The following is a 56,275-nucleotide window of genomic DNA, read 5'->3' as shown; positions in this document are numbered from 1 at the left end:
TCAGCCTGGTCGTGCACAACGCGGCCCGGGTCTCGATGCTGGACAACGCGCGCGACCTCGCGGACGAGCGCGTCCAGATCGCCCAGCGCAACTACGAGCTGTCCGGGCGGCCGAACTTCCCCAGCATCAAGATCGACGACCCGAGGCTGCCGCCGGCGCTGCGCGAGAAGGTCGCGGAGGGCCGCCGGGCCACCTACGTCACCGACCGGCCGCACGGCGTACCGGACATCTGGGCGGCCGTACCGCTGAAGGACGGCCATGTGATGTCCCTGCACACCGGGTTCACCGACCGCAGCACGGACATCCTCAAGGACCTCGACCAGGCCCTGGTGATCGGCTCGATCGCGGCCGTGCTCGGCGGCAGCGCGCTCGGCGTCCTGATCGGCGGCCAGCTCTCGCGCCGGCTGCGCAAGGCCGCCGCCGCGGCCAACCAGGTCGCCAAGGGCGAGACGGACGTACGGGTGCGGGACGCGATCGGCGGGGTCGTACGGGACGAGACCGACGACCTCGCGCGCGCCGTGGACGCGATGACGGACGCGCTGCAACAGCGGCTCGAAGCCGAACGCCGGGTCACCGCGGACATCGCGCACGAACTGCGCACCCCGGTGACGGGCCTGCTGACCGCGGCCGAACTCCTCCCACCGGGCCGCCCCACGGAGCTGGTCCTGGACCGCGCGAAGGCGATGCGCACGCTGGTCGAGGACGTCCTGGAGGTCGCCCGGCTCGACGGGGCGTCCGAGCGGGCCGAGTTGCAGGACCTCATGCTCGGCGAGTTCGTGAGCCGCCGGGTGATGGCGAAGGACCCGGACGCGGTGGTGCACGTCGTGCACGAGTCGGTGGTCACCACGGACCCGCGCCGCCTGGAGCGCGTGCTGTTCAACCTGCTGGCCAACGCGGCGCGGCACGGCAAGCCGCCGATCGAGGTCTCCGTCGAGGGCCGGGTCATCCGGGTCCGCGACCACGGCCCCGGCTTCCCCGAGGAACTCCTCGCGGAGGGCCCGAGCCGCTTCCGCACCGGCAGCAAGGACCGCGCGGGCCACGGCCACGGCCTCGGCCTGACCATCGCGGCCGGCCAGGCCCGCGTCCTCGGCGCCCGCCTGACCTTCCGCAACGTACGGCCCGCGGGCGCGCCGGACCACATCCCGTCGGAGGGCGCGGTCGCCGTGCTGTGGCTGCCGGAACACGCGCCGACGAGCACGGGCAGCTATCCGCTGCTGCCGTAGGACTTTCCGATGGTGCGGCAGGACTATCCGGTGCTGCCGTAGGACTTGCCGGTGCTCCCGCAGGGCCGCCCGCGCGGGAGCGAGCCGGGGTCAGGGTCCGGGTCCGGGTCCGGGTGGGGGTCGGAGTCGGAGTCGGAGTCGGACCTCACGTACTGGCCACCATGACCTCCTCCCCCCGGGACGGCCCCGTCCCCTCTCCCCACCCCGCGAAGTAGCGCCCCGCGAGATCCGCGGCCGACACATGCCGCACCTCCCGGAACCCGCACTCACGCCCCAGCTCCAGCACCTGCTCCGGGGTGAAGAAGCTCAGGAACGGTGTGCCCGCGGCACGAGCGCCGCGCACGGCGACCTCCAACTGGGCGCGCTGCTCAGGCTCCACGTCGTCCACGGGCCGCAGGAACGTGGTCACCAGGGTGGAGCCCGGAGCGAGCCCGGCGACCAGGCGGAACATGCTGGTGATCGCGTCCAGGGTGAGATACATGGTGACGCCGGTGGCGGCCACCACGGCGGGCCGCTCCGCGTCGAACCCGGCGGCGGCCAGCTGCCCCCACCAGTCCCCCTCGAAGTCCACCGGAACGAACCGCAGCCAGTCCGGCAGCGCGTACCCCAGCTCGGTCAGCCGCCGCCGCTTCCAGGCCTGTGTGCCGGGCTGCTCGACCTCGAACACCCGGAGTTCCGCGCCCAGTTCGGGCCGCCGCTGAGCGAAGGTGTCGAGTCCGGCGCCAAGGATGACGTATTGCCCCACCCCTCTCCCGGCCTGCTCCACCACCACGTCCTCGACGAAGCGGGCCCGCGCGACGATCGACGCGCGGATACGGCGGGTGGCGTCGACGTCCATGTCGGGACGCTCCCGCCAGCCGTCCCCCGGGTCCACGAGCCGCAGCCCGACCTCGTCCTCGATGACATGCGGCGGCGGATCCGCCTGGACATGCAGGGCCCGCCACAGGGCGACCCGCACCGCCGTGTGATCCGGCTCGGTCTCGCTCTCCGTCACGGTCTCGGTCTCCCCTTCCAACTCCTGGCTCATCCGATGACCCGTCCGATGACTCATCCGAAGTCCTTGGAGAAGTCGAGTTCCTCGCTGCGCTCGGTCAGCGAGTACCAATTGCCGCTGTCGTCACGGAAGATCGCCTCGATGCCGTACGGCCGCTCCTTCGGCTCCTGGAGGAACTCGACGCCGCGCGCCTTGAAGGTGGCGTAGTCACCGCGGCAGTCGTCCGTACTGAACGCCCCGGCACCCAGCACCCCCTTGCTGACCAGCTTCTTCAACGCCTCGGCGGACTCGGGGTCGAGCCCCGGACCGTCCAGGCTCATCAGCGTGAGCGCGACGCCCGGCTGGTTCTTGGCGCCCACGGTGACCCACTTCATGTCACCCATCGCGATGTCGTCGCGGACCTCGAAGTCCAGTTTCTCGGTGAAGAAGGCCTTGCTGCGCTGTTGGTCGAAGGTCCACACGGTGGTGATGCCCAGCCCCTGGATCATGGCTCCGCACTCCTGTCGGACGAGGTGGTGATGGCTTCCTGCTCCTCACCGTAGGCAGGCCGGGCCTCGCGACGCTTCTTCAAAGTTGCGGCGGGGAAACCGCCGGCCCAGAGCATCGCGTAGCACCCGGGAATGAGCGCGGCCCCACGTCCCACATGCTTGGCCCGGTACTCACTCGGCGTCAGCCCGGTCCGCTCCTTGAAGCGCGCCGAGAAGGTACCGAGACTGCTGAAACCGACCAGATGGCAGATCTCCGTCACCGAGAGATCGGCACTACGCAGCATCTCCTCGGCCCGCTCGATACGGCGATGCGTGAGGTACTGGCCGGGCGTCTCCCCGTACGCCTCCTTGAACGCCCGAATGAAGTGGTACCGCGAATAACCGGCATGCGCGGCCACCGCAACCAGATCGAGCTCCGGCTCGGCCCAGTCCCGGTCCATGGCGTCTTTGCCAAGCCGCAACTGCCGCATTTTGTCCATACGCCCGATGGTGACACGGCCCACTGACATCGACACCGGGCCGATGACACCAGCACCGGCCGATCGCTCGGGCGGCTGCGGGGGTTGGGGGCAGGGGGTAGGAGTCCGGCCGGCCTGGCGCTCCCGGACTTGGGGACACCGGTGCGACCACCCCCGGCCTCTCCAGCACTTGTCGAAACCGGCTCCGGCAATCAGCCCGCCGCGCCACTTGCCGACACCGGCCCAACCAAGCCACCCACTCCGGCACTTCTCGATACCGGCCAGCTCATTTCATCCCATCCGGGACTTCTCGACACCACCCGCTCATGTCAACCCGCCCGGCACTTCCCCACCCCGGCCCACTAATTTCAGCCCGTCCGGCGTTTGAGGACGAGGCCCCTTCAGGGCCGATCGGGGGCCTGGGGGCGGAGCCCCCAGCAACGGACCCGCAGCCGAACACACAAAGAAGGCCCCCCGTGGCGGACACCAACCGGGGGACCTTCAGCTCACCGCAAGCAGATCAGACGGCCTCGACAACCGACACCGGCGCCACCGCATCCGAGCCCGAGCCCGAGTCCGCGCCCGAACCCTCACCAGGCTTAGGCGCAGCCGCCCCCGCCCCCGCCCCCTTCAGCGGAACCTCCTTGACGAACACCGCCGCCACCAACGCGACCACAGCGATCACCGCCCCCAGCAGGAACGCGGAGTGCACCCCCGCCGACACCGCGTGCTGATACGCCTCACGAGCCACCGCCGGCAACTTCGCCAAGCTCTTCGCGTCCAACTGCGCGGACCCCTCGGTCACCTTGGAACCCAGCGCCCCGGCCCGCTGAGCCATGACGTCCTGGACCCGGTGGTTGAACAGCGCCCCCATGATGGCGACACCGAACGAGGACCCGAGCGTGCGGGACAACGTACTCGTGGACGACGCGACGCCCATGTCCTTCATCTCGACGCTGTTCTGCGCGACCAGCATGGTGATCTGCATCAGACAGCCCATGCCGAGCCCGACAACAGCCATGAACACACCGGACATGAAGCGCGAGGTCCCGGTGTCCATGGTCGACAGCAGATACAGCCCGACAACCATCAGAACGCTGCCGACGACCGGAAACACCTTGTACCTACCGGTGTTGGTGGTCACCCGCCCCGCGACCATCGAGGTCACGAGCATCGCGCCGAGCATCGGCAGCAGCAACAGCCCCGAGTTGGTCGCGGACGCACCCTGCACGGACTGCTGGTACAGCGGCAGGAACAGCGTCGCGCCGAACATGACGAACCCGGTGACGAAGCCGATGACCGCCATCAGGCTGAAGTTGCGGCTGCGGAAGATGTGCAGCGGTACGACCGGCTCGACGGCCTTGGTCTGCCAGAACACGAACCCGACCAGCGCGGCCACACCGAGCCCGATCAGCTCCATGATCCGCACGGAGGTCCAGGCGTACTGCGAGCCGCCCCACGTGGTGACGAGCACGATGGAGGTGATGCCGACGGTCAGCAGTCCGGCACCCAGGTAGTCGATCCGCGCCTCCGACCGCTTCTTCGGGAGGTGCAGTACGACACTGATCGCGGCCAGCGCGATCACACCGAGCGGCAGGTTGATGTAGAAGGACCAGCGCCAGCCCCAGTTGTCGGTGATGGTGCCGCCGACCAGCGGTCCGCCGATCATCGCGAGCGCCATGACGCCGGCCATCATGCCCTGGTACTTGCCCCGCTCACGCGGCGGGATGAGGTCGCCGATGATCGCCATGACACCGACCATCAGACCGCCGGCGCCGAGACCCTGGATGGCCCGGAAGCCGATCAGCTGCCCCATGTTCTGCGCCATGCCGCTCAGCGCGGAACCGGCGAGGAAGATCACGATCGAGGTCATGAAGGCGCCCTTGCGCCCGTACATGTCACCGAGCTTGCCCCAGAGCGGGGTGGAGCTGGCGGTCGCGAGCGTGTACGCGGTCACGACCCACGACAGATGCTCCAGCCCGCCCAGCTCACCGACGATCGTCGGCATCGCCGTACCCACGATCATGTTGTCGAGCATCGCGAGCATCATGGTGATCATCAGGGCGAGCAGAACGACCCGCACACTCCTGGGCTGTTTCTCGGTCTCCTCCGGCCCGGTGTCGACCGTCTGTGTGTCCGCCATCGTTCCCACTCCCCTAGATACCGCTGGATACCGCTACCGTCCGGCCACTTACTTGCCGCCCGGCTAGTTGACTACACTCAGGGAAAGTAGACCCGTAACTAGCCGGGCGTCAAGTAAGTTTGCTGGAGCATGAAACGGATGGGCGGCACCATGGACGGCACCAAGCGGCAACGTCGCGGAGACACCCGCCAGCGCATCCAGGACGTCGCGCTCGAACTCTTCGCCGGGCAGGGCTACGAGAAGACCTCGCTGCGCGAGATCGCCGAGCACCTGGACGTCACGAAGGCGGCGCTCTACTACCACTTCAAGACCAAGGAAGAGATCCTCGTCAGCATCTTCGAGGACCTGACGAAGCCGATCGAGGACCTCATCGAGTGGGGCCGCGAGCAGCCGCACACCCTGGAGACCAAGCAGGAGATCGTACGGCGCTACGCCGTCGCGCTCGACGGAGCGACCCCGCTGTTCCGCTTCATGCAGGAGAACCAGGCGACGGTACGGGACCTGCGCATCGGCGAGCGCTTCAAGGAGCGCATGCGCGGCCTGCGGGAGATCATGATCGACCCCGAGTCGGACCTGGTCGACCAGGTCCGCTCGCTCAGCGCGATCTTCACGCTGCACGCCGGCATGTTCGCCGTACAGGACCTCGAAGGCGACCCCGAGGACAAGCGCAGGGCCGTCCTGGAGGTCGCCACCGACATGATCACGCAGGCCCACGCGGGCACGAAGGCCCCGTAGAGACGGCTCAGACAGCCACACCCTTGCCGCGCAGGAAGGCGACCGGGTCTATCGCCGAGCCGTAGTCGGCGGTCGTACGGATCTCGAAGTGCAGGTGCGGGCCGCTGGAGTTGCCGGTGTTGCCGGACAGGGCGATGCGCTGACCGGTGCTGACGACCTGGCCGACCTTCACGTCGATGCGCGAGAGGTGGGCGTACTGCGAGTAGGTGCCGTTGCCGTGCTTGATGACGATGGCGTTGCCGTACGCGGCGCCGTCACCGGCACCGTTGCCGCCGGCCTTGACGACGGTCCCGCCGTGCGCGGCCACGACCTGGGTACCGCTGGCCACGGCGAAGTCCTGCCCGCTGTGGGTGGACTGCCACATGCCGCCGGCCTGCGCGAAGCTCGCGGACAGCGTGTACTTCTTCACCGGGTCGACCCAGGAGGCGGCGGTCTTGGCGCTGACCGCCTTCGGCGCGACGGTCGTGGAGGCGGCGCTCGCGACCCCGGTGCCCAGTACGGCGGTGGCTCCCAGTCCTACGGCCAGGACGGCCACCCGGGTGCGAAGTGAGGACGTACGGGAAGAACGGGACGTGGCGCGCTGGAACATCGGAACCTCACGGGGACGGGGACAGAAAAGTCACCCGGCACGCGTACGGCCACCGGATGACACGTTCATTGGTAACCCCCGACCCCACGGACGCCCAAACCGCCCTTCTACGACGGAAGCTAGTACTTCACCACAAAACTTCCGGCTCCTTGACAGGGCACCCGTTCGGCATGAACCGCCCAGCGGACGGCAGAACAACCCCATCGATTCCGCGCAAAAAGTCCCTTTTACCCCAACCCGAAACCGCCACTACCTCCCCTAGTAGGGGCCGAATCGCCTGTGCGGCTTGTCACCGGCCGGGGCGATCGCCGGTTCGGGGAATGCGACCGGGACTACCCTGGGCAAGCTGCGGCGGCATCGGTTTCGGGGGACTTCGGGGGAGGCGAGGCATGGACCCGTCAATGCTCGGTACGAAGCTGGCCTCCAGCCTCGTCGCGCCACTGGTACGCAAGCTGTTCGTGTCCGAGGGACCGGGGGCCGGGCTGGTGGAACGACCGGTGCGGCTGTCCGCGCTGGTGTCCTTCACGGGCGAGAAGCGGACCCTCGGCGAGAAGGAGTTACGCAGACTCGTCCGCGAACTGGTGGACCGCGCGGCCTGCGAAACACGCGAGGCGCCCTTGGACACGACCGAGCTGGAGGCCGTGACCGATGCTCTCGAAGTAACCCTGCACGCCCTGGGCGACCTGGACCTCGACGACGTCCAGGCCGTACGGCTGGGTCACGAGAAGCTGGTCATCGAGCTGTACACACAGGCCAAGGGGCCCGAACTCGTACGATTCCTCAGCGCGGACTCCGTGTCCCTGTACTCCCGGCTCCTGGACAGCGCCTGTCTCCACATCCTGCACTTCTTCACCCAGCGGTCGGCCTTCGTGGCCCGCACCCTCGTCGCGCAGAGTCGGCAACTCGACGAGCTGATCACCCGCACCGACCTCCTCGTCGAGCGCCTGACGTCCCGCACGACACAGGACGCGGACTTCGAGGAGCGCTACACGCGGTACATCGCGTCGAAGCACAGCAGCCTGACCATCTACGGCATCGATCTCAACGAGTCCCGCGACTGGCCCCTGGACACGGCATACCTGAGCCTGGAGGCGACCCGGGACGCCGAGCACCAGGCCATACCGGACCGGGCGCTCTCGGCCGCCGGAGACGCGGAGGTCACGCTCTCTGAGCGCTGGCTGCCGCCCGCCCCGCAACCCGTGGAACAGGCGCTGGCCGGAAACGAGCGCGTCCTGCTGCGCGGGGTCGCCGGCTCCGGCAAGACCACGCTCGTCCAGTGGCTCGCCGTCACCACCGCCCGCCAGGAACAGCTCACCGGTCAACTCGCCCACCTGATGGGCCGGTTGCCGTTCGTCCTCTCGCTGCGCACCCTCACCCGGGGCGGCGCCCGGCTGCCCGTCGCCGGGGACTTCCTGCGCGCGGTGGGCTGCCCACTGGCCGGCTCCCAGCCGTTCGGCTGGGCGGACCGTGTGCTCACGGCAGGGCGCGGGCTCCTGCTGGTCGACGGTATCGACGAGGTCCCCGAACAGGAACGGGCCCGCACCCGACGCTGGCTCGCCGACCTCCTCACGGCCTTCCCGGGAAACCTGTGGCTGGTCACCTCGCGCCCCTCCGCCGTACGCACCGACTGGCTCGGCGGCGATGACTTCACCGAACTGACCCTGTCCCCCATGAGCCGCGACAACATCGCGGTCTTCGTCCGCCGCTGGCACGAGGCGGCGGGCGCTGACCCGGCGATGGCCGACGCGCTGCTGGCCGCCACCCGCACCAAACAAGACCTAGGCCGCCTAGCCACCAACCCCCTGATGTGCGCCCTGATCTGCGCCCTGCATCGCGAACGCCGAGGCTTCCTGCCTCGCGGTCGCAAGGCCCTCTACGACGCCGCCCTGTCCATGCTCCTGGAACGCCGGGACCGCGAACGCGAGTTGACCGTCAACCTCGACGAGGAGTCCCAGGTCGAGCTGTTGCAACGCCTCGCGTACTGGCTGATCCGCAACGGCCGCGCCGAAATGGACCACACGGACGCCCTCAACCAACTGGAACGACTGCTGCCTTCCATGCCGTACGTCGCCGCCCAGGGCTCGGCAGAGGAGATCCTGCGCCAACTCCTCGTCCGCTCAGGCCTGTTGCGCGAACCGGCGGCCGGGACGGTGGACTTCGTGCATCGCACGTTCCAGGACTATCTGGGCGCGCGGGCGGCGGTGGAGGAGCGGGACTTCGATGTACTGGTCGAGCATGCGCATCTGGATCAGTGGGAGGACGTCGTCCGGATGGCTGTGGCTCATGCTCGGCCGGATGAACGGGCGCGGATTTTACGGGGGTTGATGGAGCGAGGGGATCGGGAGGAGGAGTTTCGGGGGCGGCTTCACCTGCTGGCGATGGCCTGTCTGGAACACGCGGCGAAGCTGGATCCTGAGGTACGGAACGAGGTGGAGCGCAGGGCGGCGGAACTGATTCCGCCGCGCAATTACCGGGAAGCGCGAGCTCTCGCCGAACTCGGCTCCATCGTCCTCGAACTCCTCCCTGGCCCTGCTGACGTCCAGGACGAGTCAGAGGCATCCGCTGTCGTGCACACAGCCGGGCTGATCGGTGGAGACGCGGCGCTGACCTGCCTCGTGCGATACCGGGAGCACGAGAGCCAAATGGTGGCCACAGCGCTCGGCAAGTATTGGGACCGGTTCGACACCGCTGCCTACGCGGAGGAGATCATCCGTCGGCTGGGTGAACATCCAAGGGCCACCATCACAGTGCGGACGCTGCAGCAACTGACAGCACTCAGCCTTATGGGAGGCCATGACCGCGTGGACATCGAGGGGGACTTCACAGAAGGCCAGATCCTCGAGGCTCTCGGTGAAAGCCGCTTGACATCCCTGAGCCTCGTACACAACGGCATTGTGGACGACCTGGGATTCCTCACCCGCTTCGAGGACTTGAGCAGCCTTCGGGTGGTGAGCTGCACGAACATCGCCGCTCTGGGACCGCTCTCCTCCCTTCCCCTGGAATCGCTCGTCATCGGCTTCCTCCCCCAGTTGAAAGACCTGACCGCGCTGCGCCGATTCACCCGGCTGCACACGCTGAGTCTGGGTTCAGATGCTCCATGGCCCGGCCTGGACGTCATATCCCCGGAGGCGCCGCTCGCGTGCCTCTTCATGCCTGCGAAGGCCGCGGGGCTGTCAGCACTCACGCGATTTCCGTCCCTGCGGCAGCTTGGACTGGGCTTGGAGCCCACGCTCACGCACGACGACTTCCAGGCCATCGCGAGGCTCAGAAATCTCCGCATCCTGAGCCTGAGTGCCAGAGAACTGACCGAGCTGTCCACTGTCGGCATCACACTGGACCAGGTCACGTACTTGGGGCTGGTTAACCAGAGCGAAACCGTCGACCTGCGCATGGCTGTCGCAGCGTTCCCATCCATGACCCGTCTCTCCGCGTATTTGATCGAGATGCTCGATCTCGCTCCCTTGGCAGCACACCCTCACCTCCAACACGTGGAGATCGGCTCAGCACGGGTCATCCGCAACGCCGACGCCCTGCCCGAGTCGATCATCCTGGACGCCCCCGGCCATGGAACCCGCAAGATCACGGGCACTTGAGCCCGGCGGCCAGCCAGAACCACACTCCCTTGCTTCCTCCGTCGGCCCGGGTCACCCCGAACCCGTCGGCCAGCGAGGCGACGAGCAGCAGACCCCGCCCGCACTCGGCATCCCCGCCGACCCGCCCCCGTGGGGTCGGCGGCACGGGACTCCTGTCGTAGACAGCGACACGAACACCCGCCGCCTCGATGGTGGTTCTGAGGTGGACCTCACCCTGGACATGCTGGTGAACATTGGTCACCAGCTCCGAGGTGCACAGGGCGGCCGTGTCGGCAACATCCCCGAACCCGAGGGTCTCCAGGGTGGACCGCACGAAGTCCCGGCAGACCTTGGGTGAGGTCACGGCGGCAGGGGTGAACAAGGTGTACGTGAGCGGAAGTTTCATGAGTGAACGCCTCCAGGGCGCAGAGCAGCCGAGCACAGGACGTGGATCTCGAAACGCTCATCGACGGACGCCGCCCGCGGTGTCTCTACTGCCCCCATGGGAACGGGCGCGCCCGTTACGGCCCGTGAATCCGGCGGTGCGCTTCCACGAAGCAGCGTGCGTGCGCGTACATCGACGGCGAGGCTTCCGGCATCTCTGCGTGAGTGTCGCCGAACTCAAGGTAGCGAATAGTGGGTTACTTGTTCAACCCAAAAGGCAACCCCGGTGGACCTTCACGTCGCCACAGAGGCAGACTGACCCCCACCCGCGAAGGAGAGAGTCCGTTGGCACTGCGAAACACACCGACCGAGCGCCAGCTACGACTCGGCGCAGAGCTTCGGAAGTTGCGCGAGGCTGGTGGGCTGACCGTAAACGAGGCCGGAGACGTCATCGGCATGGGCCGCGTGCACCTGACCCATGTAGAGAACGGCCGCACCGCGATCTCCGCCGAGCGCATCCGCACGCTCTGCCGAACCTATGGGGTCACTAGTTCAACCTATACGGAAGCTCTGGTGAACCTGGCTGAGGCGTCAGGCAAGGGATGGTGGAGCGACTACAGGCGCCAACTTCCGGCCTCGGCACTCGACTTGGCCGAACTTGAAACAGAGGCCACATGCCTGCGGTCGTACGAGTCGCTGTTCCTGCCGGGGCTCTTCCAAGTGAAGGGCTACACGCACGCCATCTTCGAGGCCAGCGACGCAGTGAGCACCGACGAGGAGATCGAGGCGGCTGTCCGTTTCCGCAACGAGCGCCAGCGGATTCTCACCGGCGACCGACCACCCGAGGTCCACGCGGTCATCCACGAGGCCGCACTCCATATGCGCTTCGGCGGCGCCGACATCATGCACCAACAGCTCCTACACCTCGTCGAACTCGCCGAACTCCCCTACGTAACGATCCAGATCATGCCCTTCACAGCAGTGGCGGTGTCCGCGCTCACCACACCGTTCTGCCACCTCACCTCACACAACGGCGCCCTAGAGACCGTACTGATGGAGCACCCGGCACGCTCGGCCTACCTGCACGGGGAAGACGAAGTGGCCAAGTACCGCCATCAGTTCGCCCGCCTCAGCGATGCCGCGCTGCCCGCCATCGACGCGGCCGTCATCCCCGTCAGGCACGCGGCTCGGGACTCCCTGGGCCTCGTCCAGCACATTCTGTACACCCTTCAGGGAGCATCAGCATGACCCTCACCTGGCAGAAGTCCTCCTTCAGCGGCGACCAGGCCAACTGCCTCCACCTCGCCGCATCCCGCCCCACCGGCCCCCTCCACCTATGCGAAAGCGATACCCCCGACACGATCCTCACCACCACCCCCACCGCCCTGGCCGCCCTCATACGAACCCTCGCCCCAAACTCCCACGTTCGGATGACCTGACACTGTTCGACCCCGAACAAAGATCATCCTGCGCAAGCCTCACTCCATGCACAAGAACACCAAGGCGTCCGAAGCGGCCGTCCCCGCCCAGCTGGGCTCCCTGCCGTCCTGGTACGACGGCCTCCTCGGCGAGGTCAGGGAGACGGTCGCCGGCGCACGCCTGCGCGCGCAGCGGGCCGTGAAAATCGAACTCGTCGGGGTGTACTGGCAGATCGGCAAGCTGATCCTCGCCCGCCAGGAACACGAGGGCTGGGGCACCAAGGTCGCAGGAAGGCTGGCGGCGGACCTGAAGGCGACCTTCCCGAACCAGCGCGGCTTCTCCCGCCGCAACCTGATCTACATGCAGAAGATGGCCCGCGCCTGGCCGGAGCCAATCGTGCAACAGCCCGTTGCCCAATTGCCCTGGGGCCACGTCACCGTCCTCATGGACAAGCTCGAAGCCCGTTCCGAGATGGACTTCTACACCACCGAAGCCGTCCGCAACGGCTGGCCCCGTGCCCTCCTGGACCGCTTCATCCACCAGAGCCTGCACCTCGCCCAGGGCGCCGCCGCCACCAACTTCGAGGTGACCGTCCCCGACGACTCCGCGGTCCTCAAGGAGCTTGCCCGGGACCCGTACCGTCTCGACTTCCTCGGCCTCGACGAGCACGAACTCGAAGAAGCGATCGTCGCCAAACATGGTCCGCTTCCTCACCGAACTGGGCGTGGGTTTCGCCTTCGTTGGCCGCGAGTACCCCGGTCCTCGTCGGCGGCGAGGAGTACTGCATCGACCTGCTCTTTTACCACCTCAAACTGCACCGCTACTTCCTCTTCGAGCTGAAGACGAAGGAGGTATGCCCCGAACACGCCGGCAAGCTCAACTTCTACGTGCGCGTGGTCGACCAGATGGTGCGCTACTTACAGCGCGGCGACAGCACGATCGGCTTCCTCATCGGAAGCCGCCACAACAAGGCCGCGGTTTTCAGCTTGCCCTGGACGCCAGCGCCAACCCGTTGGCCGTGACGAACTACTCGACGCTCTCGCCCGCCGACCGCGAACTCGTTCCCACGGAAAAGGACTTGTCCCGCATCGTCCAGGACGCCATCGATCATGTCGGCCACCGGGATACGGCCCCCGAACCGGACGACGGGCTACGCTGAACGGCGTTCGGGCAGGAGAACACAGCAAGTCACGGGGAGTGTTATGGAACCGACTGCTGTAGGCGTCAAGTTGGCGTCGAGTGTGGTCACGCCGCTCGTCAGGAAGCTGTTCGTCGCCGAGGGGCCTGGTGCGGGGCTCGTGGACAAGCCCGTCCGTATCTCGGGTTATGTCTCCTTCAAGGGCGAGAAACACACCGTCACCCACCCCGACCTGCAGAAACTCTCCGCCGAGCTGGTCCGCCGCGCCCTGAAGAGCGGCGAGCGCCCCATCCCCACCGAGGACGAGGAAGCCGTCGCCCACGCCCTTGCTGACACCCTCCACGCCCTCGGCGACCTCATCATGACGGACGTCCAGGCGGTGGAGCTCGGGCACGAGTTCCTGGCCGCGAACCTCCGCTCGGCGAGCGGCAGTCCGGACCGGGACCTCTCCCTCGACGCGAGCCTCTTCTACGGCAGCCTGCTCACCACGGCCTGCCTGCACATCCTGCATTTCTTCACCCAGCGCTCCACCTTCGTGGCCCGCACCCTCGTCGAGCAGACCCGCCGCCAGCGCGAACTCATAGCGAAGATCGACGAGTTGATCGCCCGCACCCCGCCCACCGGCGGCACCGACCCCGCCTTCGAGCAGCGCTACCTCGCCTACGTCGCCACCAAGCACAGCCAGTTGACGATCTACGGCATCGACCTGGCCAACACCCCCGACCGCTGGCCCCTGGACGCCGCCTACCTCAGCCTCCAGGCCCTGGGCCCCGCCGAGGACGACGACACGACCGGCCCCGGCGGACTGCGGATCGCCTCCGCCGCGGCCACGCTGCCAGCTGAACAGGCCCTCGCGGAACACGACTTGGTGCTGTTGCGCGGGGTGGCCGGCTCGGGCAAGACGACACTCGTCCAGTGGCTCGCGGTGACCGCGGCCCGCGGCGAGCGCGGCAACCGCATCCCCTTCGTCCTCCCTCTGCGCACCCTCGTCCGCCGTCCCGACGGTCTCCCCGCACCGGACGCCTTCCTGGCCGCCGTACGCGTCCCCTTCCACGCCACCCAGCCCACCGGCTGGACAGACCGGGTCCTCACCGCCCGCCGCGGCCTACTCCTCGTCGACGGCATCGACGAGATCCCCGAGCGCGAACGGGAACGCACCCGCCGCTGGCTGCGCGACCTCCTCGACGTCTACCCCGGCAACCAGTGGCTGGTCACCTCCCGCCCCTCCGCCGTACGTGAGGACTGGCTCACTCCGGACGGCTTCTCAGAACTGGCACTCACCCCCATGAGCCGGGACGACGTGACCGCGTTCGTGTCCCGCTGGCACACGGCGGCCCGCACAGACGCACCGGAAGCGGACCGCGACCGCCTCGACGACTACGAACACACCCTCCTCGACGCCGTCCAGACCAAGCCCGACCTCGGCCGCCTCGCCACCAACCCTCTGATGTGCGGCCTGATCTGCGCCCTGCACCGCGACCGACGCGGCTATCTCCCGCACGGCCGACAGGAGTTGTACGACGCTGCCCTGTCGATGCTGCTCTCCCGCCGCGACGAGGAACGCGACATGTGCACCCGGGGCGGCCTCGACGACGACGGCGTCCACCTCAGCGAACTCCCCCAGATCCAGCTGCTCCAGCGCCTCGCATACTGGCTGATCCGCAACAACCAGTCCGAGATGGACCGCGACCGCGCCGAGCGCATCATCGCCGACGTACTCCCGTCACTCCCGGCAGCCGCCTCCCAGGGCGACGCGACCACGATCCTCCGCCACCTCCTCATACGCAGCGGCCTGCTCCGCGAACCCACGGTCGGCACGGTCGAGTTCGTCCACCGCACCTTCCAGGACTACCTCGGCGCCAAGGCCGCAGTGGAGGACGGCGACTTCGGGCTGCTGGTGCGGGGAGCGGCGGACGAACAGTGGGCGGACATCTTCCGGATGGCGGTGGCGCATGCACGTCCGCGTGAACGGGCTGAGCTGTTACGGGACTTGAGCGAGTCGGCCGGGCGCCTTGAGGGGGCGGCGAGCGCCCGCGTGCGACTCCTCGCCCTCGCGTCCCTGGAACACGCGACACAACTCGACCCGACCATCCGGGCAGCCGTCGAACAGAACGCGGCCACGCTCATCCCACCCCGAACGACCGAGGAGGCCCGTGCCCTCGCCTCGGTAGGCCCGCTCGCGCTGGAGCTGCTGCCCGGGCCGGAAGGGCTGAGCGACGCGGAGGCGCGGGCAGTGGTCATCGCGGCATCGCTGATCGGAACGGAGGCCGCGCTGCCGGTGCTGGCGCGGTTCCGGTCGCATTCGGCCGTGGATGTCCGCGCCCAACTCACCTGGACCTGGCACCGGTTCCCCACTCGACGGTACGCCGAGCAGGTCATCGCCCATCTACCCGAGGACGGCCTTTTCTTCACCGCTCACTCGGTGGACCACCTGCGCATCCTGGGCGAGTTCGGAGGCCGGCGAGGGGTCCAGCTGGTCGGCGACATCGCCCCGTCCGAACTCGACTCCCGAACCGTGACCGAGCTCGTCATCCGCAACAACAAGGGCCTGAGGGACCTGTCTGGTCTCTCGCCCCTTCACCGGCTCACTTATCTGGACATCAGTCAGTGTCCGGGGGTAGACAACCTCACCCCTATCACCCACCTTCCGCTGTCTCGGCTGTCGCTAGATGCCATGCCCGGTCTCGAACGGCCAGGTGTCCTATCCGTGCTCTCCCACTCGACAACCTTGGACAAGCTCGACCTCGGGCCGACCCTGCAAGCCGACTCCCTCGACGAGGCTCTCCCCACAGATGCACCGCTGCGTTATCTACGCTTCGCCAAGGACGCACTCGTACACACCGGCCTGCGCGGCTTGCACCACATCCGGTCGCTCAAAGAACTGAGCCTGGCCACCGACCTGTCGGTAAGCCTGACCGCCGAGGACTACGAGGAGGTCGCCCGCCTCCCCGAACTCGAGAAACTGCGCTTCAACTGGCAGATGGCCGACTGGAAAAGCTCGCCGCTGCCCGGCATCACCGGCCTGCGTCTCAACAACTTCACCGGTACCGAGGACATTTCGAGCGTCCCGACCCTGTTCCCGAACCTTCGTACGATAGTGATCGTCCTCGCCCCGGACACCTTCGATGTACCGGAACGCGTCCTCGCCCAGTTCCCCTTCACCCCCGCCGTCACCAAGGTCTACAGCGTCGTGTGACGCACCTCTCCAGCTGAACTACTACCCAGTAACCTTAAAGTTCCTCTCACGCAACCCTCGCCCAGGAACATCCCCGGACGGTTAGCAACGCACGGATCCCGCGAGAGGACCCCCACACATGACGACAGGCACCTGGACGCGCCGCACCGGCATAACCGTCATCGCCGTGACGGCGATCGCGGCGATGACGGTTCCGGCCAACGCCCGGGCCGTGACGGCCACGAGCACCTCCAGCGTCGCCACCGCCACCGAAGACGTCGACTACGCCACCTGGCAGGCGGACTGCCAGACGGTGATGAACCAGGCGCTGCCCTACCTGAAGAAGCGGATCGCCAGCACCGAGCCGGGCGAGAAGCAGGCGATCGTCTTCGACATAGACAACACCACCCTGGAGACCGACTTCGGCTTCAGCTGGCCGCAACCCGCCAACAAGCCGGTGCTCGCGGTCGCCAAGTACGCCCAGGAGCACGGCGTTTCGCTGTTCTTCGTCACGGCCCGCCTGGGGATCATCTACCTGCCCACCGAGTACAACCTCGAAGTCGCGGGCTACGACGTCTCCGGTCTCCGAGTCCGCAACCTGTTCGACCTATTCAAGGACGTCGCCGCCTACAAGACCGCCCAGCGGGCCAACATCGAGTCCAAGGGCTACACGATCATCGCGAACATCGGCAACAGCGCCACCGACCTATCGGGCGGCCACTCCGAGAAGACGTACAAGCTCCCGGACTACGACGGCCAGCTGTCGTAGCCACCAGCCCGCGTACAGGCATGCAGAAGGGGCCGGTGCCCAAAAGCACCGACCCCTTTCCCAGCCGTAAAGCCCAAACCGCTGAGCCTTACGCCTCCTTGCTCAAATTCGGACCCGCCCCACCAGCAGCGGCATCCTCGATCGGCGGCACATCGGGAAGCGCCGACTTCTCCTCACCCCGGAAGGTGAAGGTCTTCGCCTCGCCCTCGCCCTCGACGTCCACGACCACGATGTGACCGGGGCGCAGCTCGCCGAAGAGGATCTTCTCCGACAGCGTGTCCTCGATCTCGCGCTGGATCGTGCGACGCAGCGGACGCGCGCCCAGCACCGGGTCGTAACCCTTCTTGGACAGCAGTTCCTTCGCGGCCGAGGAGAGCTCGATGCCCATGTCCCGGTCCTTGAGGCGCTCGTCGACCTTGCCGACCATGAGGTCGACGATCTGGAGGATGTCCTCCTGGGTGAGCTGCGGGAAGACGACCACGTCGTCCACGCGGTTGAGGAACTCGGGGCGGAAGTGCTGCTTGAGCTCGTCCGAGACCTTGTTCTTCATGCGCTCGTAGTTGGACTTCGTGTCACCCGTGGCCGCGAAGCCCAGGTTGAAGCCCTTGGAGATGTCCCGCGTGCCGAGGTTGGTCGTCATGATGATGACCGTGTTCTTGAAGTCCACGACCCGGCCCTGGGAGTCGGTCAGGCGACCGTCCTCCAGGATCTGCAGCAGCGAGTTGAAGATGTCCGGGTGGGCCTTCTCGACCTCGTCGAAGAGGACCACCGAGAACGGCTTGCGCCGCACCTTCTCCGTCAGCTGGCCGCCCTCTTCGTAGCCCACGTATCCGGGGGGCGAACCGAAGAGACGCGAGACCGTGTGCTTCTCGCTGAACTCCGACATGTCGAGGGAGATCAGCGCGTCCTCGTCACCGAAGAGGAACTCCGCCAGAGCCTTCGACAGCTCCGTCTTACCGACACCGGACGGGCCCGCGAAGATGAACGAACCACCGGGGCGCTTCGGGTCCTTGAGGCCCGCACGCGTACGACGGATCGCCTTCGAGAGCGCCTTGACGGCGTCCTTCTGGCCGATGACCCGCTTGTGGAGCTCGTCCTCCATGCGGAGGAGTCGGGAGGACTCCTCTTCCGTGAGCTTGAAGACCGGGATGCCGGTGGCGGTCGCGAGAACCTCGGCGATCAGCTCGCCGTCGACCTCGGCGACGACGTCCATGTCGCCGGCCTTCCACTCCTTCTCCCGCTTGGCCTTGGCGGCCAGGAGCTGCTTCTCCTTGTCGCGGAGGGAGGCGGCCTTCTCGAAGTCCTGCGAGTCGATCGCGGACTCCTTGTCGCGGCGGACGCCGGCGATCTTCTCGTCGAACTCGCGCAGGTCCGGCGGCGCGGTCATCCGGCGGATGCGCATCCGGGAGCCGGCCTCGTCGATCAGGTCGATCGCCTTGTCCGGCAGGAAGCGGTCCGAGATGTACCGGTCGGCCAGCGTGGCGGCCTGCACGAGGGCCTCGTCCGTGATGGAGACACGGTGGTGCGCCTCGTAGCGGTCGCGCAGACCCTTGAGGATCTCGATGGTGTGCGGCAGGGACGGCTCCGCGACCTGGATCGGCTGGAAGCGGCGCTCAAGAGCGGCGTCCTTCTCCAGGTGCTTGCGGTACTCGTCCAGCGTGGTGGCGCCGATGGTCTGCAGCTCACCGCGGGCCAGCATCGGCTTCAGGATCGAAGCGGCGTCGATGGCGCCCTCGGCGGCACCCGCACCGACCAGCGTGTGCAGCTCGTCGATGAACAGGATGATGTCGCCGCGGGTGCGGATCTCCTTGAGGACCTTCTTCAGGCGCTCCTCGAAGTCACCGCGGTAGCGGGAGCCGGCGACCAGCGCGCCGAGGTCCAGGGTGTAGAGGTGCTTGTCCTTGAGGGTCTCGGGCACCTCGCCCTTGACGATGGCCTGCGCGAGGCCCTCGACGACGGCGGTCTTGCCGACGCCGGGCTCACCGATCAGGACCGGGTTGTTCTTGGTGCGGCGGGACAGCACCTGCATGACCCGCTCGATCTCCTTCTCGCGCCCGATGACCGGGTCGAGCTTGGACTCACGAGCGGCCTGGGTGAGGTTCCGGCCGAACTGGTCGAGGACCAGGGACGTCGAGGGGGTGCCCTCCGCAGGGCCGCCGGCGGTGGCGGTCTCCTTGCCCTGGTAACCGGAGAGCAGCTGGATCACCTGCTGCCGCACACGGTTGAGATCAGCGCCCAGCTTGACCAGGACCTGGGCGGCGACGCCCTCGCCCTCACGGATCAGGCCGAGCAGGATGTGCTCCGTGCCGATGTAGTTGTGGCCCAGCTGAAGGGCCTCGCGGAGCGACAGCTCCAGGACCTTCTTGGCACGAGGGGTGAAGGGGATGTGCCCGGACGGGGCCTGCTGCCCCTGCCCGATGATCTCCTCCACCTGCTGGCGGACCGCCTCGAGCGAAATCCCGAGGCTCTCCAGGGCCTTAGCGGCGACACCCTCACCCTCGTGGATGAGACCCAGGAGGATGTGCTCGGTGCCGATGTAGTTGTGGTTGAGCATCCGGGCTTCTTCCTGAGCCAGGACGACAACCCGCCGCGCGCGGTCGGTGAACCTCTCGAACATCGTTAATCGCTCCTCAGAGCGGTCAGGCAGTAAGGGGACGCTCCCCTCCCTGTCCTTCCGCAGCTTAGTCCCGCAAGCGGGGACCGCTCATTCCAACTGCCGACACCGGACCGAGAACCAACACTGCCTCCTGAACCCGAACGCCGACATCTGCTCCAACCTGATGGTGCGAGACGATGTTCCCGCAGGCCAGGCAGTTACCCTCACCATGAGTACGCCGATGGCGAACGTGAGACGCCCTTTTCTGCGTGTCGCCCCCTCCCACTAGGGATGTCTTACCCGTTCGCACTGACACTCCATGCCGAGCGCACCGGTTCCCTCCGCTACGGGCGAACAACCTTGCGCCGCCCAGCACCCCCGAACGCCCCCATTTCCCGCACCCAGCGCATTCACCGGACCACCCAGCGTAACTCCCGGCCCGCTTCGGCGGTTGCTCTTGGCATGGTTGGCACAGTCCCCCCTCTCACCACGGTCCCGCTCCCCCGTCGCCCGCCCGATCCGGACGACCGGCAGCGGCTCTGGTACGAGAACGAACTGGGGTGGCGCACGGTGCCCGGAGAGCCGCTACGGCTCGTCACGGGCCTGCGTTTCGACGTCCTGGACGTGCCGCTCGAAGCCGGCGTCGCGGCGCTGTGGCGGCTGGGTCCCGACTCTCCGGTGGCCGTACGGGGCGACCGGATGCGGCTGCTGGTGGCCGCGGGCGCCGCGGAGGAGCTGCCGGGGCTGCTGGACTGGCTGGAGTGGGGCGCGCTGGCGCCGGAGCTGGATCTGCTGGCGCTCGGCGAGGGCGGGCGCATGGAGGCGCCGCCAGTCCCCGGCGCGGGGCCCGCGAAGGGCCAGCCGCTTCCCGCGGGCCGCTCGGGTCCCTTGCAGGGGGCCGCCGTATGGCTGCGGCCCCCCGAGCCGGGGTGCGAGGTCGAGGCCTCGCTGCCGACACTGTCGGCCCTGGGGAGCGTTGAGGGCGCCCCTGATCTCGTACGACTTGTGGACACGGTGGCGACTCAATGCCACCGGATACGACTGCGGCGCTTGTGCGCTCAGCCGTTGGCCTTCTCGTAGGCCTCGCGAATGGCCGCGGGAACACGGCCGCGGTCGTTCACGTCGTGGCCGTTCTCCTTGGCCCACGCGCGGATCTGCGCGGTGTCCTGGCTGCCGCCGGAAGCGACGCGCACCTTTCCGCGGCCACCCGAAGCACGGCCACCGGTACGGCGTCCGCCCTTCACGTAAGCCTCGAGAAGGCCCCGGAGCTTGTCCGCATTCGCGGTGGTGAGATCGATCTCGTACGTCTTGCCGTCCAACGCGAACGTCACTGTCTCGTCCGCCTCGCCGCCGTCGAGGTCGTCGACAAGAAGGACCTGAACCTTCTGTGCCACCGGATTTCCTTTCATCGATATCTTGCGGGCCTGGGGTCTGCGGCGTCCGCCGTTTCGCCGTCCCCTGTTATATGCAGTACTGCAGTACGTCGGAAAGCAAACCGCTTTTGCTGGAAAAACACAAACCCCTGGGAGAGACCGGCCGACCTCGCCGGTCCGGAAAGATGCGCGTTTCGGACATAGGGAACCTGGGCAGGGCGTCCCCGCCGAAGTCCCCGCCGAATTGGGCGCGGCGATCACAGATGCAGAAGCATCCGGCTGTTGCCCAAGGTGTTCGGTTTCACTCGTTCGAGACCGAGGAACTCCGCCACGCCCTCGTCATAGGAACGCAACAGCTCCGCGTAGACATCGGTGTCGACGGGTGTCTCACCGATCTCCACGAAGCCGTGCTTCGAGAAGAAGTCCACTTCGAAGGTGAGACAGAAAACGCGACGAACGCCTAGCCAGCGAGCCGTGTGCAGCAACTTCTCCAGCAACTGATGACCTACACCGGCGCCCTTCAACCCGGGCTTCACCGCGAGAGTGCGGACTTCCGCGAGGTCTTCCCACATGACATGCAGAGCGCCGCAGCCGACGACCTCCGCGTTGTCGTCCCGTTCGGCGACCCAGAACTCCTGTATGTCCTCGTAAAGGGTCACCGTCGCTTTGTCGAGCAGGATGCGACCGCGGACGTAGGCGTCAAGGAGTCGGCGCACCGCCGGCACATCGCCGGTCCGGGCCCGCCGGACGGTGATGGCTTTCGCGGTGACTTCGGGCTGCTCTGCTGACATGAGCGGACGCTATCGCCCGCCGCCGGAGGGCGTGGAGCCGGGGTTCTCGACGCGATCCGGGGGTTCGGGTGTTTCCGGTCCCTGGACGATGCGTACGGCGCTGCGCAGGGCTTCGCGCTGTTCGTCGCTCATCATGCCGAAGAAGGCGACGAGAGCGGCGGCGGGGTTGTCGCTCTGGGACCAGGCGTCGTTCATCAGGGCGGCGGAGTAGGCGGCTCGTGTGGAGACCGCCTCATATCGATACGCCCGGCCTTCCGCCTCACGACGCACCCAGCCCTTCTGATGGAGATTGTCCAAAACGGTCATCACCGTGGTGTACGCGATGGACCGTTCCTGCTGAAGGTCTTCCAGGACTTCTCGAACGGTCACCGGGCGGTTCCACTTCCACACCCGCGTCATGACCGAGTCTTCGAGTTCTCCCAATGGGCGAGGCACAGCTCAGAACCATAGTGGAAAAGGCACAAAAAGGGCGTACGACTCGGAAAGCACGCGCACGCGTGCGGGAGTCGTACGCCCTTGAAGGCGCCGCCGAAAGCGGAAGGTTCAGGCGTCGGTGGCCGAAGAGGCCTGGCGGGCGCTCTCCGCGCGCGCGATGGCGGCGTCGACGGCCGCGTCCTCCTTGGCCTTCATGGCCCCGCCCTGGGTCTTCACGATGACCCGGATCAGTCCGATGAAGAACACGGCCATGACGACCGGGGGCACGAGCGCGGAGACATAGTCCATGCCGTCCAGAGTAGCCACGGGCCCGAAGGGGGGCGGGGCGGGGTCGGTTCAGCCGGCGGCGAGCTGCTGCGGCGGGTTCGCGGGCGGCGATGCCGGTTTGCGCCGCGGAAAGACCTCGCCCGGCGTGGGGATGGGCCGGGACGGCTTCGGCGCCGCCGGCGGAGGCGTGGGCGCGGGCCGCTCCACGGGCTTGCGCACCGGCTCCTTGGCGTCCTCCCCGGCAGGCCCCCCGACCATCCCCGAAGGGCGCTCGGAGAGGCCTCCAGGAAGCGCCAGGAGGCGGGTACGGGAGGCCGGGACGGTCGGGGCGGGCCTGACGGTCGTGCGGCGGGCGAGGCGCGCGCGTACGTCCTGTTCGGCGAGCGTGAGGCAGCGGTCCAGGACAGCGGCGGCCGCCGGGTTGCCGCGCAGCGCCCGCAGCGCGGAGAGGTCGTCGACGTCCGGGCGGTACCCGGCGCCGAGCGCCTCCTCCAGGAGCGTGAGGTAACCGGCGGTGGTACCGGGCAGGGCGGCGCGGTACCGGGCGAGGTCGGCGACCAGGAAGGCGCGCAGCCGGACTCCCTCGCGTACCGCCTCGTCGAGGGATTCGGCGAGCCGGAGGCAGTCCTGGACGTCCTCGGCCGAGGCGGTTTTGGGCTGGAGGGCGAGGGCGAGAGCGCGACGGAGCACACGCAGCTCCTCCGCACCGAACGCCATGCCGCCGCGGGATCCGTATGGCGTGGGCATGCGGCGACGATACGCGCTAATCAGACAAATTCGACATAGGGGGCGGGTGTGGCGCGGGGTTTTCGCCCAGAGGCGGGCAGCGGGTGCCGCGTACCGGGCAGCCGCGCGATGGCCGCCACCAAGGCTCCGTCGCCCGCGTGGCACCCACCGTTGGTGCGCGGCGGCACCCCGCGCGCGGGAGCGGCACCGGTGGGGCTGGGGCGCCGGCAGGCGGCAGGCGGCAGGCGGCAGGCGGCAGGCCAGCCTCATCCCTGCGCACTCTCGGGCAGCAGCGCCACGACCGGCACCACACGCGCACGCCAGCCGCCCTCGGGGCGGGACGGCAACCCTACGGGCGCGGGAAACGACACCTCGTGGGCACGCGCGAGCAACACCTGCGGGGGCGGGAGGAGCGCCGCCCGGCGGCAGGCAGCGGCTGATCCGCCGCGCACCCGGCAGTCGCACCACGACCGGCACCAGCGCCCGCGCGCGCCACGGCAGCCGCCCACTGGGCGCGGCGGCACCCTACGGACGCAGGAAACAGCACCTCATGGGCACGCGCGAGCGACATCTACGGGGCGGGGGCTGCGCCCGGCGGCAGGCAGCCTCGGCCCGCTACCGGGTCACATCCGCGAGACGTTCCGCTCGTAGACCAGGCGCAGCCCGATCAGCGTCAGCCAGGGCTCGTGTTCGTCGATCACCGAGGCCTCGCCCAGGACCATCGGGGCCAGGCCGCCGGTCGCGATCACCGTCACGTCCTCCGGGTCGTCCGCCAGCTCCTTGGCCATCCGGGTGACGACTCCGTCGACCTGGCCGGCGAACCCGTAGACGATGCCCGACTGCATCGCCTCGACGGTGTTCTTGCCGATCACGCTGCGGGGCCTCGCCACCTCGATCTTGCGCAGCTGGGCGCCCTTGACGCCGAGTGCCTCGACCGAGATCTCGATACCGGGGGCGATGACACCGCCGATGTACTCCCCGCGCGCGGAGACCGCGTCGAACGTGGTCGCCGTACCGAAGTCGACGACGATCGCGGGGCCGCCGTAGAGCTCGACGGCGGCGACCGCGTTGATGATGCGGTCCGCGCCGACCTCCTTGGGGTTGTCGGTCAGGATCGGGACGCCCGTCTTGACGCCCGGTTCGACGAGGACGGCGGGCACGTCGCCGTAGTAGCGGCGGGTGACCTCGCGCAGTTCGTGCAGGACGGACGGGACGGTGGCGCAGATCGCGATGCCGTCGATGCCGTCGCCCAGCTCCTCTCCGAGGAGCGGGTGCATGCCCATCAGGCCCTGGAGGAGGACGGCGAGTTCGTCGGCGGTGCGGCGCGCGTCCGTGGAGATGCGCCAGTGTTCGATGATCTCTTCGCCGTCGAACAGACCCAGGACGGTGTGCGTGTTGCCCACGTCGATCGTGAGGAGCATGACTACTGCGCCTCACGGAGGTCGAGGCCGATGTCCAGGATCGGCGCGGAGTGGGTCAGGGCCCCTACGGCGAGGTAGTCCACCCCGGTGTCGGCGTACGCCTTGGCGTTGTCCAGGGTGAGCCGACCGGAGGCCTCCAGGGCGGCGCGGCCGTGCACGATGCCGACGGCCTCCGCGCACTCGCCGGGGGTGAAGTTGTCCAGGAGGATCAGGTCGGCGCCGGCGTCGAGGACGTCGCGGAGCTGGTGCAGGGTGTCGACCTCGACCTCGATCGGTACGTCCGGGAAGGCCTCCCGTACGGCCTTGAAGGCCTGGGCGACGCCGCCCGCGGCGACCACGTGGTTGTCCTTGACGAGGGCCGCGTCCGAGAGGGACATGCGGTGATTGACGCCCCCGCCGCAGCGGACCGCGTACTTCTCCAGGGAGCGCAGGCCGGGCGTCGTCTTGCGGGTGTCGCGGACCTTCGCCTTCGTGCCGTCCAGGGCGTCGGCCCACGCGCGCGTGGCGGTCGCGATGCCGGAGAGGCGGCACAGGATGTTGAGCGCGCTGCGCTCGGCGGTCAGGAGGTCACGCGTGCGCGTGGTGACCGACAGGAGCTTCTGTCCGGCCTCCACGCGGTCGCCGTCCTCCACGTGCCGCTCGACCTCGAACGCGTCGGTGCAGACCACGGAGACCACCGCTTCGGCGACCCTCAGGCCCGCCACGACACCGGCCTCGCGCGCGGTGAAGTCGGCTGTGGCGACGGCCTCTTCGGGGATGGTCGCGACGGTCGTCACGTCCACTCCGTGGTCCAGGTCCTCCTGGATGGCGACATTGGCGATGTCCTCGACCTCCAGGGGGTCGAGTCCGGCGTCGGCCAGGAGTCCGGCGAGCGCGGGATCGAGACCGCACTCCAGATACTCCGCGTCGTCGCCCGCGCCACAGGCACAGCCGTCACCGCAGCCGCCGCTGTCGGCGAGGGGAAGGTCGTGGGTGCTCACGTCTGTCACTGCTCCTGGGGACGGTGCTGCAGGGTCGGGGGGAAGTCTGCGGTGTCCGTGGTGTGTACGGCCAGCGTGCGGTCCGGATTCAGCCGTACGACGATGTGGCGGCGCCAGTCGGTGTCGTCACGGTCGGCGTGGTCCTCGCGCCAGTGGCAGCCCCGGGTCTCCTCGCGCTGCCGGGCGGCGGTGACCAGGACGCGGGCCACGCACAGGAGGTTGGTGGCCTCCCAGGTGTCGACGCCGGGCTCGGCGGTCTTGCCGTTCTCGTCGAGGGCGTCACGGGCGTCGGTGTGCAGCTGCTGGAGCTGTCCGGCTGCCCTGGCGAGGGAGTCGGCGGAGCGCAGGACGCCCGCGCCCTCGGTCATGATCCGCTGGATCGCGAAGCGGGCCTCCGGGGCGAGCAGCGGGTGCGCGGGCTTCTGGGGGTGCGGGACGGGCTCGGGCACGCGCGCGTGGAGGGCGTTCTCCGCCTGGTTCCCGGTGATGTCGGCGACGATGCGCTCGGCGTAGACGAGGCCTTCGAGGAGCGAGTTGGAGGCGAGCCGGTTCGCGCCGTGCACACCGGTGCAGGCGACCTCCCCGCACGCGTACAGGCCGGGGACGGTCGTACGGCCCCGGGAGTCGGTGCGGACGCCCCCGGAGGCGTAGTGGGCGGCCGGGGCGACCGGGACGGGCTCGCTGACCGGGTCGATGCCGTGGCTGCGGCAGGCGGCGAGGATCGTCGGGAAGCGGTGCTCCCACATGTCGGCGCCGAAGTGCCGGGCGTCGAGGAACATGTGCTCGGCGTCCTGCTCCTGCATGCGCCGCATGATGCCCTTGGCCACGATGTCCCGGGGCGCGAGTTCGGCCAGTTCGTGCTGGCCCACCATGAAGCGCACGCCGTCGGCGTCGACCAGGTGGGCGCCCTCGCCGCGCACCGCCTCGGAGACGAGGGGCTGCTGGCCCTCCGCGTCGGCGCCGAGGAACAGCACGGTCGGGTGGAACTGCACGAACTCCAGGTCGGAGACCTCGGCACCCGCGCGGAGCGCGAGGGCGACCCCGTCGCCCGTCGACACGGACGGGTTGGTGGTCGCGGAGAAGACCTGCCCCATGCCGCCGGTCGCGAGGACCACGGCGGGCGCGTGCACGGCTCCCACACCGTCGTGCTGGCCCTCGCCCATGACGTGCAGGCTCACGCCCGCCGTACGGCCCTCCGCGTCCGTCAGGAGGTCCAGCACGAGCGCGTTCTCGATCGTGCGCAGCCCACGCGCGCGTACGGCCTCGACGAGCGCCCGGGAGATCTCGGCGCCGGTCGCGTCCCCGCCGGCGTGCGCGATACGGCGCCGGTGGTGGCCGCCCTCGCGGGCCAGCTCCAGCCCTCCCTCGGCGGCCTCGTCGAAGTGGGCACCGGTCTCGATGAGCCGTCGCACGGCGTCGGGGCCCTCGGTGACGAGGATCCGGACGGCCTCCTCGTCGCACAGGCCCGCGCCCGCCACCAGGGTGTCGTCCAGGTGCTGTTCGGGGGTGTCGCCCTCCCCGAGGGCCGCGGCGATACCGCCCTGCGCCCAGCGGGTGGAGCCGTCGTCGAGGCGGGCCTTGGTGACGACGACCGCTCGCAGGCCCGCCGCCTCACAACGCAGGGCCGCGGTCAGCCCGGCCACTCCTGAGCCGACCACCACCACGTCCGCGGCGATGGACCACCCGGGGGCGGGGGCGTGCAGTCGTATGCCTGTGCTGGTCACGAGGCGGCTCCGAAGGTTCCGAAAGCGAGTGGGATGTTGTCGATCAGCCGGGTCGTCCCGACCCGGGCGGCGACGGCGAGGACGGCCTCTCCGGTGAAGTCCTCGTCGACGTCCGTGAAGTCGGACGGGTCGACCAGGGCGAGGTAGTCCAGGGCGAGCGGCGGGTCCAGGCGGGCGGCGTTGTCGAGGACCAGGCGGGCGGCGGCACGGACCGACGCCGGGTTGCCGGGGCCGGGGGCGGCCTTGGCGACGGCGTGCGCGTCGGCCGCCGCGCGGGACTCCCCTATGGCGCTGAGCGCCTCGGCACGCGCGTGCGTGGCGGGCACTTCGCGGGCCCGCGCGCGCAGCGCCTCCTGGGCGGCGTGCCGGTCGCGGCCCGCGAACAGGGCCTGGGAGAGGGCGAGCGCGGTACGCCGCTCCCGGGGGGACAGATAGCGGTTGCGGCTGGACAGGGCCAGGCCGTCGGCCTCGCGCACGGTCGGCACGCCGACGATCTCCGTGCCGAAGTTCAGGTCGCGCACCATGCGGCGGATCAGGGCGAGCTGCTGGGCGTCCTTCTGCCCGAACAGGGCCACGTCGGGGCGGGTGAGGTGCAGCAGTTTGGCGACGACGGTGAGCATGCCGTCGAAGTGGCCGGGGCGGACCGCGCCCTCCAGGCGTTCACCCATGGGGCCCGCCGAGACGCGCACCTGGGGTTCGCCACCGGGGTAGACCTCGTCCACGGAAGGCGCGAACACCGCTTCGGCGCCCGCCTGTTCGGCGATCTTGAGGTCGGCGTCCAGGGTGCGCGGATAGCGGTCGAGGTCCTCGCCCGCGCCGAACTGCAGCGGGTTCACGAAGACGGTGACCACGACCTCGCCGTCGGGTCCGGCGATCTCGCGCGCGGTGCGGACCAGCGTGGCGTGGCCCTCGTGGAGGGCGCCCATCGTCATCACGACGGCGCGACGGCCCGCACGCGTGCGTGCGTGGAGTTCGTCGGCGGTGCGGAGCAGGACGGTGGTCATCCGGCGTCTCCCTCGGTGCCGTTGGCGAGTACCCCGAGGAGGTCCTCGGCGAGTTCCGGCTTGAGGAGCCCGTGGGCCAGGGCCCGGTCGGCGGTCGCGCGGGCCATCGCCAGATAGCCGGCGACGGTCTGCGGGGCGTGCTTGCGCAACTCGGTGACGTGCGCGGCGACGGTGCCCGCGTCCCCGCGCGCGACGGGCCCGGTGAGTGCCGCGTCGCCGGAGCGCAGGGCGTTGTCCAGGGCGGCGCCCAGCAGCGGGCCGAGCATCCGGTCGGGGGCCTCGACGCCGGCCGTGCGCAGCAGCTCCATGGACTCGGCGACCAGGGTCACCAGGTGGTTGGCGCCCAACGCGAGGGCCGCGTGGTAGAGCGGGCGGTTCTCCTCGGCGATCCACTCGGGCTCGCCGCCCATCTCGATCACCAGGGCCTCGGCGGCCAGCCGCAGCTCCTCGGGCGCGGTGACCCCGAAGGAGCACCCGGCGAGACGCTGCACGTCCACAGGGGTGCCCGTGAACGTCATCGCGGGGTGCAGGGCCAGCGGCAGCGCGCCGACCCGCAGAGCGGGGTCCAGGACCCTCGCGCCGTACCGCCCGGAAGTGTGCACGAGGAGCTGCCCGGGGCGTACGGCACCGGTGTCGGCGAGGCCCTCCACGAGTCCGGGCAGGGCGTCGTCCGGGACGGTGAGCAGGACCAGGTCGGAGCGCTCCAGGACCTGGGCGGGCGTGACGACGGGCACGTCGGGGAGCAGCAGCGCGGCCCGTCGCCTGGACGCGTCGGAGACCCCGGAGACGGCCACCGGGCGGTGCCCGGCGAGCTGGAGGGACGCGGCCAGCGCGGGGCCCACCCGGCCGGCGCCGACGACACCGACGGCGAGCCGCGCGGGGCGGTCCTTGGGCTCTGGCTGTTGGAATGTACTCACGCGACGGCGGCCTTCCCGTTCCAGTCCGCTCCGGGTACCGGACGATTTCTCGTCATGTTAACGCGATCGGTTCGAGGGGCGTCCGGTTGTCCACAGGCTGTGGGTTGTCGCACAGCGGCGACGTACGGGAAAGCCCGGGGAAATCGAGGTGCTCTCGCGGACCCGCGCCAGGCATCATCCGGAGCATGAGCGATGCGGCGGAACAGAGCGAGGATCAGACGGAGCAGGGCGAGCGGGGAGCGGAGCCGACAACCGACGAGGAGCGGCTCCTGGCGCGCCGCAAGCGGCGTAACAGCGCGAACCGGAGCGCGGAGCGCGCCCTCGCGCGCCTCGGCTTCCTGGGACCCCTCCGGGAGCGGCTCGCCTTCGTGCAGGAGGCGGCCGAGCGGTACGACCTGGACGAGACGTCCGACATGTACGGCAACGGCGTCGTCGAGACCCTGGAGAAGAGGGTCGCCGGACTGCTCGGCAAGGAAGCCGCCGCGTTCTTCCCCACCGGCACGATGGCCCAGCAGGTCGCCCTGCGCTGCTGGGCGGGCCGCACCGGAAACCCGGCGGTCGCCCTGCATCCGCTCGCCCACCCCGAAGTGCACGAACGGGACGCGTTCAGCCAGGTCGGCGGGTTGCGCCCGGTCCATGTGACGAGCGAGCCCCGGCAGCCGACCGCCGACGAGGTGCGCGACTTCCCCGAGCCCTTCGGGGCGCTGATGCTCGAACTGCCCCTCCGGGACGCCGGTTTCGTCCTGCCCACCTGGGACGAACTCTCCGCCGTCGTCGAGGCCGCCCGCGAACGCGACGCGGTGGTCCACTTCGACGGCGCCCGCCTGTGGGAGTCCGCCTCCCACTTCGGCCGCCCGCTCGACGAGATCGCCGACCTGGCCGACAGCGTCTACGTGTCGTTCTACAAGTCCCTCGACGCCCTCGGCGGCGCCGCGCTCGCCGGTCCGAAGACCCTGATCGACGAGGCGAAGACCTGGCGGCACCGGTACGGCGGCATGGTCTTCCAGCAGTTCCCCACCGCGCTCACGGCCCTCGCGGGCCTGGACCGGGAACTGCCCCGGCTGCCCTCGTACGTGGCCCACGCGCGCGTGGTCGCCGAGGCGCTGCGCGAGGGGTTCACGGCGGCGGGCGTGCCCTGGATACGGGTCCAGCCAGAGCAGCCGCACACGAACGAGTTCCAGGTCTGGCTGCCGTACGACCCCGACGCGGTCTCGGAGGCCGCGATCCGGCAGGCAGAGGAGACGAAGACCGCCCTCTTCGCCAACCCCTGGGACGCGAAGGGTCCGGGTCTGGCGGTCACCGAGGTCTATGTGCGGGCCGCCGCCCTGGAGTGGACGGCCGACGACGTGAAGGCGGCGGTCGCGGACTTCGTGGTCAGGCTCAAGGAGGAGACGGCCCTCTAGAAGGCGGCCTCACGGCTGTGCGGGGCACGAGGAGGGCCCTGGGCAGGCGGAACGCGCGGGCGGGCCGTCAGCAAGCGGAACGCGTGTGCGGGTGCAGCCACCGGCCCAGGGCCCGCCGCAGCCGCCCCCGGGCCGGGCGCCCCGCGCCGACCGCGCGGAACCGCCGGTAGCCGCGCGGTTCGCGGGCGGTCCGCCACTCGTGGGCGCCGGACGGGGGCGGGGGTGCCTCGCCGAGCCGCCGGGCGCGGTAGGTGTCGAGGTAGTACTGCTGGGTGCCGCTCCTGTCTCCAGGCTGCGCCGCTCCCCGGTGGCTGTCGCGTCGATTGACGGGCGCCGTCAATCGAGGGGGCGTTGTCAGTGGCGGGGTGCACGATGGGGGACATGAGCGTGCACATCGACATCACCGGGCTGCGGCAGGAGCGGATCACCTTCGCGCCCTCGCCCCTGGGCGAGCTGTGCATGGCGCTCCACGCGCTGTCCGAGCCGGGGCACCATCCCGGCCTCCAGGGCTGGGTCACCGGCGTCACGGCCCGGCTGGACCCGCATCTGGCCGACCGGATGTGCGAGGCCGACTTCCTGTGGCGGTCGACGTTCTCCGACCTGTTCCTGCCGTACGCGGGCATCCCGGGCCGCAGCACGCTCCCCGGGTCCACGCTCGCCGAGGAGCTGGACCTCCTGGACAAGCTGACGGACGAGCAGTTCGTGGACGCGGCGATGGAGTTCACGACCTGCGCCCTCACGTACAGCACGGGCGGACCCGGCCCGCTCACCGACACCGGGATCCGGCGGCGCGCCCTGGAGCAGGCGGCGGCGCGCGGCCCGGGTCAACTGGCTTTCACCGAGCGGCTGTTGACCGACCCGCCGCGGACCAGGGCCTGGCTGCGGCAGTTCCTGGAGGACTGCGACGAGGCCTTCTTCGCGGAGACCTGGTCCCGGATGCACGACCAGCTCGCGGCCGACGCCCGCCACAAGACGGACCTCCTGCGGCGCAAGGGCCTCGCGGAGGCCCTGAAGTCGATGTCCACGGCGGTGGCCCTCGACGAGGGCGCCACCCGCATCACGGTCGACAAACTCGGCACCGGCCGCACGGCGACACAGGACGGCGGCCTCCTCCTGGTGCCCACCAGCCTGGGCTGGCCGCACCTGACGGTCCTGTTCCGGTACGGCTGGCAGCCCGTGGTGCACTACCCCGTGGGCACGCCCAAGCTCGCCGCACCGCCCTCCCTGGAGCAGCTGACCCTGCGGATGACCGCCCTGTCCCACCCGGTCCGCATGCGCCTGTGCCGCAGCCTGGCCCGCACCGCCTTCACCACGAGCGAGCTGACCCAGGTGCACGGCATGACCGCCCCCGAGATATCCCGCCACCTCGGCGTCCTGAAGAAGGCCGGCCTGATCACCACCCGCCGCCGGGGCCGCTACGTCCTGCACCAGCTGGACGTCACGACGGTGGCCCGCCTGGGCAGCGACTTCCTGGAGGGCATCCTCAGATAGCCGCCCCCGGACAGCCGGAGGGGTGACTCCTCAGCCGTGGCCGCCGGCCCGCACCAGCCCCGTCTCGTACGCCAGGACCACCACCTGCACCCGGTCCCGCAGGCCGAGCTTGGTCAGGATGCGGCCGACATGGGTCTTCACGGTCGCCTCGGACAGCACCAGATGGGCCGCGATCTCGCCGTTGGACAGGCCCTGGGCGACGAGGATCATGACCTCGCGCTCGCGCTCGGTGAGGCGCTCCAGCTCCTTGTGCCGGGGCTCCTTGCCGGTGGCGGGCAGCATCGGGGCGAAGCGGTCCAGGAGCCGGCGGGTCGTCGAGGGCGCCACCACGGCGTCCCCGCTGTGCACGGAGCGGATCGCGGTGAGGAGTTCGCCGGGCGGCACGTCCTTGAGCATGAAGCCGGAGGCGCCCGCCTTCAGCCCGGAGAAGGCGTACTCGTCGAGGTCGAAGGTGGTCAGGATCAGCACCTTCGGCGGGTTCTCGCCCTGGCAGATACGGCGGGTGGTCTCCACCCCGTCCAGCTTGGGCATACGGACGTCCATCAGCACCACGTCGACCGCGGTCGCGGCCAGCACCTGAAGGGCCTCGACACCGTCGCCCGCCTCCGCGACGACCTCCATGTCCGGCTGGGCGGCGAGCACCATCCGGAACCCGGTGCGCAGCAGCACCTGGTCGTCGACGAGCATCACGCGGATCGTCATGGGGGTCATCTTCCGTTCGGTCGGCGGGTGGTGGTGCGGGTCCTTACAGGTGTCAATGCCCGGCGCGCGAAAGGCGTCGGTGGTCAGTGCGCGGGTTTGAGCGGCAGCAGCGCGCTGATGCGGAAACCGCCGCCGGGCCGCGGTCCCGCGTCCAGGGTGCCCCCGACCATGCCGACCCGCTCGCGCATACCGATCAGACCATGCCCCTGGCCGTCGGCGCCGCCCTCCTCGTACAGCTCGTGCGGGGCGCCCTTGCCGTCGTCCTCGACGAGCAGCCCGAGACCGTCGTCGAAGTAGACCAGGCGCACACTGGCGCCCGTGTTCGGGCCGCCGTGCTTGCGGGTGTTGGTGAGCGCCTCCTGCACGATCCGGTACGCCGTCAGCTCGACGCCGCTCGGCAGCGGGCGCGGGGTGCCCTCGACCTTGAAGTCGACGGGCAGTCCGGACGTACGGCACTGCTCGATCAGGTCGTCGATCTGCTCCACGTCCGGCTGCGGGACGTACTCGCCGGCCTCCTTGTGCTCGCCGGTGCGCAGCACGCCCAGCAGGCGGCGCATCTCGGCGAGGGCCTGGCGGCCGGTGGAGGAGATGGTCTCCAGGGCCTTCTTGGCCTGGTCCGGCGCCGAGTCGAGGACATAGGCGGCGCCGTCGGCCTGGACCACCATCACCGACACGTTGTGCGCGACCACGTCGTGCAGCTCGCGGGCGATCCGGGCGCGCTCGGCGGCGACCGCGACCTTGGCCTGCGCCTCGCGCTCCTTCTCCAGCCGGGCGGCGCGCTCCTCCAGCTGCGCGAAGTACGCGCGCCGGGTGCGCATCGAGTCGCCGAGCACCCAGGCCAGCGCGAACGGCACGGTCTGGAAGATCGCCAGCGCGACCAGCCCGGCGGTACTGGTGTGTTCCTGGGGCCAGCGGATCTGCGCCAGGGTCGCCGCGGACAGACCGGCGGCCAGGGCGAAGCGGGAGGCCCAGCGGGCACCGATCGCGGCGACCGTGTAGACGATCACCAGCATGGCGAAGTCGGCCACCACGGGCTCGATGTCGAGGACCAGCTGCACGAGGCCCGTCGCGCCGGCCAGGACGAGCATCTTCTCCGGCCAGCGGCGGCGCAGCGCGATCGCCGCACACATCACGGCGGACGCCGCGATCGCCCCGGCGGCCGTCCCGTGACGGCCCGACGCGTAGCTGGTACTGGCGATGCTCACGCCGCTCAGCCCCAGCAGGAAGACAGCCCAGAAGGTGTCGACCCATGTCGGGTGTCTGCGGAGGAAGTCGTAGAGGCGCTGCACGTAACCCAGCGTAGGGAAGCGTGAAGTGTGCGGGGGTCAACCGGAGGATCGATCCGTATACGTCCGGCGTACTCCCCAAGGTGGAGGCCCCGTTGTCCTCTGCACTTACTCTGACCACGTGACGGAAGACACCACGGGCCGGTGGCGCGGCTGGCGGACGGCCGCCGAGGAGGCCCTGTACGGGCCTGTGGGCTTCTATCGCAGGCCCGAGGGACCCGCCGGGCACTTCCGTACGTCGGTGCACGCGTCGGCGCTGTTCGCGGGGGCCGTGGCGCGGCTGCTGTGCCGGGTGGACGAGGCGCTGGACCGGCCGGCGGCGCTGGACTTCGTGGACCTGGGCGCGGGCCGCGGCGAGCTGGTGACCGGCGTGCTCGCCGCCCTGCCCGCCGAAGTGGCCGCACGCGTGCGTGCCCACGGCGTCGAGATCGCCGACCGCCCAGAAGGGCTCGATCCCCGCGTCGGGTGGCTGACCGAGTCCCCGAAGGAGATCACCGGGCTGCTGTTCGCCAACGAGTGGCTCGACAACGTACCCGTGGACGTCGCCGAGGTGGACTCCGCCGGCGTACCGCGGCTCGTGCTCGTCCGGGAGGACGGGACCGAGCGGCTCGGGGAACCGGTGTCCGGTGCGGAGGCCGCGTGGCTCGCGCGCTGGTGGCCGCCGACGCCCGAGGAGGGGCTGCGCGCCGAGATCGGCCTCCCCAGGGACACCGCCTGGGCGTCCGCCGTCGCCCGCGTCGACCGGGGGCTCGCGATCGCCGTCGACTACGCGCACACCACCGACACGCGCCCCCCGTTCGGCACGCTCACCGGTTTCCGCGAGGGCCGTGAGACGGCCCCCGTACCGGACGGCTCGTGCGACATCACGGCGCACGTCGCCCTGGACGCCTGCGCGGAAGCGGGCGCGACGGCGGCCGACGCAGCGGGCGCACTCTCCGGCGCACGCCTGCTCACGCAACGCGCCGCCCTGCGCGCCCTCGGTGTCACGGGCGCGCGCCCCCCGCTCACGCTGGCCTCCACAGACCCGACGGCGTACGTCCGCGCCCTCGCGAGCTCCGGCGAGGCGGCCGAACTCACCGCGGCCGGCGGACTCGGCGACTTCGGCTGGCTTGTCCATTCGGTTGGAATTCCGGACCCACTCGACGAACCGTGAACAGCCGCTACTTGACCCCTACTTGTCGCTGTCGTACTTGTCACTGTCGTACTTGTCGCTGTCGCCGACTACTTGTCGATGTCCCCGACCACGAAGAACAACGACCCCAGAATCGCCACCATGTCCGCCACCAGCGTCCCCGGCAGCAGCACGGCGAGCGCCTGGATGTTGTTGTAGGACGCCGAGCGCAGCTTCAGCCGGTACGGGGTCTTCTCGCCCTTGCTGACGAGGTAGTAGCCGTTGATGCCGAGCGGGTTCTCGGTCCACGCGTACGTGTGCCCCTCGGGCGCCTTCAGGACCTTCGGGAGCCGCTGGTTGATCGGACCGGGCTCCAGCGCGGCGAGCCGGTCGAGGCAGGCGTCCGCGAGGTCGAGCGCGTTGTGGGTCTGCTCCAGGAGCACCTCGAAGCGGGCGAGACAGTCGCCCTCCTGGCGGGTGACGACCTTCAGGGTGTCCTGGAGTTCGCCGTACGCGAGGTACGGCTCGTCGCGCCGCAGGTCGAAGTCGACGCCCGAGGCGCGCGCGATGGGCCCGCTCACCCCGTAGGCGTGCACGGCCTCGGGAGACAGCGCGCCCACCCCGCGCGTACGCCCCCGGAAGATCTCGTTGCCGAGCACCAGGTCGTCGAAGCGGTCCATGCGGGAACGCACGGCGGCGACGGCTTCACGCGCGCGTGAGGCCCATCCGGCGGGAAGGTCCTCCTTGAGGCCGCCGACCCGGTTGAACATGTAGTGCATGCGCCCGCCGGAGACCTCCTCCATGACGTTCTGGAGCACCTCGCGTTCCCGGAACGCGTAGAACACCGGGGTGATCCCGCCGAGTTCCAGGGGGTACGACCCCAGGAACATCAGGTGGTTGAGCACCCGGTTCAGCTCGGCGAGCAGCGTGCGTGTCCACACCGCGCGCGGGGGGACCTCCATGCCGAGCATCCGCTCCACGGCGAGGACCACGCCCAGCTCGTTCGAGAAGGCCGACAGCCAGTCGTGGCGGTTGGCGAGCATGATGATCTGGCGGTAGTCGCGCGCCTCGAAGAGCTTCTCGGCGCCGCGGTGCATATAGCCGATCACCGGCTCCGCGTGCTGGATGCGCTCGCCGTCCAGGACGAGCCGCAGGCGCAGCACTCCGTGCGTGGAGGGATGCTGGGGGCCGATGTTGAGCACCATGTCGGTGCTCTCCGCGGCGCCGCCGATCCCGACCATGGTCTCCGTCGTGGGAGTCATGGACACAGTCTCTCGTACGTACGCTTGCGGCATGGAAACGGGGACTGCCGCGCACGACGACGCGGCGCGCGAGCCGCTGTGGACCGGGCTGCCGCCGGGGCTGCTGAAGATGCGACGGCTGTTGCTGGTGGTGTGGCTGGGCCTGCTGACCGCGGTCCTGGGCGCGCTCCTGAACCTGTTCGCCGGGCCCGTCTGGGCGGCGTTCGCGCTGCTGCCGCTCGGCGTCATGGCATGGGGCTGGGTGGTCCTGGGCCGCAACTGGCGCTCCTGGCGGTACGCCGAGCGCGCCGACGACCTGCTGATCAGCAGGGGTGTGCTGTGGCACCACGAGACGATCGTGCCGTACGGGCGGATGCAGCTCGTGGAGGTGACCTCGGGGCCCGTCGAGCGGCACTTCGGGCTCGCGAGCGTGCAGTTGCACACAGCCGCGGCGGCGACCGACGCGACGATCCCGGGGCTGGTCCCGGCCGAGGCCGAACGGCTGCGCGACCGGCTCACCGAGCTGGGCGAGGCCCGATCGGCGGGGCTGTGACGACGCCCGGCGCCGAGAAGGACGTACCCGAGGCCACCGAGGCCGTACGGGAGCAAGTGTCTGTCGTGGAGCGGCGGTTGCATCCGGTGACGCCGTTGCGCCGGGCGTGGGCGCCGGTCGCCGTCATCATCGGGTGGGCGGTGCACGACCCCAACCAGGCGCAGGAACAGCTGACCCGGCTGACCACCGTCACCCTGCTGATCGCGCTGGCCGTGATCGTGCCGGCCGCCGGTCTGTACGGCTTCCTGACCTGGTGGTTCACCCACTTCTCGGTGACCGACACCGAACTGCGCATCCGTACCGGCCTGTTGTTCCGGCGCACCGCGCACATCCGGCTGGAGCGCATCCAGGCCGTCGACGTGACACAGCCCCTCCTCGCGCGCGTGGCGGGCGTCGCCAAGCTCAAGCTCGACGTCGTGGGGACGGACAAGAAGGACGAACTCGCCTTCCTGGGCGAGGACGAGGCGCGGGCGCTGCGGGCCGAACTGCTCGCGCGGGCGGCCGGGTTCGCCCCCGAGACCGCGCACGAGGTCGGCGAGGCGCCCTCGCAGCAGCTGCTGCACGTGCCTGCCGGGGTCCTCGCGGTGTCCCTGGTGCTGACCGGCGCCACCTGGGGGTCGCTGGCCGCCGCACTCGTCGTACCGCCGCTCCTGTGGCTCGCCACCCACAGCGTGTGGACGGTCCTCGCGACCGCGCTGCCGCTGCTGGGCGCGGCGGGCGCGAGCAGTGTGGGGCGGTTCGTCGGCGAGTACGACTGGACGGTGGGCGAGTCCCCGGACGGGCTGCGCATCGACCACGGGCTGCTGGACCGCACGCACGAGACGGTGCCGCCGGGGCGGGTGCAGACCGTGCGGATCGTGGAACCGCTGCTGTGGCGGCGGCGCGGATGGGTGCGGGTCGAGCTGGACGTGGCCGGTTCGTCCAACTCCGTGCTGGTACCGGTCGCCCCGCGCGAGATCGCCGAGTCGGTCGTCGCGCGCGTGCTGCCCGGGGTGACGGTGCCGCCGCTCCCGGCGCTGTCCCGCCCTCCGCGACGGGCGCACTGGTGCGTGCCGCTGTGGTGGCGTGGCTACGGCCTCGCGGTCACCGACACGGTGTTCGCGGCCCGGCACGGGCTGCTGCGCCGGAGCCTGGCGCTGGTGCCGCACGCGAAGGTGCAGAGCGTACGGCTCAAGCAGGGGCCCTGGGAGCGGCTCTGGCGGCTCGCCGAGGTGCACGTGGACACCGGGGCCAACAAGACCGTCACAGCCCGTCTGCGGGACGCGGAGGAGGCCGCGGAGCTGCTCGCCGGACAGGCCGAGCGGTCACGGACGGGCCGCAGGGACGCGCGGCCGGACCGCTGGATGGCCTGAGGCCCGGTCAGGACCCGGTCAGGACCCGGTCAGGACCCGGTCAGGAAGCCGCGGTCCGCAGTCCGGGGAGGTTGATCTGCTCGGTCTCGTCGTGCGCCGTCAGGTCGATGACCTGGACCGCGCCGACACCGCGCGACCGCTCGTCGGCCGGCTTGAACTGCGACTCGGCCTCCGCCTTGTGCACCGCGAGGGCCTCCTGGCCCACGACGTCGGCGAGATCCTCGTTCTGTACGGCGTCCATCGCGGCGGTCGTCGACCCCTTCTGCATGCCGAAGAAGTCGAACCCGCCCGCGATCATCGGCCGCCGTACGGGGGCCGCCGGTACGACCGCCACCGCGGTCGGCACGGTGAAGTGCCCCGAGAGCGGCACGGGCGGGGTGGACTTCACGGCCGGGGGGACGGCGGCCGCGTGCTCATGCCCGTCGACCGCCTCGGGCTTCCCCTCCGCCTCGTCCTCCCGCGCGGCCTCCGGCTCGGTGGCGCCGCCGCCGGCCTCCACCGGGGCGGGCTCGGCCGGCGCGGAGTCGTCGTCCTTCGGGGCGGGCGCCGCGGACTCGGCGTCGTCGTCGAGCCGGACCAGCGCCGCCTTGGCCCGCAGGAACAGCTTGGACCCCTCCGGGGAGAACACCGCGGCGACCGCGGGCTTCTTCTCCTCGACGACTTCGGCCTCCGCCTCGGAAACCTCGGACTCCTCGTCCTCGGTCCCGGCCTCGGCGTCCGCCTCTACGCCCGTCTCCGCGTCGGTCTCGTCCTGGCTCTCGGCCTCGGTCTTGGTCTTGGTTCCGGACGTGGTCTCGACCGCGGCAGCCACAGCCCCGGTGTCGTCCGCGTCATCCGTGTCGAATTCGTCGTCCTGGAGATCCATGAGATCCGCGTCCACGTCCGCCGCGACGTCGTCGTCGCCGTGCGCCGAGATCGTCGGCAACGCGCGCGTGGGTTCCGCGGCCTCTATCTCCAGCAGGCGGCGGCCCTCCAGAGCGCTGGCGCGCTCGGTCTCCGCCGTGGCGTACCGGCGCAGCAGTGCCGCGTGTTCGTTGCGCAGGCCCGCGAGTTCCGTGCGCTTGGCGCGCAGCTTGTGCTCCAGCTTGACGCGCAGTTCGCGCGACTCGTCGAGGTCGGACTCGAGTTCGGCGAGCCGCTCCTCGTAGCGCCACTCGTCGCTCGTACGCGCGCGTACCAGGTCGGCGACCTGTTTGCCCGCCTGAGTGTCCCAGCGGCGCATGACGGCCGCGCCGACGAGCGCGGTCGCGGCGGCGATCGCCGCGACTATGCGGAGCGCCGCCGCCTGTGAGAAGACCCAGGGCCCGAAGGCGCAGACGAGCGACACGCCCGCGATCGCCGAAGGAGGCAACAACCGGTGCAACGGCGGGGAATGGCGGTGACGTCCACGTGGCATGGCCAGAAACTTACCGCGCGTAGGCGAATCATGGTGCCCCGCGCGGTAAAAACACAGCCACCCCTATTCCCTCCCACGGGTTCACCGGTCACTCAGCCGCCCGCTGATCCACCCCAGGGCCGCCGGGATCTCCCGCCGCCAGGTGTTGAAGTTGTGCCCGCCGCTGTCCAGGATGATCGACGCGATACGGGTGGAGTTGTTGGCCCGTACCCGGTCGATGAATTTCAGGGTGTCCTTGTAATTGTGTTCACCGACCTTGCTGCTGGTGACGAGCAGTGAGGTGTCGGGCCCGGGCCGGTGCTTGAGGTACCACCACAGGTCGGCCTCGTCGCGCAGCGTCCCGTTCCCCTGGAAGAGGTCGCCCGTGGTGGGGTCGCTGGGCGCCTTGTAGTACGGCGAGAGGCCGACGCCCGCCGCGAACACCCCGGGGTGGTGCATGGCGAGCTTGAGGGCGCAGTAACCGCCCGTGGAATCACCGATGATTCCCCAGCTCCCGGGCTTTTTGTCCACCCTGTAGTGGGCCGTTACGGCGTCGGGCAGGTCCTTGGCGAAGAACGACTCGGTCTGCGGCCCGCCCGGGACGTCCACGCACTCGGTGTCGCGCGGGGGAGCCACCGTGGGCCGCATCATCACCAGGATCATCGGCCGCATACGGCCGCCCTTGGCCAACTCCAGGGCCGTACGCGGGTAGTTCAGCTTGTCGACGAGCGCCTTGGCGGTGCCCGGGTACCCCGTGAGGACGACCGTGGCGGGGAACGTGTGGGTGCGGTACCGGGGCTGGAAGTACTCCGGCGGGAGGTAGACGTAGGCGGGGGTGGCGATGTGGGTCGTACGGCCCACTATGGCGACGCGCTGCACCTGGCCCACGCTCTGCGGCAGTGAGGCGCCGCCCGGTGCGTCCACCCTCCGGGTCTCGACCACGTGGAGGGGTCCGCCGGCGCCCTGGAGGGCCGTGTGGTCGACGACGACGCCCTGGGCGGTCTCCCTGCCGAACAGGTCGGCCCAGCTGGCGTAGAACCCGAAGGCCTGGTTGGCGCCGAGGCCGACGGAGACGAAGAGCACCAACTGGGTCGCCAGCAGCAGGCCCACCCGCCCGCTGACGGCCCGCCAGTTGTGTCTGGCCAGGCGGGGCCACAGCCATACTGTGCCGATGAACAGCAGCACGGCGCAGACAATCGCCAGTACCAGCACTTTCCTGCTCGTGAGTCCCATGAGCTGCCCCGCCTGCGCTTTCCGTCCGCGGCGCACGCAAGTTTCGCGAGCGTTTGCCCCGGACTTTCCTCGGCCTTTGAACCGGCTTTCCGCTGAGGAAGGAACCTCCTTCCCCTAGACACCGTCCTAGAGGGCGCAATGTCGCCGGATGCCCGAATCGGGCCCGGATCCAAGGTCTCTCGCAGAACTACGGGATGCGATGTCTGTCAGGATAGATGGGGAAATGTCGGGTGGGGTTCCGAGCCGAACAGGTCGGGTCCGGCGCATAGTCCGAGGTCCGCGCCCCGAGGTCGTTCCCACGATCGTCGCCAGGGCCTGCGCCCTCGTCGGCCTGCTGGACATCGCCGCGGGGGTGTTCCCGCGCTTCCGGCACAGCCGTATGCACACCATGGCGGAGGTGCTGCCGGGCGCGCTCGGTCCCTTCGCCGCGGCGCTCTCGCTCAGCGCCGGCGTGCTGTTGCTGCTCCTCGCGCACGGGCTCAGGCGGCGCAAGCGCCGGGCCTGGCGGGCCGCCGTCGCGCTGCTGCCGGCGGGCGCGGTGGCACAGTTCGCGTACCGGCACTCGCTCATAGGAGTCGTCATCTCGGCCGCGCTGCTCGCGCCGCTGCTGCTGCACCGGGACGAGTTCCGGGCGCTGCCCGACCCGCGCAGCCGGTGGCGCGCGCTCGCCAACTTCGTGCTCATGGGCGCCGGTTCCCTGATCCTCGGACTGGTCATCGTCAGCGTCCACTCCAAGCGCATGGTCGGCGACCCGAGCCTGGCCGATCGGATCACCCACGTCCTGTACGGCCTGTTCGGCTTCGAGGGCCCCGTCGACTACGAGGGCAGCACCTCGTGGACGGTCGCCTTCTCGCTCGGCGCCCTCGGCCTGCTCACCGCCGTGACGACGATCTACCTCGCGTTCCGGCCCGAACACCCGGCCGCCCGCCTCACCCCGGAGGACGAGACACATCTGCGCGCCCTCCTGGAGAAGCACGGCCGTCGCGACTCGCTCGGCCACTTCGCGCTGCGCCGCGACAAGGCCGTCGTCTTCTCGCCCAGCGGCAAGGCGGCGGTGACCTACCGCGTCGTGTCCGGGGTGATGCTCGCCAGCGGTGACCCGATCGGCGACGTGGAGGCCTGGCCTGGCGCCATCGAGCGGTTCATGGACGAGGCGAAGGCCCACTCCTGGACACCGGCCGTCATGGGCTGCTCCGAGACGGGCGGCGAGGTGTGGACCCGCGAGACCGGTCTCGACGCCCTGGAACTGGGCGACGAGGCGGTGGTCGACGTCGCGGATTTCTCGCTCGCCGGGCGCGCGATGCGCAACGTACGCCAAATGGTGAAGCGCATCGAGCGGGCCGGCTACGAAACCCGGGTACGGCGTGTACGTGACGTCAGTGAGGGCGAGCTGGAGCGCATCCGGCTCGCCGCCGAGGACTGGCGGGGCACCGACACCGAGCGCGGCTTCTCCATGGCACTGGGCCGTATCGGCGACCCCGAGGACGGCGACTGCTTCATCGCGACCGCCCACAAGACGGACGAAGAGCCCGGCGAGTACGGCGACCTGAAGGCGATCCTGCACTTCGTGCCCTGGGGCACCGACGGCATGTCGCTGGACCTGATGCGCCGCGACCGCTCGGCGGACCCCGGGATGAACGAACTGCTGATCGTCGCCTCCCTCCAGGCGGCACCGAAGCTCGACATCACCCGCGTCTCGCTCAACTTCGCGATGTTCCGGTCGGCCCTCGCCCGCGGCGAGAAGATCGGCGCGGGCCCGGTGCTGCGTGCCTGGCGCGGACTGCTCGTCTTCCTGTCCCGCTGGTTCCAGATCGAGTCCCTGTACAAGTTCAACGCGAAGTTCCAGCCCCGCTGGGAACCCCGCTTCGTCGTCTACCGCGCCTCGGGCGACCTCCCCCGCATCGGCTTCGCCGCGATGCAGGCAGAGGGCTTCGTCAACCTGGCCCTCCCGCTGCCGCGTTTCCTCCGCCGCCGCAAGGCCGTGGCTCCGGCCTGCGCCCACGGGCTGGCGGAACGGGACGTACGGGCGGCTTGACCGACGGGGCCGGCCTGAGCGAGGACCTCCCCCGGCGGGGGCCGTCGCCCGGACCGGCCCCGGAGTGTCTCTCCGGCCGGCCCGGGCAGTCCGCTCGGGCCGCCGGGACCGGTGGCCGCGGTCAGACGGCCCTGCACGGCCGGGGACCCCGCTCCAGGGCCTCGCGTCCCTCCCGCCGCGCGGCGGCCCGCCTGCCTCTCCCCCGCCGGACCAGCCCCCTTGGGTCCGGCCCGCGGGACCGTACCCCCTCCCCCTGGGCCTACGCTGAACGTATGAGCAAGCAGAGCGGACGCGGGCGCGTCGCGGGCCTTCCGGAGTGGGACCGGTGCGCGGTCATGGGGGTCGTGAACGTCACCCCGGACTCCTTCTCCGACGGCGGCCGCTTCTTCGACACGACGGCGGCCGTGAAGCGCGGTCTCGACCTGGTCACCGAGGGCGCCGACCTCGTCGACGTCGGCGGTGAGTCCACCCGCCCCGGCGCCTCCCGCGTCGACGAGGCCGAGGAACTCAAGCGCGTCATCCCCGTGGTCCGCGGCCTCGCCTCCGAGGGTGTCACCGTCTCCGTCGACACCATGCGCGCCTCCGTCGCCGAGCAGGCCCTCACCGCCGGCGCCGCCCTCGTCAACGACGTCAGCGGCGGCCTCGCCGACCCCGCGATGATCCCGGTCGTCGCCGCCTCGGGCGCCCCCTTCGTCGTCATGCACTGGCGCGGCTTCCTGGAGGGCGGCAACGTCAGGGGGGTCTACGACGACGTCGTCACCGAGGTCGTCGACGAGCTGCACGCACGCGTGGCGGCCGTTCTCGCCGGCGGTGTCTCCCCCGACCGCGTCGTCGTCGACCCCGGCCTCGGCTTCTCCAAGGACGCCGAACACGACCTCGTCCTCCTCGCCCACCTCGACCGACTGCGCTCCCTCGGCCACCCCCTGCTCGTCGCCGCCTCCCGCAAGCGGTTCCTCGGCCGCGTCCTCGCCGGCCCCGAGGGGGCTCCCCCGCCCGCGCGCGAGCGCGACGCCGCCACGGCCGCCGTCTCCGCGCTCGCGGCGCACGCCGGCGCGTGGGCGGTGCGCGTCCACGAGGTACGCGCCACAGCGGACGCCGTACGCGTCGCCCGCGCCGTCGAGTGGGCGCGCGCCACCGGCGCCCCCGCGGCCTCGCCCACCGACTCCGAGGGAGCCCGGTGAGCGCCCCCCACACCGACGTCGAGCAGGTGGAACTCGCCAACACCGCGTTCTACGAGACCCTGGAGCGCGGCGACTTCGAGGAACTGTCCGACCTGTGGCTCACCCCTGCCGACCTCTGCGTCGACGAGGAGTACCACGACCCGGCGGACACCGGCGTGATCTCCTGCGTGCACCCGGGCTGGCCGGTGCTCACCGGGCGCGGCGAGGTCCTGCGGTCGTACGCGCTGATCATGGCGAACACCGAGTACATCCAGTTCTTCCTCACCGACGTGCACGTCTCGGTGACCGGTGACACCGCGCTGGTCACCTGCACGGAGAACATCCTCAGCGGCGGCCCGTCCCCCGACGACAGCGACGAACTGGGCCCGCTCGTCGGCCAGCTCGTGGTCGCCACGAACGTGTTCCGGCGTACACCCGAGGGCTGGAAGCTCTGGTCCCACCACGCGTCCCCGGTGCTGGCCGAGAACGACGAGGACGAGAGCGACGACTCCCCCTCCTGAGTGGGTGGGAGCCCCCTGGGTCCCCCTGGGCAACCCCTCGCAACCCCTTCACAACCCATCGGGACCAAGAAGTGGTTGGAATCACGAAGTCGCGGGTAGGGGCGGCTACCGACCCATGAGCCACCGGGTTCCCCGGGGAAAACGCCCGATGAAACCCGCGGTCCCGGACCGTGCCCGCGCCCTCGTGGCCGGGCGTTGTCAGTGCCCGCAGGTAGATTCGTTCGAGGCCGGGCACACCGCCCGCACCCGGTGCGAACCGGCCGTCATCGACGATTGCAGGAGTGATTCGCGTGGATCGTGTCGCGCTGAGCGGCCTCAGGGCCCGCGGGCACCACGGCGTGTTCCCCAAGGAGCGCGAGGAGGGCCAGACCTTCATCGTGGACCTCGTCCTGAGCCTGGACACCCGACCGGCCGCCGCCGACGACGACCTGGCGAAGACCGTGCACTACGGCATCGTGGCGGAGGAGGTCGTGGCCGTCGTCGAGGGCGAGCCCGTCAACCTCATCGAGACCCTGGCCGAGCGCATCGCGCAGACCTGCCTGAAGCACGAGGGGGTCGAGGAGGTCGAGGTCCGTGTCCACAAGCCGGACGCCCCGATCACCGTCCCCTTCGACGACGTGACCGTCACCATCACCCGGAGCCGAGTATGACCTTCTTCACCGAGGGTCACAGCGACCCGACCGTCCAGCCGGTGCCCGCCTCCGTGGTGCGGCAGGTGGACGCGGCCGACACCACCCTGAGCAATCCGAAACGCGCCGTGATCTCCATCGGCGCCAACCTCGGCAACCGCCTGGAGACCCTCCAGGGAGCCATCGACGCCCTGGAGGACACCCCCGGCGTCCGCATCAAGGCCGTGTCGCCGGTCTACGAGACGGAGCCGTGGGGCGTCGAACCCGGCAGCCAGCCGTCGTACTTCAACGCGGTCGTCGTCCTCAAGACCACCCTGCCCCCATCGTCCCTGCTGGAGCGGGCGCACGCGGTCGAGGAGGCCTTCCACCGGGTCCGCGAGGAGCGCTGGGGCGCGCGCACGATCGACGTCGACATCGTCGCGTACGCCGATGTCGTCTCGGACGACCCGGTCCTGACGCTCCCCCACCCGCGCGCCCACGAACGGGCCTTCGTGCTCGCCCCCTGGCACGACGTGGATCCCGAGGCGCAGTTGCCCGGCCGCGGCCCGGTGGCCGATCTCCTGGACGTCGTCACGCGTGACGGTGTCGCGCCCCGCAAGGATCTGGAACTCCGGCTGCCCGAGTAGTCGTTAAGGTCGAGACGACCACAACGCCCGGACAGGGCACGGGGAGCTGAAGGGACACCGTGAGAGAGCTGCGGATCAGGGTGCTGGCCGGCGTGTTCGTCGTCGCCGGAGTGCTGTCCTGGGCGGGGGCCCGCCTGTGGAGCGCGGTGGGGACCCTGCCGAGCGTGCCGCTGGCCGCCCCCATCGTCCTCGCCGTGATCGCCGTGGTCCTGCTGGCCACGGCGCTCTCCCTGCGCGCCCGCCTCAAGGCACAGCGAGAGCGCCGCCCCGGCGCCAAGGGCGTCGACCCCCTGATGGCCGCCCGCGCGGTCGTCTTCGGCCAGGCCAGCGCCCTGGTCGCCGCCCTCGTCGCCGGCATGTACGGCGGCACGGGCGCCTACCTCCTGGAGTCCCTGGACATCCCCGCCCGCCGCGACCAGGCCATCTACGCCGGCTTCTCGGTCCTGGCGGGCATCGCGGTGATAGCGGCGGCGATCTTCCTGGAGCGAGTCTGCAAACTCCCGGAGGACGACGACAACACGGCGGGGGCTACGCCGGTCACCTGAGAGCGCCCCGCGAGGGGCGCAGGGAACGGCGCGGCCAGCCCCCACAGACCGGCACCCAACCGACGACCCGCCACGATCCTTCCAGCGAAGCGATCCGTCAGCGAGCCATGATCAGACTCATCGCCTCATTACGCGTCGCCGGATCCCGCAACTGCCCCCGCACCGCAGACGTGATGGTCTTGGCGCCGGGCTTCCGCACACCCCGCATCGACATGCACATGTGCTCGCACTCGACGACGACGATGACCCCCCGCGGCTCCAGGATCTCCATCAGGGAGTCGGCGACCTGCGTGGTGAGCCGTTCCTGCACCTGCGGCCGGCGGGCGTAGACGTCCACCAGCCGGGCCAGCTTCGACAACCCCGTGATCTTGCCGTCGGCGGACGGGATGTACCCAACATGGGCGACCCCGACGAACGGCACCAAATGGTGTTCGCACGAGCTGAGGACCTCGATGTCCTTCACCAGGACCATCTCGTCGTGCCCCAGGTCGAACGTCGTCGTCAGCACGTCCTCGGGCCGCTGCCACAACCCCGCGAATATCTCCTTGTACGCCCGCGCCACCCGCGCCGGTGTCTCCCTGAGCCCCTCGCGGTCCGGGTCCTCGCCGACCGCGATCAGCAGTTCGCGTACGGCGTTCTCGGCACGCTTCTCGTCGAAGACGCCGATCGTTCCCTCGCCGTCCAGCGTCACGGGGTCGGTCATGTCGTGCCTCGTTCCTGTGCGGGTCGCGCGTGTGCGGGACACACGCCTCAGTTGCGGGCATATGGAAAAGCCGCGCCCCCCAGGCTAAATCCAGGGGGGCGCGGCATCCATTTCAGGCCGTGTGAGACTCGCGTCAGTTCTCGGGGCGGTCCTCCGGAGCCTTCTCCAGCGTGGGAGAGGACTCGGCGGTCGCACCGGCGGTGATCGCGGGGCCCGCGCCGTTCGTCCCGTTCGTCAGTGACAGCTCCTTGGGGGAGAGCACCGGCGGGCGGGTGGACGGCGTACGGCGGGAGGAGCCGGTCCAGGAGGGACGGGCCGGACGCCGGACGATCGGAGCGAAGACCTCGGCGATCTGCTCCTTGTTCAGCGTCTCCTTCTCCAGCAGCTGGAGCACGAGCGCGTCGAGCACGTCACGGTTCTCGACCAGGATCTCCCAGGCCTCGTTGTGCGCGTTCTCGATGAGCTTCTTGACCTCTTCGTCGACGAGCGCGGCGACCTCTTCCGAGTAGTCGCGCGGGTGCGACATCTCCCGGCCCAGGAAGGGCTCGGTGTTGTCGCCGCCGAACTTGATCGCGCCGAGGCGCTCGGTCATGCCGTACTGCGTGACCATCGCGCGGGCCGTGGCGGTGGCCTTCTCGATGTCGTTCGCGGCGCCCGTGGTCGGGTCGTGGAAGACCAGTTCCTCGGCCGCGCGTCCGCCCAGCATGTAGGCCAGCTGGTCCAGCATCTCGTTGCGCGTGGTCGAGTACTTGTCCTCTTCCGGCAGGACCATCGTGTAGCCCAGAGCACGGCCTCGGGAGAGGATCGTGATCTTGTGGACCGGGTCGGAGTTGGGGGAAGCCGCCGCGACCAGGGCGTGTCCGCCCTCGTGGTACGCGGTGATCTTCTTCTCCTTGTCCGACATGATCCGGGTCCGCTTCTGCGGGCCCGCGACCACACGGTCGATCGCCTCGTCCAGCATGGAGTTGTCGATCAGCTTGCGGTTGCCCCGGGCGGTGAGCAGGGCGGCCTCGTTGAGGACGTTGCTCAGGTCCGCGCCGGTGAAGCCCGGCGTACGGCGGGCGACCGCGGAGAGGTCGACGTCCGGTGCGACCGGCTTGCCCTTCTGGTGGACCTTGAGGATCTCCAGACGGCCCTGCATGTCCGGGCGGTCGACCGCGATCTGGCGGTCGAAGCGGCCGGGGCGCAGGAGGGCCGGGTCGAGGATGTCGGGCCGGTTCGTCGCGGCGATGAGGATCACGCCGCCCTTGACGTCGAAGCCGTCCATCTCGACGAGCAGCTGGTTCAGCGTCTGCTCGCGCTCGTCGTGACCGCCGCCGAGGCCGGCGCCGCGATGGCGGCCGACCGCGTCGATCTCGTCGACGAAGACGATCGCCGGGGCGTTCGCCTTGGCCTGCTCGAACAGGTCACGGACTCGGGAGGCACCGACACCGACGAACATCTCGACGAAGTCGGAACCGGAGATCGAGTAGAAGGGCACCCCGGCCTCGCCCGCGACGGCGCGCGCCAGCAGGGTCTTGCCGGTGCCGGGAGGGCCGTACAGGAGTACGCCCTTGGGGATCTTGGCGCCGACGGCCTGGAACTTCGCCGGCTCCTGGAGGAACTCCTTGATCTCGTGCAGTTCCTCGACGGCCTCGTCGGAGCCCGCGACGTCCGCGAACGTCGTCTTCGGGGTGTCCTTGGTGATGAGCTTGGCCTTGGACTTCCCGAAGTTCATGACTCGGGAGCCGCCGCCCTGCATCTGGTTCATCAGGAACAGGAAGACGACCACGATGAGAACGAAGGGGAGGAGCGACAGCAGAATCCCGACGAAAGCGTTCTGCTTCGTCGGCGAGACCGTGTAGCCGTCCGGAATCTGCTTGTCCTGGTACTTGGTCTGCAGCGTGGTCGCGAGGGCCACGCCCTGGTCGCCGATGTAGCTCGCCTGGATCTTGGAGCTGCCGTCGACCTTCTCGCCGCTCTTGAGCGTGACCTTGACGGTCTGCTCGTCGCCGGTGGTGATCTTGGCCGACTCGACCTTGTTGTCATTGATCGCCTGGACGACCTGGCCGGTGTCCACCGTCTTGTAGCCGCCGGACGAGCCGACGACCTGCATCAACACGACCACGGCAAGGACGGCCAGCACGATCCACATGACCGGCCCACGGAAGTATCGCTTCACGTCCATCCATACGGAGCGAATTCGCTCCGTCCCTCCTGCCATAGTGAGTTTGATAAAGACAGTTCTTCTGACCGTACCCCAGCAATGTTGCCCGAAGTCGCACGGGACGGCTGGGAGACGCGTCTGCATGCTCCAACGGCGCGAAACCCGCTGGGGTTCCCGATCGTCTTACAGGGCTTGGGCCGAGTGGCTCTAGCCGCCGTAGACGTGCGGCGCGAGCGTACCGACGAACGGCAGGTTGCGGTACTTCTCCGCGTAGTCGAGGCCGTATCCGACGACGAACTCGTTCGGGATGTCGAAGCCGACCCACTGCACGTCGATGGCGACCTTGGCCGCCTCCGGCTTGCGCAGCAGGGTGCAGATCTTCAACGAGTCGGGCTCGCGGGAGCCAAGGTTGGAGATCAGCCAGGACAGCGTCAGCCCGGAGTCGATGATGTCCTCGACGATGAGGACGTGCTTGCCCTTGATGTCGGTGTCGAGGTCCTTGAGGATCCGCACGACACCGGAGGACTGGGTGCCCGCGCCGTACGACGACACGGCCATCCAGTCCATGGTGACGGGGGTGGACAGCGCCCGGGCGAGGTCCGCCATGACCATCACCGCGCCCTTGAGGACGCCGACGAGCAGCAGGTCCTTGCCCGCGTACTCCGCGTCGATCTTCGCGGCGAGCTCCACGAGCTTCGCGTCGATCTCTTCCTTGGTGATGAGCACCGACTGGAGGTCGTCACCCATGTCTTTCGCGTCCACCCGCATCACTTTCGGTCGTCCCACCGGCTACTACCTGGTCCCGCCCCCGGAGGTCCGGAGGGGGTGTCGATTCAGCCTTGCCGAATCACCAGTCTGCCACCCTGGCGCCGGGCGACGACCTTGCCCGGGAGATTGATGGCTCCCTGGCCGCGCCAGCCGGTGATCAGGCGGTCGACTTCCTCGATGTGCCGGGCGAACAGCGAACCGGCCGGGGCACCCGCCTGGATGGCCGCGCGGCGCAGGATGCGGCGGCGCACGGCGGGCGGCAGGGCGTAGAGCTTGGCGCACTCCAGGAGGCCGGTGGCGTCCCGTACGGAGGCCTCGGCCTGGCTGGCCCAGGTGTCGAGGGCGTCGGCGTCGTCCCGGGAGAGCTGCGCCGTACGGGCAAGTGCTTCTACGACGCCTTTGCCGAGCGCCTTCTCCAGGGCCGGCAGGCCTTCGTGGCGCAGCCGGGAGCGGGTGTAGGCGGGGTCGGCGTTGTGCGGGTCGTCCCAGACGGGCAGCGACTGGACCATGCAGGCCTTGCGGGCGGTCTGCCGGTCGAGTTGGAGGAAGGGGCGGCGGTAACGGCCGTCGGCCCCCGAGACCGCGGCCATCCCGGACAGGGAGCGGATGCCCGAACCGCGGGCAAGGCCCAGCAGGACGGTTTCGGCCTGGTCGTCGCGTGTGTGGCCGAGCAGGACGGCGGCGGCGCCATGGCGGGCGGCGCAGGCGTCGAGGGCGGCGTAGCGGGCGTCCCGGGCGGCTGCCTCGGGGCCGCCCTCGCGGCCCACGGTCACGGCGGTGGCCTCTACGGGGTCCAGGCCCAGTTCGCGCAGGCGCAGGACGACCTCGTCGGCGCGGAGATCGGAGCCGGCCTGGAGGCCGTGGTCGACGGTGATGCCGCCGGCGCGGATGCCGAGTTTGGGTGCTTCGAAGGCGAGGGCGGAGGCGAGTGCCATGGAGTCGGCGCCGCCGGAGCACGCCACGAGCACGAGCGGCGAGGGCGGGCGCTCGTGCGAGGTGTGCCGGGAGGCGCCGGCGGTCTGCAGGGCCTCGTGGTCGGTGAGGATGTCGTGGAGGACGCGGCGGACCGCCAGGCGTATCGCCGCGACCGCAGGATGGGGACCCATGTCCGGTTCCCTTCATGAAGTTTTCGGGGGGTTGGCCCGAGGTTCGGTCACTCAGAGTGTGTAGATGGTGACAGAACCGGGGCGTTCCCCGAGCATTGCACGCCTACCCATCGCTCACGGTCCCTCGGACGGGTGATTGCAGGGGCGTTCGCCTGCCGTAGGCCGGATTCGTTTCACCACGCCTGTGGCAGGTTCACGACTCGGTCTTGCGGTGCACCCGCGCGACCCAGTCCGCCGGTTTGGCGATCTCCGTCTTCGTCGGCAACGTGTTCGGAGAGGTCCACACACGGTTGAAGCCGTCCATGCCCACCTGTTCGACGACCGCGCGTACGAACCGCTCGCCGTCCCGGTACTGCCGCAGCTTGGCGTCCAGGCCCAGCAGCTTGCGCAGCGCCGAGTCCAGCCGGGAGGCACCCTTGGCGCGGCGCTGCTGGAACTTCTCGCGGATCTCCGCGACGCTCGCCACCACGTCCGGACCGACGCCGTCCATCACGAAGTCGGCATGCCCCTCCAGGAGGGACATCACGGCGGTGAGCCGGCCGAGGATCTCCCGCTGCGCGGGCGTCTGCACGATCTCCACGAGGGAGCGGCCCTCGTCGTCCTCCTCGCCCTCGGGCCGCCCGCCAGCCAGTGACTGGGCGGCCTCCCGGATGCGCTCCAGGACCGTCATGGGGTCGACCTCGGTCTCCCCCAAGAACGACTGGATCTCGCCCTCCAGGTGGTCACGCAGCCAGGGCACGGCCGTGAACTGCGTGCGGTGCGTCTCCTCGTGCAGGCACACCCACAGGCGGAAGTCGTGGGGCTGTACGTCGAGTTCGCGCTCCACGTGGACGATGTTCGGCGCGACCAGCAGCAGCCGGCCCCCCTTCGCCCCCGCCGGCAGCTCGCGCGTCGCCGGGGCGAACGTCTCGTACTGGCCGAGCACGCGCGAGGACAGGAACGACAGCAGCATGCCCAGCTCGACGCCGGTCACCTTGCCGCCGACCGCGCCGAAGACCGCGCCGCCCGGGGTGTTGCCGCGCCGCTCCTGCATCTTGTCGAGCAGCGGCTTGAGGACCTCCCGGAACCCGGCGACGTTCGCCCGCACCCAGCCGGGGCGGTCGACGACCAGGATCGGGGTGTCGTGGATGTCGTCCGTGCCCATCCGGGTGAAACCCCGGACGTGTCGCTCCGAGGCCTTCGCATGCCGGCGCAGCTCCGCGACGACGGCCCGGGCCTCGTCACGGCTCACCTCGGGGCCCGGCCGCACAAGTCGGGTCGCGGTCGCCACCGCGAGATTCCAGTCGACCATCTCGGCACCACCGATGCTCGTCATGCGTCAACCGTACGTGAGCGCTGCCGCTGGGGGCAGGGCACGAGGTCGGTCAGGTGAGCGTCTGCTGCGAGGGCGCCCGGTGTCGGTGGCTGTGCCCACGCTCCCCCATCGCCTTGCGGAACGCCTGCCCACAGCAGTTACGAACTACAGCCGCAGGCCGCCAATGCCGTTGCCGTGTGGTCCAGGGCTGCCTGGGCCTCCAGTTTGTTCGTCGTGTTGGAGGCCAGGAAGGCGAAGGCCAGGAGTTGGCCGTCCTTGTCGACGACCGTCCCCGCGAGCGTGTTGACGCCCGTCAGGGTGCCCGTCTTGGCGCGCACCACCCCCGCCGCGCCCGTCGCGTCCGTGTAGCGGGTCGTCAGGGTGCCGGTGAAACCGGCGACGGGGAGGCCGGTGAGGACCGGGCGGAGTTCCGGGTGGGCCGGGGAGCCGGCCATGACCAGGAGGGCGGTCAGGAGGTCGGCGGTGAGGCGGTCGTCGCGGTCGAGGCCGCTGCCGTCGTTGAACTCGGCGCCCTTGACCGGGAGTCGGAGCTTCGTCAGCTGGGCGGCGATCGCGGCGGCGCCCCCGTCGAAGTCGGCCCGCCCGCCCGTCGCGACGGCGGTCTGGCGGGCCAGGGCCTCCGCGATGTCGTTGTCGCTGTTGGTCAGCATCCGCTCGACGATGTCGGACAGCGGCGGCGAGGAGACCTTGGCGAGGGTGTCGGCGCGGGCGGTCGCCTTGGAGGGGCCCGGGGACGTCGTCTTGATGCCGTGCTCCTCTAGGAAGCCCGCGAACTTCTTGGCCGCGTCCGCCGCCGGATCCGTCACACGCAGCACCGGACCGCTGGAGGAGTCGTCCGTACGGCCCTCGTCGGCCATGAGGGCGCTGACCGGGGCGAGGTTCTCGTTGACCCCGATCGAGTGGAGTTCGGAGCCGGAGTACAGCGTCTTGTCGTACGACAGCGTCACCTCTCGGACGCCGCGCTTCTTCAGGGCCGCCGCCGTGTCGTCGGCCAGGGTGCGCAGGCCGGCCCAGCCCTCGGCGTCCTGGTGGGCCGTCAGGGTCGGGTCGCCGCCGCCGACCAGGACGAGTTCCTTGGTGTCGGGCTCCAGGGCGGTGCGGGTGGTGAAGCGGTGGTCGGCGCCCAGGGCGGAGAGGGCGGCCACCGCGGTGGCGATCTTCGTCGTCGAGGCCGGGGTCAGGGCGTCCTCCGCGCCGACGCCGTAGAGGCGCTTGCCGGTGCTCACGTCCACCACGGCGGCCGTGTGGCGGGTGCCGAGCGCGGAGTTGCCGAGGAGCGGGCCGAGGACGTCCGCGAGGGCCGTGCCGGTCGGGGCGGACTTCACCGAGTTCGCGGAGCGGCCTAGGCCGACGAGGACGGATGCGGCGCTGGGCGCGGGTCGGGGTGCCTTGGCGGACGTATCGGAATTACGGCCGTGATCTACGCCACCTGAACGTTCCTGTGCGGCTGCGTGGTCCCGCTCGGCCGTACGCTGACCGGAGGAGTCCCAGGGACCGGCGGCGGTCACCACGACGGCTGCCAGCGCCATTCCGGCGGTGGTGGCGACGGCGGTGTACCGCCAGGTTCTGTCGGGCCGCGGCAACTTCGCGACCTGCGGTGACACGGATCCGACGAGCCGGGCGACCTTCGGTTTCACGGCTTCGGTGAGCCGCGCGGCTTGTGGTTTCGCGGCTTCGGTGAGCCGCGCGACCTGCGGTCCGACGGCTTGCGTGACCCGTGTGACCTGCGGTTTCACGGATCGCGCGGCCCGCTCGAGACGGGGCCGGACGGCTCGCGCGACCCGCGTCACCTGCGGTCTCGCGGCCCGCCAAGGCCTCAGCTCCGGCACGACCACCAGCCCCTTTCGCGATCACACACTTGCGTGAGGGACACTTAACCACCAGAACTATGTGCTGATCATGGAGGAGCCACCGGTGGAGTTCGACGTCACGATCGAGATCCCGAAGGGTTCGCGGAACAAGTACGAGGTGGACCACGAGACCGGTCGGATCCGCCTGGACCGTCGACTCTTCACCTCGACCAGTTACCCGGCCGACTACGGCTTCGTCGAGAACACTCTCGGCGAGGACGGCGACCCGCTGGACGCGCTGGTCATCCTGGAGGAGCCGACCTTCCCCGGCTGCCTCATCAAGTGCCGCGCGATCGGCATGTTCCGGATGACCGACGAGGCCGGCGGCGACGACAAGCTGCTGTGCGTCCCGGCGTCCGACCCGCGTGTGGAGCACCTGCGTGACATCCACCACGTGTCGGAGTTCGACCGCCTGGAGATCCAGCACTTCTTCGAGGTCTACAAGGACCTGGAGCCCGGCAAGTCGGTCGAGGGTGCCAACTGGGTGGGCCGTACGGACGCCGAGGCGGAGATCGAGCGGTCGTACAAGCGACTGAAGGAGCAGGGCGGCCACTGAGCCCCCCCTGATCCTGGAAACGGGCCGCACGCACACGCGTGCGGCCCGTTTCCCTGTCTGTGCGCATACTGAGGATCACCGGAGGTGTCGTACAGGGAGTGCTACGGAGTGACGGAAGCGGAGGACCACAAACCACCGTCGGACGAGGCCAGGAGCGCGTTCACGGCTCCTTCGGGGGTCGAAGCGGCGGTCGCGGCGGTCGACGGGGAGTCTTCTACGACGTCCGAGTTCGCCGTTCCGCGCGGGCTCGACGTGTCGGCGCCGGCCGAGGACGAGTCCGAGGGGTCGGCGTTCAGTCCGCCCAGCACCTACAGCGCCCGAGAGGCGCCGCCCGCCTTCACCCCGCCGACCGGGATTCCCCTCGTCAGCCTGACGAAGGACGTGCCCTGGCAGGACCGGATGCGCACGATGCTGCGGATGCCGGTGACCGAGCGGCCCGCGCCGGAGCCGGTGCACAAGCAGGACGAGAGCGGGCCCGCCGTACCGCGCGTGCTCGATCTGACGCTCCGCATCGGCGAGTTGCTGCTCGCGGGCGGCGAGGGCGCCGAGGACGTCGAGGCGGCGATGTTCGCGGTCTGCCGCTCCTACGGCCTCGACCGCTGCGAGCCGACCGTCACCTTCACACTCCTCTCGATCTCCTATCAGCCCTCCCTGGTGGACGATCCGGTGACCGCGTCCCGGACCGTGCGCCGCCGGGGCACCGACTACACACGCCTCGCGGCCGTGTTCCGGCTGGTCCAGGACCTCAGCGACCCGGAGACGGCGCTCTCCCTGGAGGACGCCTACCGGCGGCTCGCGGAGATGCGGCGCAACCGGCACCCGTATCCCGGCTGGGTGCTGACCGCCGCCGGCGGGCTGCTCGCCGGGGCCGCCTCCGTGCTCGTCGGCGGTGACATCGTCGTGTTCTTCGCCGCCGCGCTCGGCGCGATGCTCGGCGACCGGCTGGCGTGGCTGTGCGCGGGGCGCGGGCTGCCGGAGTTCTACCAGTTCACGGTCGCCGCGATGCCGCCGGCCGCGATAGGGGTCGTGCTCACGGTCGCCGACGTCAATGTGAAGGCGTCCGCGGTCATCACCGGTGGGCTGTTCGCGCTGCTGCCGGGGCGGGCGCTGGTGGCGGGCGTACAGGACGGGCTGACCGGCTTCTACATCACTGCGGCGGCGCGGCTGTTGGAGGTCATGTACTTCTTCGTCGGCATCGTGGGCGGGGTTCTGATCGTCCTGTACTTCGGCGTGAAGCTGGGCGCCGA

Annotated in this window: 54 protein-coding genes (2 of these 54 only partly in view); 24 read left to right on the top strand and 30 right to left on the bottom strand. The window is 70.0% G+C overall.

Annotated elements, in window-relative coordinates:
- A protein-coding gene (gene cseC, locus ACIQBL_RS24470; protein ID WP_401945011.1) for a two-component system sensor histidine kinase CseC crosses the window boundary here: on the top strand, window positions 1-1,223 show its 3' portion. The gene continues 85 nt to the left of window position 1, outside the view; 1,223 of the gene's 1,308 nt are visible here — the last part of the coding sequence; its start codon lies beyond the left edge, outside the window; the stop codon is at window positions 1,221-1,223.
- A gap of 23 nt (window positions 1,224-1,246) precedes the next feature.
- Here cseC and ACIQBL_RS24465 read toward each other — a convergent pair whose 3' ends face one another.
- The 5 genes from ACIQBL_RS24465 to ACIQBL_RS24445 form a co-directional block, all read right to left on the bottom strand.
- Window positions 1,247-1,372: a hypothetical protein gene (locus ACIQBL_RS24465; RefSeq protein WP_401945009.1), complete on the bottom strand. Its 126-nt coding sequence runs from the start codon at window positions 1,370-1,372 to the stop codon at window positions 1,247-1,249.
- Window positions 1,369-2,217: a class I SAM-dependent methyltransferase gene (locus ACIQBL_RS24460; protein WP_401945078.1), complete on the bottom strand. Its 849-nt coding sequence runs from the start codon at window positions 2,215-2,217 to the stop codon at window positions 1,369-1,371. Before ACIQBL_RS24460 ends, ACIQBL_RS24465 begins: the two co-directional genes overlap by 4 nt.
- A gap of 53 nt (window positions 2,218-2,270) precedes the next feature.
- Entirely contained in the window at window positions 2,271-2,705 is a 435-nt protein-coding gene (locus ACIQBL_RS24455; RefSeq protein WP_401945007.1) for a VOC family protein, read from the bottom strand.
- On the bottom strand, window positions 2,702-3,175 hold the full coding sequence (locus ACIQBL_RS24450) for a helix-turn-helix transcriptional regulator (protein ID WP_401945077.1): 474 nt from the start codon (window positions 3,173-3,175) through the stop codon (window positions 2,702-2,704). The genes ACIQBL_RS24455 and ACIQBL_RS24450 overlap by 4 nt, the downstream gene beginning before the upstream one ends.
- Window positions 3,176-3,683: 508 nt before the next feature.
- The gene (locus tag ACIQBL_RS24445; RefSeq protein ID WP_401945006.1) at window positions 3,684-5,306 is read right to left on the bottom strand and encodes an MDR family MFS transporter; all 1,623 of its coding nucleotides are present in this window, start codon (window positions 5,304-5,306) and stop codon (window positions 3,684-3,686) included.
- A 138-nt stretch (window positions 5,307-5,444) separates the two neighbouring features.
- Here ACIQBL_RS24445 and ACIQBL_RS24440 point away from each other — a divergent pair, with 138 nt between their 5' ends.
- Window positions 5,445-6,041, top strand: a complete 597-nt coding sequence (locus ACIQBL_RS24440; RefSeq protein ID WP_401945004.1) for a TetR/AcrR family transcriptional regulator — start codon at window positions 5,445-5,447, stop codon at window positions 6,039-6,041.
- Window positions 6,042-6,048: 7 nt separating this feature from the next.
- On the opposite strand, the gene ACIQBL_RS24435 is transcribed toward ACIQBL_RS24440, so the two are convergent.
- Complete coding sequence (locus tag ACIQBL_RS24435; protein ID WP_401945003.1) at window positions 6,049-6,630, bottom strand: M23 family metallopeptidase; 582 nt, start codon at window positions 6,628-6,630, stop codon at window positions 6,049-6,051.
- Between the two features lie 389 nt (window positions 6,631-7,019).
- Here ACIQBL_RS24435 and ACIQBL_RS24430 point away from each other — a divergent pair, with 389 nt between their 5' ends.
- On the top strand, window positions 7,020-10,223 hold the full coding sequence (locus ACIQBL_RS24430; protein WP_401945001.1) for an NACHT domain-containing protein: 3,204 nt from the start codon (window positions 7,020-7,022) through the stop codon (window positions 10,221-10,223).
- Here the strand turns inward: ACIQBL_RS24430 and ACIQBL_RS24425 are convergent.
- The gene (locus ACIQBL_RS24425) at window positions 10,210-10,608 is read right to left on the bottom strand and encodes an ATP-binding protein (RefSeq protein WP_401945000.1); all 399 of its coding nucleotides are present in this window, start codon (window positions 10,606-10,608) and stop codon (window positions 10,210-10,212) included. The genes ACIQBL_RS24430 and ACIQBL_RS24425 overlap by 14 nt on opposite strands.
- A gap of 323 nt (window positions 10,609-10,931) precedes the next feature.
- On the opposite strand from ACIQBL_RS24425, the gene ACIQBL_RS24420 reads away from it, so the two are divergent.
- From ACIQBL_RS24420 to ACIQBL_RS24390, 7 genes are all read left to right on the top strand, one after another.
- Window positions 10,932-11,834, top strand: coding sequence for a helix-turn-helix domain-containing protein (locus ACIQBL_RS24420; protein ID WP_401944998.1), 903 nt, complete (start codon window positions 10,932-10,934; stop codon window positions 11,832-11,834).
- Window positions 11,831-12,025 (top strand): DUF397 domain-containing protein, encoded by a 195-nt coding sequence (locus ACIQBL_RS24415; protein WP_401944996.1) that lies wholly within the window; start codon window positions 11,831-11,833, stop codon window positions 12,023-12,025. Before ACIQBL_RS24420 ends, ACIQBL_RS24415 begins: the two co-directional genes overlap by 4 nt.
- Before the next feature lie 46 nt (window positions 12,026-12,071).
- Entirely contained in the window at window positions 12,072-12,845 is a 774-nt protein-coding gene (locus tag ACIQBL_RS24410; RefSeq protein WP_401944994.1) for a DUF1016 N-terminal domain-containing protein, read from the top strand.
- Window positions 12,746-13,027 (top strand): PDDEXK nuclease domain-containing protein, encoded by a 282-nt coding sequence (locus tag ACIQBL_RS24405; protein WP_401944992.1) that lies wholly within the window; start codon window positions 12,746-12,748, stop codon window positions 13,025-13,027. The genes ACIQBL_RS24410 and ACIQBL_RS24405 overlap by 100 nt, the downstream gene beginning before the upstream one ends.
- Window positions 13,024-13,164 carry a hypothetical protein gene (locus ACIQBL_RS24400; protein ID WP_401944990.1) on the top strand — a complete coding sequence of 47 codons (141 nt, stop codon included), beginning with the start codon at window positions 13,024-13,026 and terminating at the stop codon, window positions 13,162-13,164. The genes ACIQBL_RS24405 and ACIQBL_RS24400 overlap by 4 nt, the downstream gene beginning before the upstream one ends.
- Window positions 13,165-13,207: 43 nt before the next feature.
- Window positions 13,208-16,339 (top strand): NACHT domain-containing protein, encoded by a 3,132-nt coding sequence (locus tag ACIQBL_RS24395; protein WP_401944989.1) that lies wholly within the window; start codon window positions 13,208-13,210, stop codon window positions 16,337-16,339.
- 118 nt (window positions 16,340-16,457) lie between these two features.
- Window positions 16,458-17,087 carry an HAD family acid phosphatase gene (locus ACIQBL_RS24390; RefSeq protein ID WP_401944987.1) on the top strand — a complete coding sequence of 210 codons (630 nt, stop codon included), beginning with the start codon at window positions 16,458-16,460 and terminating at the stop codon, window positions 17,085-17,087.
- A gap of 88 nt (window positions 17,088-17,175) precedes the next feature.
- Here ACIQBL_RS24390 and ACIQBL_RS24385 read toward each other — a convergent pair whose 3' ends face one another.
- Window positions 17,176-19,704, bottom strand: a complete 2,529-nt coding sequence (locus tag ACIQBL_RS24385) for an ATP-dependent Clp protease ATP-binding subunit (RefSeq protein WP_401944985.1) — start codon at window positions 19,702-19,704, stop codon at window positions 17,176-17,178.
- A gap of 441 nt (window positions 19,705-20,145) precedes the next feature.
- On the opposite strand from ACIQBL_RS24385, the gene ACIQBL_RS24380 reads away from it, so the two are divergent.
- A complete protein-coding gene (locus tag ACIQBL_RS24380; protein ID WP_401944982.1) occupies window positions 20,146-20,763 on the top strand; it encodes an SCO3374 family protein in 618 nt (205 codons plus the stop codon).
- Here ACIQBL_RS24380 and ACIQBL_RS24375 read toward each other — a convergent pair.
- The 10 genes from ACIQBL_RS24375 to ACIQBL_RS24330 form a co-directional block, all read right to left on the bottom strand.
- Window positions 20,742-21,077, bottom strand: coding sequence for an Lsr2 family protein (locus tag ACIQBL_RS24375; RefSeq protein ID WP_401944980.1), 336 nt, complete (start codon window positions 21,075-21,077; stop codon window positions 20,742-20,744). The genes ACIQBL_RS24380 and ACIQBL_RS24375 overlap by 22 nt on opposite strands.
- Before the next feature lie 236 nt (window positions 21,078-21,313).
- Window positions 21,314-21,847, bottom strand: coding sequence for an amino-acid N-acetyltransferase (locus tag ACIQBL_RS24370; RefSeq protein ID WP_026179546.1), 534 nt, complete (start codon window positions 21,845-21,847; stop codon window positions 21,314-21,316).
- 9 nt (window positions 21,848-21,856) lie between these two features.
- Window positions 21,857-22,246 carry a BlaI/MecI/CopY family transcriptional regulator gene (locus ACIQBL_RS24365; protein WP_401944978.1) on the bottom strand — a complete coding sequence of 130 codons (390 nt, stop codon included), beginning with the start codon at window positions 22,244-22,246 and terminating at the stop codon, window positions 21,857-21,859.
- Window positions 22,247-22,390: 144 nt separating this feature from the next.
- Entirely contained in the window at window positions 22,391-22,570 is a 180-nt protein-coding gene (locus ACIQBL_RS24360) for a hypothetical protein (protein WP_043685379.1), read from the bottom strand.
- 48 nt (window positions 22,571-22,618) lie between these two features.
- Window positions 22,619-23,266, bottom strand: a complete 648-nt coding sequence (locus tag ACIQBL_RS24355) for a hypothetical protein (RefSeq protein ID WP_401945076.1) — start codon at window positions 23,264-23,266, stop codon at window positions 22,619-22,621.
- Window positions 23,267-23,898: 632 nt separating this feature from the next.
- Window positions 23,899-24,696, bottom strand: a complete 798-nt coding sequence (locus tag ACIQBL_RS24350; RefSeq protein WP_200680630.1) for a type III pantothenate kinase — start codon at window positions 24,694-24,696, stop codon at window positions 23,899-23,901.
- 2 nt (window positions 24,697-24,698) lie between these two features.
- The gene (nadC, locus tag ACIQBL_RS24345) at window positions 24,699-25,676 is read right to left on the bottom strand and encodes a carboxylating nicotinate-nucleotide diphosphorylase (RefSeq protein ID WP_401944976.1); all 978 of its coding nucleotides are present in this window, start codon (window positions 25,674-25,676) and stop codon (window positions 24,699-24,701) included.
- A gap of 5 nt (window positions 25,677-25,681) precedes the next feature.
- Entirely contained in the window at window positions 25,682-27,400 is a 1,719-nt protein-coding gene (locus ACIQBL_RS24340) for an L-aspartate oxidase (RefSeq protein ID WP_401944974.1), read from the bottom strand.
- Window positions 27,397-28,404, bottom strand: coding sequence for a pantoate--beta-alanine ligase (gene panC / locus ACIQBL_RS24335; RefSeq protein WP_401944973.1), 1,008 nt, complete (start codon window positions 28,402-28,404; stop codon window positions 27,397-27,399). Before panC ends, ACIQBL_RS24340 begins: the two co-directional genes overlap by 4 nt.
- Window positions 28,401-29,321, bottom strand: coding sequence for a Rossmann-like and DUF2520 domain-containing protein (locus ACIQBL_RS24330; RefSeq protein WP_401944971.1), 921 nt, complete (start codon window positions 29,319-29,321; stop codon window positions 28,401-28,403). Before ACIQBL_RS24330 ends, panC begins: the two co-directional genes overlap by 4 nt.
- A gap of 185 nt (window positions 29,322-29,506) precedes the next feature.
- Here ACIQBL_RS24330 and ACIQBL_RS24325 point away from each other — a divergent pair, with 185 nt between their 5' ends.
- Complete coding sequence (locus ACIQBL_RS24325) at window positions 29,507-30,724, top strand: threonine aldolase family protein (protein WP_401944970.1); 1,218 nt, start codon at window positions 29,507-29,509, stop codon at window positions 30,722-30,724.
- A 67-nt stretch (window positions 30,725-30,791) separates the two neighbouring features.
- Here the strand turns inward: ACIQBL_RS24325 and ACIQBL_RS24320 are convergent, their stop codons facing one another.
- Window positions 30,792-31,064, bottom strand: coding sequence for a hypothetical protein (locus ACIQBL_RS24320; RefSeq protein ID WP_401944968.1), 273 nt, complete (start codon window positions 31,062-31,064; stop codon window positions 30,792-30,794).
- A gap of 41 nt (window positions 31,065-31,105) precedes the next feature.
- Between ACIQBL_RS24320 and ACIQBL_RS24315 the strand changes: the two genes are divergently transcribed.
- Complete coding sequence (locus ACIQBL_RS24315) at window positions 31,106-32,215, top strand: DUF5937 family protein (protein WP_401944966.1); 1,110 nt, start codon at window positions 31,106-31,108, stop codon at window positions 32,213-32,215.
- 30 nt (window positions 32,216-32,245) lie between these two features.
- On the opposite strand, the gene ACIQBL_RS24310 is transcribed toward ACIQBL_RS24315, so the two are convergent.
- Window positions 32,246-32,917, bottom strand: a complete 672-nt coding sequence (locus ACIQBL_RS24310) for a response regulator (protein ID WP_401944964.1) — start codon at window positions 32,915-32,917, stop codon at window positions 32,246-32,248.
- Between the two features lie 83 nt (window positions 32,918-33,000).
- A complete protein-coding gene (locus ACIQBL_RS24305) occupies window positions 33,001-34,206 on the bottom strand; it encodes a sensor histidine kinase (RefSeq protein WP_401944963.1) in 1,206 nt (401 codons plus the stop codon).
- Window positions 34,207-34,324: 118 nt separating this feature from the next.
- Between ACIQBL_RS24305 and ACIQBL_RS24300 the strand changes: the two genes are divergently transcribed.
- Window positions 34,325-35,356, top strand: a complete 1,032-nt coding sequence (locus ACIQBL_RS24300) for an SAM-dependent methyltransferase (protein WP_401944962.1) — start codon at window positions 34,325-34,327, stop codon at window positions 35,354-35,356.
- A 68-nt stretch (window positions 35,357-35,424) separates the two neighbouring features.
- Here the strand turns inward: ACIQBL_RS24300 and ACIQBL_RS24295 are convergent, their stop codons facing one another.
- On the bottom strand, window positions 35,425-36,576 hold the full coding sequence (locus tag ACIQBL_RS24295; protein WP_401944960.1) for an NADH-quinone oxidoreductase subunit D: 1,152 nt from the start codon (window positions 36,574-36,576) through the stop codon (window positions 35,425-35,427).
- Window positions 36,577-36,607: 31 nt separating this feature from the next.
- Here ACIQBL_RS24295 and ACIQBL_RS24290 point away from each other — a divergent pair, with 31 nt between their 5' ends.
- Entirely contained in the window at window positions 36,608-37,108 is a 501-nt protein-coding gene (locus tag ACIQBL_RS24290; RefSeq protein ID WP_401944958.1) for a PH domain-containing protein, read from the top strand.
- Window positions 37,105-38,460 carry a PH domain-containing protein gene (locus ACIQBL_RS24285; protein WP_401944956.1) on the top strand — a complete coding sequence of 452 codons (1,356 nt, stop codon included), beginning with the start codon at window positions 37,105-37,107 and terminating at the stop codon, window positions 38,458-38,460. Before ACIQBL_RS24290 ends, ACIQBL_RS24285 begins: the two co-directional genes overlap by 4 nt.
- A gap of 40 nt (window positions 38,461-38,500) precedes the next feature.
- Here the strand turns inward: ACIQBL_RS24285 and ACIQBL_RS24280 are convergent, their stop codons facing one another.
- Entirely contained in the window at window positions 38,501-39,856 is a 1,356-nt protein-coding gene (locus tag ACIQBL_RS24280) for a hypothetical protein (RefSeq protein WP_401944955.1), read from the bottom strand.
- 81 nt (window positions 39,857-39,937) lie between these two features.
- Entirely contained in the window at window positions 39,938-41,068 is a 1,131-nt protein-coding gene (locus ACIQBL_RS24275; RefSeq protein ID WP_401944953.1) for an alpha/beta hydrolase, read from the bottom strand.
- A 223-nt stretch (window positions 41,069-41,291) separates the two neighbouring features.
- Between ACIQBL_RS24275 and ACIQBL_RS24270 the strand changes: the two genes are divergently transcribed.
- From ACIQBL_RS24270 to ACIQBL_RS24245, 6 genes are all read left to right on the top strand, one after another.
- Entirely contained in the window at window positions 41,292-43,103 is a 1,812-nt protein-coding gene (locus tag ACIQBL_RS24270; protein ID WP_401944952.1) for a phosphatidylglycerol lysyltransferase domain-containing protein, read from the top strand.
- 272 nt (window positions 43,104-43,375) lie between these two features.
- A complete protein-coding gene (gene folP / locus ACIQBL_RS24265; protein ID WP_401944950.1) occupies window positions 43,376-44,284 on the top strand; it encodes a dihydropteroate synthase in 909 nt (302 codons plus the stop codon).
- Window positions 44,281-44,784 (top strand): nuclear transport factor 2 family protein, encoded by a 504-nt coding sequence (locus ACIQBL_RS24260; protein WP_401944948.1) that lies wholly within the window; start codon window positions 44,281-44,283, stop codon window positions 44,782-44,784. Before folP ends, ACIQBL_RS24260 begins: the two co-directional genes overlap by 4 nt.
- Window positions 44,785-45,074: 290 nt before the next feature.
- Window positions 45,075-45,434 (top strand): dihydroneopterin aldolase, encoded by a 360-nt coding sequence (folB, locus tag ACIQBL_RS24255; RefSeq protein WP_401944946.1) that lies wholly within the window; start codon window positions 45,075-45,077, stop codon window positions 45,432-45,434.
- Window positions 45,431-46,039: a 2-amino-4-hydroxy-6-hydroxymethyldihydropteridine diphosphokinase gene (folK, locus tag ACIQBL_RS24250; protein ID WP_401944944.1), complete on the top strand. Its 609-nt coding sequence runs from the start codon at window positions 45,431-45,433 to the stop codon at window positions 46,037-46,039. Before folB ends, folK begins: the two co-directional genes overlap by 4 nt.
- 59 nt (window positions 46,040-46,098) lie before the next feature.
- Window positions 46,099-46,584 (top strand): DUF3180 domain-containing protein, encoded by a 486-nt coding sequence (locus tag ACIQBL_RS24245; protein ID WP_401944942.1) that lies wholly within the window; start codon window positions 46,099-46,101, stop codon window positions 46,582-46,584.
- Window positions 46,585-46,681: 97 nt separating this feature from the next.
- Here the strand turns inward: ACIQBL_RS24245 and folE are convergent, their stop codons facing one another.
- From folE to dacB, 6 genes are all read right to left on the bottom strand, one after another.
- Window positions 46,682-47,287 carry a GTP cyclohydrolase I FolE gene (gene folE / locus ACIQBL_RS24240; protein WP_401944940.1) on the bottom strand — a complete coding sequence of 202 codons (606 nt, stop codon included), beginning with the start codon at window positions 47,285-47,287 and terminating at the stop codon, window positions 46,682-46,684.
- Between the two features lie 133 nt (window positions 47,288-47,420).
- The gene (ftsH, locus tag ACIQBL_RS24235; RefSeq protein WP_401944939.1) at window positions 47,421-49,454 is read right to left on the bottom strand and encodes an ATP-dependent zinc metalloprotease FtsH; all 2,034 of its coding nucleotides are present in this window, start codon (window positions 49,452-49,454) and stop codon (window positions 47,421-47,423) included.
- Between the two features lie 186 nt (window positions 49,455-49,640).
- Entirely contained in the window at window positions 49,641-50,201 is a 561-nt protein-coding gene (hpt, locus tag ACIQBL_RS24230; RefSeq protein ID WP_401945075.1) for a hypoxanthine phosphoribosyltransferase, read from the bottom strand.
- Between the two features lie 65 nt (window positions 50,202-50,266).
- On the bottom strand, window positions 50,267-51,307 hold the full coding sequence (gene tilS, locus ACIQBL_RS24225) for a tRNA lysidine(34) synthetase TilS (protein ID WP_043685312.1): 1,041 nt from the start codon (window positions 51,305-51,307) through the stop codon (window positions 50,267-50,269).
- A gap of 193 nt (window positions 51,308-51,500) precedes the next feature.
- On the bottom strand, window positions 51,501-52,622 hold the full coding sequence (locus tag ACIQBL_RS24220; RefSeq protein ID WP_401944937.1) for a zinc-dependent metalloprotease: 1,122 nt from the start codon (window positions 52,620-52,622) through the stop codon (window positions 51,501-51,503).
- 137 nt (window positions 52,623-52,759) lie between these two features.
- The gene (dacB, locus tag ACIQBL_RS24215; RefSeq protein WP_401944935.1) at window positions 52,760-54,457 is read right to left on the bottom strand and encodes a D-alanyl-D-alanine carboxypeptidase/D-alanyl-D-alanine-endopeptidase; all 1,698 of its coding nucleotides are present in this window, start codon (window positions 54,455-54,457) and stop codon (window positions 52,760-52,762) included.
- 79 nt (window positions 54,458-54,536) lie between these two features.
- On the opposite strand from dacB, the gene ACIQBL_RS24210 reads away from it, so the two are divergent.
- Both ACIQBL_RS24210 and ACIQBL_RS24205 read left to right on the top strand, forming a co-directional pair.
- Window positions 54,537-55,028, top strand: coding sequence for an inorganic diphosphatase (locus ACIQBL_RS24210; RefSeq protein WP_019070224.1), 492 nt, complete (start codon window positions 54,537-54,539; stop codon window positions 55,026-55,028).
- A gap of 108 nt (window positions 55,029-55,136) precedes the next feature.
- Window positions 55,137-56,275: the 5' portion of a threonine/serine exporter ThrE family protein gene (locus tag ACIQBL_RS24205; protein ID WP_401944933.1), read on the top strand. Its footprint extends 511 nt past the window's final position; only the first 1,139 of its 1,650 coding nucleotides appear in the window; the start codon lies at window positions 55,137-55,139; its stop codon lies beyond the right edge, outside the window.

This window comes from Streptomyces sp. NPDC088350 (assembly GCF_044753545.1).
Classification (GTDB): Bacteria; Actinomycetota; Actinomycetes; order Streptomycetales; family Streptomycetaceae; genus Streptomyces.
This window is presented reverse-complemented; position numbering and strand designations above follow the sequence as displayed.

What these genes read in the sequence shown, in the direction of transcription:
- ACIQBL_RS24455 (WP_401945007.1), bottom strand. Translation starts at nt 2,705, where the DNA reads ATGATCCAGGGGCTGGGCATCACCACCGTGTGGACCTTCGACCAACAG.
- ACIQBL_RS24450 (WP_401945077.1), bottom strand. Translation starts at nt 3,175, where the DNA reads ATGCGGCAGTTGCGGCTTGGCAAAGACGCCATGGACCGGGACTGGGCC.
- ACIQBL_RS24445 (WP_401945006.1), bottom strand. Translation starts at nt 5,306, where the DNA reads ATGGCGGACACACAGACGGTCGACACCGGGCCGGAGGAGACCGAGAAA.
- ACIQBL_RS24440 (WP_401945004.1), top strand. Translation starts at nt 5,445, where the DNA reads ATGGGCGGCACCATGGACGGCACCAAGCGGCAACGTCGCGGAGACACC.
- ACIQBL_RS24435 (WP_401945003.1), bottom strand. Translation starts at nt 6,630, where the DNA reads ATGTTCCAGCGCGCCACGTCCCGTTCTTCCCGTACGTCCTCACTTCGC.
- ACIQBL_RS24430 (WP_401945001.1), top strand. Translation starts at nt 7,020, where the DNA reads ATGGACCCGTCAATGCTCGGTACGAAGCTGGCCTCCAGCCTCGTCGCG.
- ACIQBL_RS24425 (WP_401945000.1), bottom strand. Translation starts at nt 10,608, where the DNA reads ATGAAACTTCCGCTCACGTACACCTTGTTCACCCCTGCCGCCGTGACC.
- ACIQBL_RS24415 (WP_401944996.1), top strand. Translation starts at nt 11,831, where the DNA reads ATGACCCTCACCTGGCAGAAGTCCTCCTTCAGCGGCGACCAGGCCAAC.
- ACIQBL_RS24410 (WP_401944994.1), top strand. Translation starts at nt 12,072, where the DNA reads ATGCACAAGAACACCAAGGCGTCCGAAGCGGCCGTCCCCGCCCAGCTG.
- ACIQBL_RS24395 (WP_401944989.1), top strand. Translation starts at nt 13,208, where the DNA reads ATGGAACCGACTGCTGTAGGCGTCAAGTTGGCGTCGAGTGTGGTCACG.
- ACIQBL_RS24390 (WP_401944987.1), top strand. Translation starts at nt 16,458, where the DNA reads ATGACGACAGGCACCTGGACGCGCCGCACCGGCATAACCGTCATCGCC.
- ACIQBL_RS24385 (WP_401944985.1), bottom strand. Translation starts at nt 19,704, where the DNA reads ATGTTCGAGAGGTTCACCGACCGCGCGCGGCGGGTTGTCGTCCTGGCT.
- ACIQBL_RS24380 (WP_401944982.1), top strand. Translation starts at nt 20,146, where the DNA reads ATGGTTGGCACAGTCCCCCCTCTCACCACGGTCCCGCTCCCCCGTCGC.
- ACIQBL_RS24370 (WP_026179546.1), bottom strand. Translation starts at nt 21,847, where the DNA reads ATGTCAGCAGAGCAGCCCGAAGTCACCGCGAAAGCCATCACCGTCCGG.
- ACIQBL_RS24365 (WP_401944978.1), bottom strand. Translation starts at nt 22,246, where the DNA reads ATGACGCGGGTGTGGAAGTGGAACCGCCCGGTGACCGTTCGAGAAGTC.
- ACIQBL_RS24360 (WP_043685379.1), bottom strand. Translation starts at nt 22,570, where the DNA reads ATGGACTATGTCTCCGCGCTCGTGCCCCCGGTCGTCATGGCCGTGTTC.
- ACIQBL_RS24355 (WP_401945076.1), bottom strand. Translation starts at nt 23,266, where the DNA reads ATGGCGTTCGGTGCGGAGGAGCTGCGTGTGCTCCGTCGCGCTCTCGCC.
- ACIQBL_RS24350 (WP_200680630.1), bottom strand. Translation starts at nt 24,696, where the DNA reads ATGCTCCTCACGATCGACGTGGGCAACACGCACACCGTCCTGGGTCTG.
- panC (WP_401944973.1), bottom strand. Translation starts at nt 28,404, where the DNA reads ATGACCACCGTCCTGCTCCGCACCGCCGACGAACTCCACGCACGCACG.
- ACIQBL_RS24325 (WP_401944970.1), top strand. Translation starts at nt 29,507, where the DNA reads ATGAGCGATGCGGCGGAACAGAGCGAGGATCAGACGGAGCAGGGCGAG.
- ACIQBL_RS24315 (WP_401944966.1), top strand. Translation starts at nt 31,106, where the DNA reads ATGAGCGTGCACATCGACATCACCGGGCTGCGGCAGGAGCGGATCACC.
- ACIQBL_RS24310 (WP_401944964.1), bottom strand. Translation starts at nt 32,917, where the DNA reads ATGACGATCCGCGTGATGCTCGTCGACGACCAGGTGCTGCTGCGCACC.
- ACIQBL_RS24295 (WP_401944960.1), bottom strand. Translation starts at nt 36,576, where the DNA reads ATGACTCCCACGACGGAGACCATGGTCGGGATCGGCGGCGCCGCGGAG.
- ACIQBL_RS24290 (WP_401944958.1), top strand. Translation starts at nt 36,608, where the DNA reads ATGGAAACGGGGACTGCCGCGCACGACGACGCGGCGCGCGAGCCGCTG.
- ACIQBL_RS24280 (WP_401944955.1), bottom strand. Translation starts at nt 39,856, where the DNA reads ATGCCACGTGGACGTCACCGCCATTCCCCGCCGTTGCACCGGTTGTTG.
- ACIQBL_RS24275 (WP_401944953.1), bottom strand. Translation starts at nt 41,068, where the DNA reads ATGGGACTCACGAGCAGGAAAGTGCTGGTACTGGCGATTGTCTGCGCC.
- ACIQBL_RS24270 (WP_401944952.1), top strand. Translation starts at nt 41,292, where the DNA reads ATGTCGGGTGGGGTTCCGAGCCGAACAGGTCGGGTCCGGCGCATAGTC.
- folP (WP_401944950.1), top strand. Translation starts at nt 43,376, where the DNA reads ATGAGCAAGCAGAGCGGACGCGGGCGCGTCGCGGGCCTTCCGGAGTGG.
- folK (WP_401944944.1), top strand. Translation starts at nt 45,431, where the DNA reads ATGACCTTCTTCACCGAGGGTCACAGCGACCCGACCGTCCAGCCGGTG.
- folE (WP_401944940.1), bottom strand. Translation starts at nt 47,287, where the DNA reads ATGACCGACCCCGTGACGCTGGACGGCGAGGGAACGATCGGCGTCTTC.
- ftsH (WP_401944939.1), bottom strand. Translation starts at nt 49,454, where the DNA reads ATGGACGTGAAGCGATACTTCCGTGGGCCGGTCATGTGGATCGTGCTG.
- hpt (WP_401945075.1), bottom strand. Translation starts at nt 50,201, where the DNA reads ATGCGGGTGGACGCGAAAGACATGGGTGACGACCTCCAGTCGGTGCTC.
- tilS (WP_043685312.1), bottom strand. Translation starts at nt 51,307, where the DNA reads ATGGGTCCCCATCCTGCGGTCGCGGCGATACGCCTGGCGGTCCGCCGC.
- ACIQBL_RS24220 (WP_401944937.1), bottom strand. Translation starts at nt 52,622, where the DNA reads ATGACGAGCATCGGTGGTGCCGAGATGGTCGACTGGAATCTCGCGGTG.